This is a genomic window from Pedobacter jaeyakensis (assembly GCF_054461315.1).
The window spans coordinates 460,710-518,380 of sequence record NZ_CM136921.1; the positions used below are offsets into that span (position 1 = coordinate 460,710).

Consider the following 57,671-nt stretch of genomic DNA (forward strand, 5'->3'; position numbering starts at 1 on the left):
AATTCCTTGCCGTCCGCAGTTTATTGAAATACTCAATGCCTTTGGCCAGGTCTGGATGACATTCTGCAGCAATGAGCAGGACTTCCGACAAGCGGATCAACGGCATCATGTAACGGCCGGGCGCATCAACAATATCCACAAATTTCATGTTGGTAGTCGCAGTTACGGCACCTGATGAAGCACTTTGCCATACCCTGCGGCGGTAATCGTTAGCGTCATCATAAATCGCATTTACGCGCGCCACATTCACATCACCGGCACTAAAGGACAGTTTGCTATTCACCTGCAAACTCACATCGAAAAGGCGGGCGTACATCAAGCTCCTGTTTATGTTGTACAAGGAAAACATCACTTCTGTTGAAAACATGCGATCCGGCTTGTCCACACTTGTTGCACTGGCAAATGTCACATAGGGGAACACCGTCTTTGTAGTTGACTGCACTTCTGTTAAAAGGGCATCCGCCTGGGCAAAAGCTTCAGCTTTTTTTCCTTGCCATAGGTAAGCTCGTGCCAAAAGGGCTTTTGCAGCGTAGTAATTCAAACGATACTGGCGGTAATACAAATCGTTGGAACCAGTAGTGTTTGAGGTATTGCGTACGCCTTCTGTACGTATCGGATCTGTTTTTTCCAAAAGCGCTAAGGCCGTATTAAGATCGCCGGTTACCAGTTCCATCACCTTTTCAGAACCAATAATCGGAGAAATGCTGTAGCCGGTTGTATTTACATAGGGTATAGCTGGCTTTGCTTTATTTTCTTCGCTATAAATCGGGCCAAACAACCTCAGCATGTCCAGGTGCAGCATGGCACGCAACGCAAGTGCTTCTCCTTTAATGATACTAAAATAAGGATCTGGTAAAGCAGCACTTGGCGAATCGCCACATTTCTCAAGGATCACATTGCAATTGGCAATCAGCTCGTAGGCTTTCTTCCAGGTATTGTCAAACGTAATCTTCACATTGGCATCTGTATATACAAAAGTGGTGTAGTTATAGAACGAATGAACAGAGCTGTTCAAATAGTAATATTGAGCCAGCACGTCAACTGCTCCGGTGGTCATATTCTGACCATACAGGGAACTATTGGTCAACTCAACATATACTCCATTAAGGGCTTTCATATAACCTTCCTTATTTACGAACAGCTGGTCTTCGCTTAACCTGTCGGTGGGCTTCACATCTACCCATTTCTTGCAGGAAAGCGAGAAGAAACTTAAAAGGAGGCAAAAAGATATTTTATATAGTGTCTTCATTTTTTTAAGTAATTGGGTTTAAAATCTTAGTCCTGCAGAGAATGATACGGAACGCGCAAATGGATAATCTATTCCGCGCTCATTCTTAATGGTAGAGAGGTGAAAAATATCATTCATGTATGCCCTCAATGTGATGGAGGAAGCGCGAACAGTCCTTAACCAGGAAGCAGTCGAATTCTCATACCCTATGGAAAAAGCCTCGCCCACCAACATGTTATTGTCAGCCACAAAACGTGAAGACATTGGTGTGATATCAGTTGTCGATATCGCCTTAAAATTGGCATTGTCCCCCGGTTTCTTCCATCTGTCATATAATGCACGGCGGTCCTGGTTCAGCGTAACGCCCTGGATAGAGATATTTTCTACTTTGTCGTAAAGCGTTTGCATAAAGGCCTGCCCACCTACACGGTACCTTAGGTTAAGCGATGCGGTGAAACCTTTATAGTACAGATTTGTACCAATCACTCCTTCCACATCCGGATCACTGTTGCCTACAATAACTTCGTCCTGGTAATTGTGAACAAAGGTTTGCTCGCCATTCTTGTTTAAGAAAATTTCGCGGCCGGTTGCAGGGTCAATCCCCACAGAACGCACTGCCCAAAGATCTGACGGACTACCGCCATCGTAATATCGAACCAGGTTTCGGCTTTTGTTGGTTTCGTTAAAATTGCTCAGCTGGCTTCCCATATCATGATACTTGGCCCTTAACCTTCTCAGGTTTAAGTTTACATGCCAGTTAAATGCCTCATGTTTTATAAAAGCATAATCTGAACTCAAAGTAAAACCTTTCGTTACCTGCCCACCAATATTTTGTGCAACCTGGCCCGCACCAACTGATGAAGGAAGGCTAATAAACACCAATAGTGGGTCTGTGTCTTTATTAAAATAATCGGCAGTAATGCGCAAGCGCGTATCCAGTGTGGTTAAGTCCAATCCAATATTGCGGTCCAGTGTAGTTTGCCATTGCAAATTTCTGTTGCCCATATTGCTGATAATGGTACTGGTACCAAAAGGGTTACGATTTTCGTTATTATAACGGTAAATTCTGGTGGAGATATAGTCGTCAAAATTCTGGTTACCTGGATTACCGATCGATCCGCGCAATCTCAGCTGTTCTATCCAGCCAAAATTGCCGTCTTGTATAAAGCGCTCTTTATGGATGTTCCAGCCTAAGCCCAGCGACCAGATCACAGAGAATTGACGGTCCGAACCATACACCGATGATCCATCAGAGCGCAGGGTGGCATCAAGTAAAAATCTTTGGTCAAAGGCATAACCAACATTGGTAAAGAAACTGGCTGTTCGCCTTTTAGCTTCCTGGTAACCTGCTTTTTGTCCGGCCACGTAACCTAATGCGAAATTCGGATTAGAAAACTCGTCATCGATAAAACCGCTTACCCCAAATGTGCTCGTTTTACTGGTTGCCTGCTCCATTCGCATACCTGCAACAGCATTTACGGTATGCTTCTCCTGAAATACTTTCCCAAAAGTCAAACTAAAATCACCATCATAATTGGTGTTTTTCCCGTTCTGTTCATCGTAAGTGCCTTTACGTAGCACATCCACTCCTTCAAATTCCACGTCAAAGGGCGACCTGAAAACTACGTTGTTTGACGTCGTACTTCTAAGTCCAAAACGACCCCTGGCTCTCAGCGATTCCAGTATTCGCCATTCCAGCTCAAAGTTATTTGTAAATCCAAGGCTCTTCTCCTGGTCAATATTCAAATTGGTTTGATCATATAAAGGACTGTAAATAGGCGTTAATGAATTATTCCCATACGGCTTAAAGTCTTCCAATACCTTTCTTACGTCTCCCAAATCATCATACTTTGTGTAGTAAGGATTTGCCCGGGAAAACTTGGAAAAGGGGGTCGACTCATGATTGGCATTTACATTATCGATACTCAGGGAATTGTTCACTGAGATTTTACCCTTTCTATACAACAGCCTGATATTACCGTTCGTTGCCTGCCGGTCAGATCCGTCCATCACACCATTGGTCAATCCATAATTAAAAGATGTACTGTAACGCAGGTTGGCATCTCCACCTTCAGCAAATAGGGTGTGTCGCTGTGTAAATGCTGTCCTCAAAGGTTCGTTGGGCCAATAGGTATTTACGCCCCTGGCAACATCCTTTAAGCGGTTGTTATAAACCATTTCAAGCTGCGGATTGGGGCCCAGAATGATGTGTCCGTTATCATCAAGTCTTCCATAAAATCCGGATAACAATTCAAACTGCAGCTTTTCCTGAGCATTCATGAGGTTATAATCCGTTAAATCTGCAAAGCCTACGGTTCCGTCCATAGTGTAGTTAATACGAAGCTCCCCGGCAGATGGACGTTTGGTTTCAACCACCACCACACCATTTGCTGCTTTTGATCCGTAGATAGCGGTAGCTGAAGCATCTTTTAATAAGGTAATGCTCTCCACCCGGTTCATACTCAAGTCGGCAATGATCCTCAGTGTCGTCTCAAATCCATCTAATATAAACAGAGGCTGGTTGGGGTTTGACGCAAATTGGTCAGTTAAGCCGATCACGCTGCTTTTACCACGTATTTCCACATCAGGTATACGGTTAGGATCAGATCCAAAAGTGTTGTTCTCTACCACTGCAAAAGAAGGGTCAAGCGTTTTTAAACTCTGTAAAATGTTTTGGTTACCTACAACAAGCAGGTCTTTTCCTTTGAATACCGCAGAAGAACCCGTGTATACTTCACGGTTACGCTGGTAAATTCCGGTCACTACAATTTCTCCAATTGCCTGTTCATCCGGCTCTAATTCAACATCCAGCGTCTCCTGCTTTTGGTAGTTCAACTCCAGGGTTTTCATACCTACATAAGAAAAAACGATCACCTGCTTGCTGGTTGTTGTGGGAATGATCAGGCGGTACCGGCCCTTCTCGTCGGTCTGGGTGCCAGAATCTGTTCCCTTAAGCTTTACGGTTACCCCGGTCATGGCTTCCCTCGTTTGCGCATGGCGCACAATACCGGTAAGGGTATTTTGCCTCATACTGCTGACCGGTATTTGCGGCGAATTCTGTACAATTGGAATTGCAGACAAAGACACCGTCTTGTCTTCTATAACAAAATCCATAGACTGTCCCTGCGTAACTGCAGCTAAAAACTGCGCAAGGGCCATGTTTTTAGCGTCTATCGTTACCGGCTTCGCCGATTCTAATAATTTTTTCGTGCCAAAAACGGTATAGCCGCTTTGTTTTCTGATGGCGTCGATTACCGTCGTAAAAGGTATCTTATTCCCTTTAAGCGTAATCTGCTGCGAGTAGCTCGCAGCACTCACCGTCATAAATCCAGTGAGCATTAGGCACATGATGGTCTTCATCACTAGTGATAAGTAAATTTTAATCATTAATTTTAACGTTGGTTTGGTTGGTGCAAATGTTTGCTAAAGTTTAAGGTGGACTGTACCCCAATCAAATCGCTAAAGGGAAGGATGGCAGTCCTTTCCTTTTTTGTTTCGGGCAGTCTTGGTTTCGGTTCGGTTGAGTAAGGTTACTTCATGTGGTTCGGTTGTTTTTTTTAGGTGCTACATTCTGTTCTTTTTCCCGGTAATGGTTAGTTGCCGGCGAGAGACATCAAGTTTATAATTTATCTCTGCTACGTCAAGCAGACGTAGTACCAGATGTATGTTTTGATTGCGGAAGGCATCTCCCACCAATTCTTCGTCAGGAATGCTGTTTTCATATACAACCTTTAAGTCGTACCAACGGGCAATCTCGTCCATCGTTTCTTTAAAGGTTTTACCGTCAAAACCAAATTTGCCCTCCTTCCAGGCGATGAATGCAGATACATCCACAGGTTTTATACGCGTTTTGCCGTTGGTAGTCACCGCCTGATGGTTCGGTAACAAGATCATGTGCTCATGCTGATCATCAACCGCAACTTTACCCTCAACAAGTGTCGTTTTTACAAAGGCTTCCTGAGGGTAGGCGTTCATATTAAACTGTGTTCCCAAAACCTCAACTTCCTGCTGGGCCGCAACAACTTTAAAAGGAATTTTCTGGCCATCGTTCTGGTAAACTGTTTTCACATGAAAATAGGCCTCGCCTTCCAGGTAAACCACCCGTGGTCCAGTTGAAAAACGGGACGGATATTTTAACGTAGTTCCCGCATTCAGCCAAACTTCTGTTCCATCTGGTAAGGTAATGTTATAGGTTCCGCCCATTGGCGTATGCAAGGCTAAAGTGTGTTCGCCCTGGTCGTCCGCCGTCAAAGCCGCCTCTGCTACAGGCTGCCCGTTTACATAGGTAATTTTATCCCCGGCCACAATTCCGGCCTGCGCACTACTCAGCACAATTGTTTTTCCATTGGCGAGGGTCAGCGTTGCCTTATTTCCTCCAGGCACTATGCTGGTGTTCACCAACGGTTTGTCTGCCACAGGTTTTTTATTCACAACCATCATCCAGGTACCCAGCGCAACCACCATTACGGCAGCTGCAGCCGTAATCCAGCCATATAATGGGTACCGCTTAATCACTTTAGGCTGAGATGCTGCTACCCTTGCCATTAAGCCGGTAAGCATGCGCGACTTCAAATCTTCTTCTGATTCAATCTTATTTGTAGGAATTACCGCTTCTCCATCATCATGGCTGTTATACCAGGCTATTAAAACAGCTAGTTCTTCAGAAGTGATGCTTCCGTTGTTGAATTTGTAAACTAATTGTTCAATTTTTGTAGAGTCTTGAGCCATGCTGTCGCTTTTCTATCTATATAGACAGAAAAAACAGTAGCGAGGGTGAGTCCGGGTGATTTATTTTTGAAAAAAGAGATAAATAAATCCCAATGCGGTCACAAACTCCATATTTCCCCTAATATCCCGGTTGGCTTTTTTCAAGTGCGACTTCACCGTGTTCTCCGATAAGTTCAAGGTTTCCGCTATTTCTTTGTTGGATAGTCCGTCCTGCCGGCTCAATTTAAAAACTAGTCTGCACTGCGGGGGCAAGGCGTTAATGCTGTTGTCAATTTGCTGTTGCAGTTCCCTGATGATGAGTGCCCGTTCGGGAGATAGGTTGTTGATGTCCGCTTCAGGCTTATAGTTTTCAGATTTTAATCGCTCCCGGTGCCGCTTATCAAGCACGTTAAATGCCTGGTTGCGAATCGCCCTGGATAGGTAGTTGGCAAGCTCCAATTTGCTCAGGTCCAGTTCGTCCCGCAGTTTCCACAGTTTAAAAAGCACATCCTGCACACATTCTTCTGCTTCTTCCTGGCTCCCCAAACGGTTAAATGCCACAGCCAACATCTTATCCCAGTACCGGTCATAGATTTCTATCAATACACGGTCATCGCCAGTCCGCAAAAGTCGGACTAACTCCTGATCCTGATGTAGCTTATACTGCGCCATACTACTGTCTCCCCTTTACAAATATATAATTTTCAGTGGCATAGGATGAAACTAACTAAACATTCGCCTTGGTTTAATCGTTATATAGGCATGACCTTCAATTACAGACCGCTCGATGGTTTTCCTTATGGCGCCAATATTCATTTAGCCTATGGCATCAACACCAGGCAACTCTTCTTCCTGCATGATTCCCTAAACTGGGTCATAGATGGGAAGCAAGAAAACCCCATTGCTGCTTTGCTCAGTAAAATCGAACCTGAAGACCTGAAATACCTGCAAGACAACTTCAATAGCATAGCCGAAGGTAATTTTCATGGCGACCTTAAATTCAAATTAAAGAGCGCCAATGGAACCAGATGGTTCCAGGCCTACCCATTTTTAACCCAACTGGAAGATGCGAGCCCACTAATCCTGGCAACCATTGTCGACATCACGAAGGACGTCGTTAGTATGCAGTCGATTGCCAAATTTACTGATAAGAAGAATTCTATTCTCCATATGCTGGGGCACGATCTCCGGGGCCCGCTTAATGTTGCCAAGTCCTTAACCAAATCCCTCAATACAGAAATCTCCGATTCTTCTGTACAGGAAAAAACCAAATACGTGTCCATCATATTACAACAGTCGATAGACCTGATCGGTGATCTGATCAGCAGGGAACTGATGGAAACCACCGCAGCACAGCTTGCAAAGGAGCGGATAGACATTGTCTTAAGAATAAAGGATTACCTGGAGGAAAGCCTGCGCTCAGCACCACTCGCAGAACTGAGCTTCGAGATGCTCAGCACGGATGATAAAATATTCATTAAACTGGACGATGCCAAGTTTATGCAAATCCTCAACAACCTGATGTCTAATGCCATGAAGTTCACTCCTCCAGGCGGTAAAATCACGGTCTCCATTTCTCAAACGGAAAACGAAGTACAGATAGAATTTAAAGACAACGGCATCGGCATTCCCGAAAACCTGTTGCCACAAATCTTTGATAAGTTTACTGATGCCCGCAGAACCGGCCTGCAAGGAGAACCAACCATTGGCCTGGGCTTGTCTATCGTGAAAACGATAGTCGACTGGCACCAGGGCAGCATCACCTGTAAGAGTAAGGAACAGGAAGGAACCACCTTTTTGATCACCCTTCCTAAAGCCCTGGTCAACTAACACGAGTATTACCAAAGCATTAACATTTGCATTTTTTAAAACTTTGACGAATAAATACCGTTTATTGTCTGACAAACCATACCAATTACCCCTAAAAACTATCCCCTTTTATGAAAAAACTTATCTTATCGCTCTCGCTGATTCTCGGATGGTCGTTCCTTGCACAAGCCCAGTTTGGCGGCCTTGGTAAAATCCTGGTCGATAAAGGCACTGAACTTGCCGGCGGCAACATTGGCAAGCTCATCAAACAACCCGCAGCCATTACCACCAATTTTAAAGATGTAGTACGCGATGGCAAAAAGCCACCTGCTTTCCACGAAGGCGAAACCCCGCAACCGCTTTACCTCTTACCAAAAGCTACCGGTGGGGGTTTTAAATTATGTGCCGGTTTTTATGAAATGACCAATAAAAGCTATTGCCTGCAGGCAGGAACTCGTGGCCCCAGCAGTGGAGATGGTTACATGCTGGCACCGGTACTCGGTCCCAAACAAGAGGTGGTCATCGCCATTCTAAAAAGCGGAGAGCAGCATCCTAATGTTCCTCAGCACGACATCCAGGTATTACTTTGGGCCATTATCGCGCGTACGCGTTTCGCCGATTACAATACTGCCATAAAACTTACCGCAACCACCCTGTTAACGCCTGCCCTTTTAATGCAACTGGAAGGCGGTGCGCTTGGTGTACTCCCTGCCAATGTGATGGAAAAGGCAAAAGCACAATTGCCACAAGGTATACAAGCCATCTTTGAGGCAGAAAACAATATCCGCCGATTGGCCGCCTCTGGCAATGCTACCTATGAAGAGATTGAACGCTACGCCATGCTGGCTGGTATGGTCCCGGCTGTAGACAATGAATTCCCTTCGGGCACATGGGCTTTACATCCGGATGGTTATTACATCAGGTTCATCCCTAAAAGCTACTCCACTACCAGAACACAAATCTATGTGCCGCAGGAACTGGCAGACAGCAAACCTAACCTGGTTTACAATGCCCCATACGGCATTGCATGTCCCGCAAATACCGGCGCGCAACGACTCATTCAAACCAATGAGCCATTGGAACCCAACTACAATTTAAAGTTAACCACCAAATGCTTCAATTAAAGAGCAACCTTATTTTAGCTTCCGCTGATAAATAACAAAGTTGCGAAAACTGCCATAACCGTGCTGGATTCCGTAAGTAGCCTGGAATAACCCAACTTCCATTGCTTTACTTTCGAAATCCGGACGGCGCAGCGGACTGCCCGGCAAATCCCGCCATAGTTTGCCATCGGTACTTCCCCGCATAAAAAAGGTATTGCCCATCCGTTGGATCTGCAAATGCCGGTAAAAATTCCATGCAGATGAGTTGAACGACTGCAACCTGCCTTTATCACTCAAGTCGGTAACCACATTACCTACGCCCCAGCCGGGAAATATACTGTTCTGAACCAGGGCATTGCCTAGGCCTGCGGCTTTAGCCATCAAACCCGCATCGTTTGCGCCACTGGCTATTTTTTTTTGCATTCCACTCACATCTGCAATTTCTGCCTCTGCAATAAAATCTCCCCTAACCGTTTTATAAAGGAATGGACCATTGGGCGAATGGCCATCCCATTTTGTGTCGGTCGATGACAATAGTACATTCCCATCCTTAACCCTAGCGGTATCCGAAACGCCCATCAATCCATCCCATTGGGTGCCGACAAGCGTCTTGCGCAGATCATGGTCTTTCGAAAAATCCGGTCGGAAGATACTGAATAGTGATTCGGCAGTTGATACTTTGAATGGGGGAGACTCCGCACTGACGTTGCCATAATTATCCCTGACTTTATAAGAGAAGGTATAGTTCAGGTTTGCGGACACACCATGATCCACATATTCCCTGCTGTCCATCCAGTCAGAACTGCTCACCTCGCCTTTATCAGTTGCTGCATAAAATTGGTACTGCAATATTTTCCCCGGCAGCTGAACAGCTGAGGCCGAAAGGCCAACTTGAGTCGGACTAAAAGCCTGCGGCGCTTTGGCGAACTGAGGTTGCTGCATCAGCCCAGGCAATGTTGCTTTCCAGGTCTTAAACAGTTCAGCAACTTTACTAGCCGGTAAACTTTCATCATACATGACCATCGCAGAAATGCCCTTCAGGCTCCAGCTTTTTGGTTCGTTCGCAGCTAGTAACCCAGCTAAACTTTTCTTCACATTTAACAAGCCGTCAACGTACAACAATTCCTCAGCCCCTTGTTTTGTTCTGGCGATGTGATGCCAGTTTTGGTCGCCAAACATCGGTCCTGCCAGCACAGCAACCAGGGTATAGGAAGGTAAGTTCGCAGTTTTTATGGCGTGCTTCAGTTTGGCCGGCAAGCTGTCCGAAACCACTGCAATCTTGCCATACAGATCGTCTGCTTTCAGTTGTCCCGGTTCGAAAGAAACTTGGTCTTGCAGGTAACCTTCATTTTTCCACTCGGCTAAACTTCCGTAAGGCAATTTTGCGGCATCTAAATATACCGCGATATTGGATTTCCCCGTGTCAGCAGCCAGTGCCAGTACATCTGCCAGGTCCAGTGCCGTATCATAGATTTTTAATGAAGCCATACCGCCTGTAAAGTAAGCACTGCGGTCGCCATTGCTGCCCAAAACAAAATTGGTCAGGTTTGCTATAAAAAGCATTTTTAGTTCCTGATGGTCAAGCTTCCCGTCTACATACAATCTCTCATAGGTTCCGTCAAAAACCAGGGCTACATGATGCCATTTCCCAGCCTCGGGCAGTTTAGCATAGGCCATGTCCGGCCAGCCCCAGTGCTCCGCTGCACCAGATTTTTTGTCGCTGCCGTACCCCATACTCGCATTGCTGATGTCCACGCCACCCCTGGTTGTCCAACTCAAATAGGGCTCATCTTCTTCAATAACCGGGTTATAAAGCCAGGCCGAAACGGTAAAACTGCTGTTCCCTAACAAAGATCCTGGCGCTTGTACATCCGCCATCATACTGCTTTTTCCGGAAAAGGAGATGGCCTTTCTGCCGGCCAGCATTTCTACCACTGGGCTTGCTCCTGCAGCTGAACTGAACTTGCCTCCAAGTTTTCCTTTATTGCTCCAACTGTTTACCGGCTCCCCAATTTCCAGGTCAGCTGCATTGAGGTCTACCAGCAAACCCAGGGGTTTCAATTTAGTCAGTTCAGATTCGGGCTTGGCTTTTATCGCATCTTTCGGCTGGTAGCTGTCGTTCGCGAAAGCCTTAATGTTCCAGATGGCCTTGTTCAAGCCGGGGTATTCGGTGTTCAGAACAGAGATGCGGATGTATCTCGCTTTTACATTCCCCAAATCAATCATCGGGCTCCCATGTACCGTGTTTTTGCTCCTGTCGGCATACATTGCCCATGTCGTTTTATCATCCGATGTTTCAATTAGGTATTGATAATACCAGGTGGCATACTCAAACTGGGTATGGATGCTTTCGATCTGTTTGCTGGCCTTAAGGTCAACTATCAGCCAGGATTCCGCTGTATTGCTCCTGGGTTTCCATAGCGTGCCATTGTTATGGTCGACCGCAAATTCCGGTTTAAAATCATCGTCGTAATAGGACGAAGCCGTAACTGATGCCCCAAACATCAAATCTGGGTAAGGGTTCATATCTTTTCCAAGAAAGCCAATGCCGGTGTGACTGGGTGCTAACTTTTCAATATTTCCCTCGCTGTCAAACACCAGTCGATCTGCTGCTACCTGTCGGTGATACCCACCGCCGGAATGCGGATTGTTATGCCGGTGGTAGATGAGGTAATACTCTTTACCGTTTTGTAAGACCGACTGATGCCCCGGCCCATGCACTGTGCCATCTGCGCTGGTGCTTAGGATCGGGTTGTTCTTGCCGTATACATAAGGACCCATCGGTCCGGTTTTGCTCACCGCATATTGCACCCGGTAGGTATCGTCTTCACACCTGCCAGATGAGTAGGTTAAATAATAGATCCCATTGCGCTTAAACAGGAAAGGCGCTTCAAAAAAGTCTTTGGCGTCGGTGTTCGGGATGATCCCCAATTTGGAGAACGACTTCATGTCCGGATTAAACAGTCCCACTCCGCAGCCATGTTTAGGATAAATGCCCCAGGTGCCCCAAAACAGGTACATCTTGCCGTCATCATCCCTAAAAGTTTGCCCGTCCAGCGTAATCACGTTGGGCACCAGGTAATTTTTCACCACCGGTTCTCCGGGAGGGAGGAGTGGCGTCCATGGACCAACGGGACTATCCGAAGTCGCTCCAAAGATCTCAACGGGTTGGCAGTAGTACATGTAATATTTGCCATCGGTAGTCTGGGTTACATCCGGCGCCCAGTAATGATGGGTCGTTGGCCAGTTCATGTCCTGCAAACTCCAGTTTACAAAATCTTTGGAGGTCCACACCTGCGAAGGGCCAAACCCGCCGCCATTGCCGTCGGTAGTGGCATAAATGTAAAAGGTATCCCCAAATTTCTTGATGGTCGGGTCAGCAAAATATCCCGGCAGCAGGGGGTTTGACATTCCTGGGGCCGCAGCCGATTGTGGTTGCGCCAGCGCGTTAAGGCAACACAGCAACAGGCAACAAAACCATAGGCAACAAGAGCAGAATATCCTCATCATTCAAAAATAATCAGCCGCATCCCAAAGGTAGCGGCGTTTATTAACATGAACCAGATGAATCTTAACCAAAAAAAGCGGCAGAACTTAATCTGCCGCCTTCATTCCCCCTCTGCTATCCCCTCTGTAAAATCTATTTGGACAAAGCCATTGCAACTGTGCTGTCCTTCATGTTGTCTGATACCAATTTTCCAGGTCTTACACTGGCAAATTTATCCAGGTTTACGTTTTGCATTTTGCTGGCAACTATTGTGCTTTGGTGGGCAATACCACTCATTTTCAATACTGCATTGTCTTTAACCTCTGTGTACAAGCTGCTGGTTACGGCGTTGATCTTTGCAGTAGCGCTTTGGTTTAAAAACAATTGTAAGTATTGTACATCAAACTTGTTGCTGGTGGTTACCACTGCGTTTCCATAAGCTTCTATCCTTTGTAAATCCTTAACAGTAATGTTAATTGTTACCGGCGATGATTCCATGGAATTGATAAAAAGCGTTTGGCCCTGGCGTTGTACCGAAGTTCGCTCTGCATTGAAGTTTTCAGTACCACTTACACTTTCTTTGTTGCCTTGTGTTAAAACGATCTTTACGTTTCCGCTCACCCAGATCTTGTTAAATCCTGTTTCTGTTGCAACTGTTGTTGATGCTTTTTCTGGTGTAGCAGCAAAAGTGCTGAATGCCGAACCTGCTAATACTACTGCTGTTAATGCTACTGAGAATAATGTTTTTGTTAGAGTTTTCATGATCTATATTTTTTAAGATTTTCTTTGTTTTTTGTAATTAAGACGCAGTCAATCCCAAAACGTTGCAGCACTTTTGCCCGTATTATACCAGCGTCGCTCCACTCACGACGAACGCCTGTAATATCTCGACCAAATCAGTTAGATTTTTTTCAACTTCCTGACTTTATCAGGGATATCACGTTGCTGTTTAGGTATAAAAACACCAGACGCAGTAACCCGCCAGCCTGCTAGCGACTTTACTTTGCGCCCTGTCCGCTTTTCTTCAGCTGCTATCACTACCTGGGCGGCTAGCAGTTCACTTAAATTACTGCATATCATCGCCTCAATTTTAGCAGGTAAAACAATAGGGCAACAATAAGCAGCGCTGCAATCACCACCATCCAAAAGCTTTCAGGCCTGGAAAGCTTTTCCACTTGGTCGGACTTAGCGCTAAGCCGTTCCTCAACTTTTAACTTGGCTAGCTTAGCCTGATCAACCTGCTCCTTAATATAGGCCTGCTGATAAACGGTGCCGTCCCGATTAAAAGTAACCACGTTGGTTTCTTTTACAGCGGTTTTCAATTTCAACTGCTGCCATTCGGTTTGCTTGTCTGCCGAGATGGACTCCTGAGTCTTAACACTACTGGTTTTTTTAAAAGCTGCACAGCGAAGCAAAAATACGAGGCAAATTAACCCTAAAATTATAGCTAACTTTTTCATAACGGCAGCTCCTTAAACCAATCTGCAATAACCGCAATACTCCGCTTATGTCTAATTCTTTTGTAAACCCCATCACCATCGCGGCTGCCCCCTAAATTCGTATTGCCTTCCACTGAGTAAATCCAGGCTCCTTTCGTTTCCACAATAATTCCGCAGTGGCCGATGCGTTTGAGTGCTGGGAAATAGATCCCTAAAATGTTTCCGGGCAGCGCATCCCTTGCCAACCTGGGCGCCGGGAAAAGAGAAGGGCTCCATGCGGTTCTGGGTTGCGCATCACCAACCATTTTAAACACCCAGCAAACGAAAGCGGCACACCATGGCGCGGGTACCTGTACCCCTACATACTTTAAAAATCCAGAAACCTCCTTCCCTGTATTTGCTTTTTTACCTTCCCGAATACCTACTAAAGACTGAGCGACTTTCACAAATTCCTCACGCCTTTCTTGCTGTGCCGGGCTCATCTCCTGCGCTATAATACGGCCATCAAGCACAGCACTGCTGCAAACAGGAGTGTAGCAAATGATGCCAAATAAAATCCAAACTGCTGACATAACGTTAGCCTATTAAATTGTGAAACCATCCTGCCAGCAGCTGGCAGATTAAATAGGAAGAGTACCCTGCTAAATAACCAGGCGCATAAAACGGTCAACACCGCAAAACACACCATACTCAATACCATCAACACCAGAATACCCGGATCCACATACCCTGAAGTACCGTCAAACCCCAGCACCATCCGCTGCACCAGCGGATACGCCAGCACCAAAATCAAAACCTGAAGGGCAAATTTCAACCCCTCCGCGTTCCACAGCCGGAACGCCCTTAACATTATTGCTTTCATAAACACTTTTTTTTAAACTCTAGAAACTAGAAACTACCTATAAACCCTATCCTGAAGGCTTCCAATCGACCAGCGTGTACAACCTGGCTGTTGCGGTGCATTTAATTGTATGTATCCAAATTTGGCGGCTCCGATGTGCCTAGGGAATTTTGCCTTTGGAGCGAAGCGGGGCAAAAGATCCCAGCACAAGAGGAGCTCGCCAGATTTGGAACAATTAAACCACCGTCACACTATGATACTGACTGGTCGATACCCCTTCAGGATTGACAAACGAAACCCACAAATGCACAACCTCACCAGAAAACTCCTCCGGCACACTCATGGTGTAGGTCAGCGCGGAGCGCGATACCGCCCCTGTTACTTCGGAAAAGAGATTAGCTGAAGGGCAATAAGCCAAAAACGAAGCTTTATCCGTTGGTGCACCATTAAAAATACCAATGTTTGCCAACCAGGTAAACTCGATTTCGGCAGCGGTGTCTGATACCACACTGAGTGCTCTGGCTTCAGCCAAATGGCCACGACTTAATTTCACTTCAGGATAATCGATCATAAAGTTTGGCGATACACCCGTAACCGCATTATCCAGGTTGTACTTCACCGCCGCATTCATTGGCGAACCTTTTGCATCATAACCAGAAAAACCCGGTTCGATCACGTTCGCTGCCCAGCTTAACCAGGCGGTCATCATTCCAAATTTTAGCCTTTGGTCCAGCTGTTTAATCGTTGGTGGTTTGCTAGAATTTGCCGGGCGCATGGAGAAGACATTTCTTCCTTTTACGATGCGACCAACGTTGTTTCCTGTTCTGCCCTTGAGGTGATAATAAGGGCCTCCTAATAAAAATCCCATAATAATTTGTTTTTAAAATTTGTAAATCTGTTCATTCAGCTCGGCTTAGAACCTCCCGGCCGGTAAGGTATTGTCGCTTTGCTGAAACAAACGTAAACACCTAAAAAACAAGAAACTAATTTTCAAATCATTATGAAACGGAATGGGAAAAAGCTCAAACTATTGAGACAAATTAGGACTGCAAATTCCTATATTCCAAAACCTGGCAGCTATTTATTAGACTTTTGTAACCGCTGCAAAGTTTTCACCAATTTAGTTTTATCCAATCTTTGACCTTTGGTTAAAGATTGTGAAATAATAAAAGTAACAGCAGCGGCACGTTCTTTTACTGATCTGCCTAACCAGTATTCCAAATCGTGCTGTTCGTCATTAGCTGCTTTCATCTGCACCTTCCTTACCACTGGCACTATTGACCTAACTTTAGTATTGATTGGTTTAGGTTTAACAATAATACTTTTACGTTCAATTCTAACGTCGTCATTTTCATATGGAACTTTAGCCTTTCCCAGATAATTACTTATGGTATTGTAATTATACTGAACGTAGCTCAAGCAGAAATTCTTGAGATTTGAAAATACTTCAAAAGGAGATTCTATTCTCTTTTTCCAAAAAACGACAACTACGCGTTTATCTCTAACTATTGATGCTGGCATATACAAATATAACTAATATTAATGTTTTATTAGTCAATACATAGCATATATAACTATTAATATCATCTCAACGATACAGTGAACTCTTTAAATAGTACGTTTCCTTACCACTTCGTTTGGTAATCCAGTTGCCTTCATCACGGCGTCGGTAAAAAGTACTGCGGGTAATACACAGCAAATCCATTACGCTTTCTTTATTCAACCATACCTCTTCTTCAATAGGAATAGGTGTTAGCGTTTGTTTGTCAGACAGCACCTGGTAAATCAATCCAAGCAGTTCAATAATTCTTTGTAAAAGTGTTAACATATCGAGAGTTTTTCCATTATTAAAAAATCCTTTTCCGGGGCTACAGGGATTTAATTGCCAGACAAAATTATGCAGGAAAGATCAGGAAAGGTGAGAACAAACCCACTCGTTTGCTACTTCAGCAATTGTTTCTCATCTAGCGGGACATTTTGGAACTAAGCGGGACATTATTCCTCAGCTTCCATAATCATATGATGCTTTTGACAGCACAAATACGCTTACAGAATTTCATTATGACCTGGCAAATGATAATAGTAAGCTGTAATTTCCTTTATCTGCTGCTTTAAGTGCGTTGAGATAAGTATCTCGATTCTCACTTTTCTTAGAAAGATTTCTTGCACCCCAAGTGAACACGGGCTTATTAAATATCTTTTCGACAATAAGATCTGCGATTAAGCGGCTATGACGACCATTCCCATTTGCAAAACAGTGAATGCTCACTATACGATGTTTAAAACGAACCGCTATTTCATCAGGAGCGAAACTCTCATTTTCAATCCAAAATGCAGTATCTTCCAGTAAAACTCTCAATCCTGTAGCAACTCCCCAACGGTCAACCCCGATGTTCTTATTTGTTTTCCGAAATTCTCCAGCCCACGACCAGACATTTTTATACATTCGCTTATGCAAAGCTTTGATAAATGCTTCATTAAGCAGAGCGTTGCTTTTAAAATTTCTGCCTAAACTCCATTGTATTGCATCTTCTATATTTTGTTGTTCAAACTCATCTAGCTCCTCCCTGGTTGATATAGATGAAATAAGCAGACCATCTTTTTCCTCTTCATCTAATGGGGTTTGCCCATCAATGTAAACTAGATCTAATCCCATAAAAATTTGGGCATTTTAGTTTTAATCTCCTCAGCTCTCTCCTTAATGGCCTTTTCAATTCTTTCGTTAGAGTTTTCCTGGTCTTCCAAGTTCATGGTATTGGACGTCCGCAAAACAATTTTTGAAGCCACTTCGATCGCCTTATTTTCTATTAGTGCATCTAGTGAGCCATCTTTGGGTACAAAGCCATAAACCAATTCCATATCCAAAACCCTCCCAATTTCTCTCAAAGATTTTAAAGTTATTGAACCATCCTTTTCTCTCTTTTCGATATCAGAAATACTTTGCTTAGTAACAAGCAATTTATTTCCAAGCTGTTGCATAGACATCCCTAAAGTATTTCGAATTGCCTTAATCCAACCACTAGGAGGTACTGTTACTTTGTTTAATAAAGCGAAACTCAACAATTTCTTGTTTAATTGTTGAATCATTAAAGATTTTGTTCCCATAAATGTAAAGCTATAACTTGACCAATAGCACACAAAAGTAAAGCGATAACTTTACTAAACAAAATATTTTGTAAAGTTATCGCTTTACAAAATATGATCAAGCATTCCCATGTCACAGGATTCCCATCCTCAAAATCTTTAACATAATTGAAAATATTGGTGCAAAAATTACCGCTATATGCTGGGAAATGAATAAGTTTTACGAATTATTCATTTAAACTAAACCATTAAAAAATGGAGAAAACCAAACAACAAATCAACCGAACAATCAAGTTCGTGAAAAATCCCGTAGTAGCCTACGAAAGCATCTGGCTCCGGGTAATGGTGGCATTTTTAGTCGCCCAAATGATCGTCCACATTTTGCGACAGCGGCATGGGCTGGACTCCTATCTGGACTGGACCTTCCACCGGACCTGGTTAATTACTTTCGGAATTGCCTTTGCCATTATGCAGTGGGCATACCTGTTAACCGTGTACCTGGATCATAAAGTGCCCTGGGATAGAGCGACAAAAAAGCGACGGCAGAAACAGATCCTTTACGGCGTGGGCATTCCTGTACTATTTGATTTCATAGCGATGACCATTTACTTCGGTTACTTTGGGTATAACATCTTTTATACCGGCTGGCCAACACTGTACCTACCCATTACGCTTTTTATGCTGGGTTTGTTGAACTTCTATTATTACAACAAGTACAAGGTATTTGAGAAAAAACAAGAGAAGGCAAGAAGGACAAAGGAAAGAGAGTTAAAGACCCTGGCACAGAAAACGGTAGAGAAGGAAGTTACAGAAACAGAAAGAATATGGCTGTATTCGAAGGAAGACAAGCAGGTATGGGGCACTTTCAATAACGGGAGAAAAATCATCACGCTACTCAAATCCCTCACAGAAATTGACCTCACAAATGAGTGGATGACGCCAAACCGCTTTTACCGTGTCGCCTGGGAAAATATCCTGACCGTTAAAAAAGTGGACCGGCAGTTCCTCATCATACTGAAGATCCCGAAAGATTATGAAATTATGGTGAGTAAAAGGATGTCTATACTTTACAGAGATATCTTGAACAAAATGTCCTAAGCATAAAAAAACCGAAGGCGTCTCCCAACAACCTCCGGCCAATCTTACTATACATGAACACCCGGTATGAGTCCGGGATATTTTAAATCATCTCATAATTTTTTTGTTCTTGACATTGCAACGGCATAGCCACAAGCAATCTCAGTTTGTTGCGCAGCTACTTCGTGGTCAGGATCCCCTCTACCAACTTCCCATCAGCCGTCTTAAAATCTACCCCTAATAATTTAGCAATCAAAGGCGCAATGTCAACAGCCCTGATTTCCTCAATCACCGCCCCTTTTTTAATCCCTGCGCCAACAGCGATAAATCCCGTATGCATCTCGGGGATGTTAGGATCATAACCATGATGTCCACCTTTTACGGGGAAGAACACCCCTTCCAATGGATTATTTTGGATCAAAGTACCAGGGCCATGATTGGCTACTTTTGCCGGCGCAATCCCAGCACTAAACACAACACCAGGCACGGCCGCCAGTGCCATTATCGCCGAACTATCCGCACCCATTTTATCCAGCTCCTTTCGGTCTATAATCCTAAACAACTTCCTCTTATCCGCAGGCAGTTTATTCAAACTATCCACCACTGCCTGTACCAACCTTTTTTTGGATTTGTCATCCAGAGCAGAGCGAAGAATCTCCTTATCCCCATACAAAAAGCAACTTCCCCCAGCTGCAATAAACTTCGCTGGCAAACCCTTGATCAACATATTTGGTCGAAACGCAGTATGAATCTCACTAAACCCATGATCACCAACTATTATCACCGTCGTACTATCCGCCAATCCAGAATGTTTCACCGCCTCCATAATCACCCCAATGTTATGATCAACTTCCGCAACCGCCAGCTTAACACTATCCGCATCTGACCCCAGCTCATGGCTTACCCCGTCAACCTCTGCAAAGTGAACTGCAAGAAAAGCAGGCTTCTTTTTAGTAAAGATGTAAGCTGCCATTCTTGCCGCATTATCATCCAGACTAAACTTTTCTTCGCTCATGTTGTGCTCATCAAGTTTTCCTGTTGCATTGAGTTCAACCTCCTCAACTAAACCAGGCGTTGCATATTTCCGTGTTTCCGTAATCCTATCGGGATGCGCATCGCTCCAAATCTCAGGAACATTATAAGTGATTTCTGACCCAACGCTTACTGGCCATTGCAACGCAGATGTGGTAAAACCTTTTTGCTTCAGAACTTGCCAAAGTGTAGGAACTTTAATCGCACTCGTAAACCAGTTCCAATCACCTTTACTGCCTTTGGGTTGATTGTAATAAATACCACTTCTAGCTGGCAATGCTCCAGTTAGCATAGCTGTATGTGTAGGATAGGTGTAGCTGGGAAATACACTCAGCATTTTCTTAGCAGAAATACCTTTCTTAGTCATCGCTTGCATATTGGCCGCAGGCCAACTATTATCCAAGTAAAACTGTGGACGGAAACCGTCCACAGAAATAAGGATGATATGTTTACTTGGTTGGGCGAAGCTTCGAAGGCCAAATATCAGAACACCTGTCAATATTAAGATTTTAACTTTTATCATTTGTAGTAGATATACTTAGTTTTAAATGTTGTTCCCTTAGCTTCGGTCTCATTTTCAAGCTTCAATGTTTTCCCATCAATAGATAAACTCCATAATGATTTACTGGAAGCTTGTTTTGCTCCTTCGGCGTTTTTACTTAGGGCATTAATTAAAAGAACTTTTTCATTCTCAATCAATTTCAGTGAAGCAGTCCTTTCATTTGTTGCACTAATCTTTGTTTTTGTTAAATCACCTGAAAAGGGTAATCTTTCTGTATATAATGTTGAGTCTCCTGTAGCGAAAAATTGCTTGCGTGTAATAGCAATAGTTTTGACTTCTTGTTTTATTGTGATTTCGACCGGAGCCGAGTTAGCAGACATTTTACCAAAATCCGATAAAGATTTATTTAGTTTCCAAATGCCAGAAAAGTTAGCTGTTTGCGCATTAGAAACAATAGAAAAAATAACGAATACTAAAATTACGAATGGAGTTTTCATTTTATTTAAATTTTGCATATTTAATTGTTATTTCATCCAAGTAGGTATAGAAGCACCTTTTAGATAATAGTCGAAAAATTCAGTCATTTTTATGGTATAATCCCAAGAATCTGCTTTCCCTTCAACACCATGTCCGCCAGTTTCGTATGAAAGCAACCATGCTGGCTTTTTTAAATCAGCAAGCGCAAAAAACCATTGTTCAGCCTGATTATACCTTACTGCAAAATCATCCTTTACATGAACAATTAATACAGGAGTTTTGACTTTATCTGCTTTAAATATTGCAGATTCCTCAATGTAACGAATAGGATCTTCCCATAGACTTTTAGTCATTCTCGGTTGACTGTGTCTCAAAAAATCGCCTACATATCTATTTCTTCCATAAAAACCAATCCAGTCTCCTGCTCCTGCAGTAGAAATTGCAGCAGCAAACCTATCAGTATGGGTAATTGTGAAATTAGTTTCAAACCCACCATAACTAAATCCCTGTAATCCCATATGCTTCGTATCTACCCAATTAAACTGGGACAGGTATTTTGCCGCGGCATCATTTGTTCTAGCGGCACTCTGAAGCGCTTCACCTGTTTTATAGTTAAAATCGGGAACGAAGACAAGATACCCTCTGCTTAAAAACCAAGGAACTGAAATATCACTGATTGCGAAAACAGGTTCTATAAAACTGTTAAAACCTTCACTATTTCTTTCATAATAATTAAAAATAACGGGGTATTTCTTTGAAGTATCAAAACTCTCTGGTTTATATAAGATTCCGTTGGTTATTTTCCCATCTATCTCAAACCTAACTAACTCATTAGTATACCAATTATAAGCCTTCTGCGGTTCAAGATTCGTCACTTTCTTAAATAAATGGAAATTCTCAGAGAAATACAGATTCGGAAATTCGGTGGCCGTCATTAGGGCAAATAAGAACTTATCTTGGTATTTCGCTCTTATCGGGGTAATTAAATGGTGAACTCCAGCAATTGTGCCATTTCCAGTAAAGAAATTGCCCGAAGGGATTGTCAATTTCTTCAATATAATTTTCAATTGATCATTTAACACTAAATGCAACAAGCTTTGCTCCTTTGTTTGTTCATTGAAACCATTTAAATATAAACTTTCATTAGGCCTTATTACTCTTACTTCAGACCTAGGGACACCGGATTTATAGTTTACTTTTTCTCTATCAAATTTCCAACGCAATACAGTTCGATTTTTTTGGCCCCATCCAAGAGTTACATTATAGGGTTTTTGTAAACCTAATGGGTCAATGCGCCAAATATCATATTGATCATAGAGATAAACATATTTATCTGCGAGATGCCAACTAACTATTCCGGCTTCAGGTTGCATTACACGACCATTGGTATTATTCTCCATAGGGACCGGAACTGTCGAGGTGATTTTCCTGGCAATACCTTTCTCAAGTTCGTAGGAAAACCAGACATGACTAGTGTCGTTATACCAAATCAAGTATTTGCCCGTAGATGAGAATGTAACGTTACTTGAATTTACCTGAAAAGATTTTCTTACACCATCCATGCAGGAAGTTATATTGATCCACCTTTCCCGAAACATTTCTGCATATCTTCCATCCAAAGCAATCGCGTATCGTTGACTAACCGGTGCTAACTTAATCCCACCATCACTTTCCTTACCTATCTGAACAGTTCTTTTTGAACTAAGATCACATCGAAACAAGCAGGGGATATAAGCACCTGAATACCCAAAACTCGTAGGTTCAAGTTCCGACCATTTCCAAACACTAGAACCAGGAGTAGCAGTCTTGCCGAGATCTACTTTTTGATTTTTGCCTTGAGTATAAAAGAAAATACCATCTCCATTGTCTGAGAAAAAAAGCTGGTCGCGAAGGACGATGTAATGATTCAGTGCCTCGTCGCCCTCTTTGATTAAAGTGACTAAAATGTTTGGCACATATTGAAAATACTTTAATGCGTTTGAGCCATTACTTTCTTTAGTAAAAAATGCCATCTGCAGATCATCTTTTATAACTGCAGACCTCAGTTCACCTGATCCAATGACTTTGATTTTATTTGAAGTAACATCATACCATCTTAGCGTACTGGATTCAGCCTCTTCTAATATCAAACTTCGGCCTGTAGGTGTAAGTTTGAAAGCTGTTGTATTTACAAATTCCTGTTGCTTACCAGTGCTCATATTCAATAACACTGTCATATTATTTTTTTTTTGAAAAGCAATAAGGTCACTATTTATTTCAGGCAGTCTATAGAAAAATACTGGCCCTAAATTATTGATATGTTTTGTTTTCAAATCTAGAACTTTCAAACTATCATGTATGTCTTGAATGATCGCCCACTTGCTGTTATCTGTAAAATTCAAAGCCTTTATTTTCAGCATCATTTTCCACTTCTGATCAGCTCTAGAGAGCGTAGTAATTTTCTCTCCGCCCGTTGTAATTTGATATGAAATGTATTGGCCATTACCTGATATCTTTGGATTATTAATACTTGGCCAAGAACTAATTGCCAAGGAGTCGATTACCAATTTTTGTGCATATGACACATTAGTAGATAGAAATGTTATAGTATATAAGAATGAAATTATCAAACGTTTTATTCCCGCCATGTCCGTTCCCCTTTCTCCATCTTAGCAACAGTTTCTCTAAAAACATCCAACAAGCTCGGTAACGACCCCTTTTCTGGATATCGCTTAATTAGTAGTTCCAACGATACCATTGCCTCTTTTTCCTTTTTTATAGCCAAGTCTTTCTTGCCCATTCTATACAAGATATTAGCATAGGTGTCCTGATAGTTGGTTTCCTCTGGATTTCGTCTGATAACTGCGTCGCTGACTTTCAAACCTTTTTGTAAAATATTTTTATCATCAGCTTGCATGAAAACATAATTCCAAATGAGGTCATTGATTTTTTCATCACTTAAATCTTTTTTAATTCTTAAATATTTAAGCATGGCATCTGCACTTTTGTTGCCTTGTTTCTTAGCTGAATAATAATCAGGCATTACCTTGGCTATAGTCTCATCAACATCTACGCCTTTATACTTATTTTGCAGAAGTCCTCTAAATGCTTTCCAGTCTATTTCTTCGTTTGTTTTGAAATAGGGCATTGAAACTTCATAGCGATAAATCTGACTATTATAATGGTCGAATAATATCGGCCAAATGGTTTCAGGTAGACCGCGATACCTTTCTGCGATTTCCGATTTAATCACACTCCATTGCTTATCACGTTCAGGAGAGTCTTTAAACAGGGCTTCCAAATACTCTCTATAGATAATTTTAGAAATAGCTATTTCACTAGCATCTGCTCTGCCATATTGTTTATTCACCTTTTCAGAATTAGCCATAAGCCATTTGAAGGAACTACCAGATGAGTATCTAATTACCGGTAGGATAATTTGTAAATTATCGTGGCTCCATGGATCATTTACTAATTTGATAAAATACCCTGCTAGCGAGTCTGCTAGTTCATATTTTCTTATTTCCGCAGCAGATTTGATTGCTGTGACAAGTGTTGCAGAATCAGTTAGATTGGTACCAATATTTTCTAGTATCCCATAAAGTTGGTGTTTAGCATCCATAGACATACCCGCTCGCTTGATAAACTCTTTAGGACTAGGTACAGTTCCTTCAATTCTGTGAACAATCTTACCATCCGGTGAGAAGAACAAGTATGTTGGAAAAGCGACAACTTGAAAATCCTTCTCGAGCATTTTGGCGTCGGCATACCAGGCCTTAATTTGATTATCATCTTTCGGGGTTTTGTCCATCTGTACCTTAAGCGTTATAAAATGCTTGTCCAGATAGTCGACAACTGTCTTGTCTACTAGAATGTTCTGATCCATCCATTTACAAGGAGCACACCAGGTAGCATAGCAGTCAACAAAAATATACTTCCCGTTTTTCTTAGCCTTTTCCTTTATGGATGCCCAATTTAAATTTTGTGAATTGTATTGTTGTTGACTAAAGGAATTACCAAAAAAAAGGCAAAACACTACCATAAGAATTATTTTCATTGTTTTCATGTCAAATGATTAAAGTGGAGACAGGGCTAAAACAGCCCTGTCAATAAAGATCAATACCCTGCGTTCTGTTTTAGGTTTCCATTTCTCTGGATATCAATTGTTGGTATTGGCATAAGCTGTTTATAACTAGCCCATGTGGTACCTTTAGCAACAGCCACCAATGGCATCACCTGATCAATAGTACCAGTTCTCTTCAAATCAAACCAGCGGTGCCCCCATTCTGCAAAAAACTCCTTACGATTTTCCTGTGAAATAGCATTTAATAGGGTCGTAGCATCATTGGAAACAAAATCACTAAGACCAGCTCTGTTCCTTATCTTGTTCAAATCATTTGCTGCCTCGGTTAATTTACCTAGATGTGCCTTTGCTTCTGCCCTGATCAGATATTGTTCAGCCAGCCTAAGCATCACTAGATACTCTGAATTAGGCTGCGAGGCATCAGAATTCACCTTATATTTATAAGGATAATGATATATCTCATTCGGGGTAACTGAATTGTCTACATAACTGCCAATCCACCCTGATCTTCTTCTATCTGTTAAATCAAAAGCATCATATATACCTTGAGTTAATGCAAAAGGAAAATATACCTGCCCAGGCTTTTCAAGCAACACAAAATATTGGCTTTCTTTTGTATTTCCGTTACCGCTCAAAGGTGTTGGTACAGCCAACTGCAAAATGCTTTCGACGCTATTTTTCCTAAAAGTTAGTGATGGGTCAGTAAGAGAGAACTTACTATTTGAAATGACTAGGTTTGCTTCGGTCTCAGCATTTTGCCAATCTTTGGTGTAGAGATAAACTCTGGATAACAAAGCCGATGCAGCTGCTTTCACTGGGTAGGCGCGCTCTGTACTTGTTCCACCAACGGCAGTGTAAAAATTTTCAGGCAGCAACGTTTTAGCCTCCTGTAAATCTTTAATTATTTGAGCATAAACATTGGCGACTTGACTTTTGCTTAATGAATTATTCACTTTATAATCAGTCGTCAGTGTCAGTGGAATTTCCCCGTATAAGTTGGTAAGATAGAAATAGAAATATGCTCGCATAAACTTAGCTTCGCCAATTAATTGTTCTCTCAATGGTGTAGTTACAGAACTTGAACCGTCAATACCCTCTATCGCTGCATTGCATTGATAAATACCAGAATACAATTCCGTCCAAAACGTTCCGCTATTACTCGTCACTAGAACGCTATTTTTATAATACTGTTCAATAGGCGTATAATCGGAAGCGTAATTTTTGAGTTCATCAGCCGACGCACCCATTAAAGAAGTAATACTAGTTATTCCAGCTGTAAAATTATCGCCCCCCGCAATATTCAGGAAGATTCCATTTACTGCTGAAGATGCGGCTGCGTCGCTTTTGTAAACTGCTACCCCAGCAAGACTACTCGCTGGTGGATCTACCTGTACGAATTTTTTGCATGAGCTGTGCGATATCACCAGTAAGCTAATAATCATCGCCATTAATATAGTCTTTTTCATTTTTTAAAAACTTGTTTGTAGTCCAATAGTAAATACTTTCAACGGAGGTAATTGTGTACTTCGAGTCTCAGGATCGTAACCAGAGAATTTGCTGAAGGTCAACAGGTTTTGTCCTTGTGCGTACAGCCTCAAATTTTGAATTTTTAATCTTTGGCTAAACTCAATTGGACAATTCCATGAAATTGATGCATTTTTTAATCTTACAAAAGATGCATCTTCGTAGGTAATATCGACATCGCCGTTTGATAACAATGATTGGGCAATGTATGTGTCATCAAACGCCTGTGTAAACTTTTGAACATTTGTTACGTCTCCTGTCTTTTGCCAACGATTTAAAACAGCCGTGCGATCACTAATGTTAAAGCTGCCTGGTAAATTACCGTAAAAACCGCGCGCCTTCTGCTTTACATATTGAACAAAAAAAGAAAAGTTAAACTGTTTCCATTGAATACTATTTTGAAGACCTCCATACAAAGTTGGTGCAGTGTTAATAAACACAGTTCGATCTTCTTCAACCAATTCATTCACATTTATTATCGAGCCAGCCTTGTTATAAAATTCCATAGTACCGGTACTTGGATTAACACCAGCTGAACGGAAGGCTCTTGATATTCCAAGCGGCTGCCCAATTGGAAATACAATCTTATAGAATGATAACGCGTCAACTTCTAGCTCTGTTAGTTTATTTTTTGGAAGAGTGAAATTTAGGTTTGTAGACCATTTTACATTTTTACTTTCCTGATTTGTATAGCCAACGACAAATTCCCAATTGGTGTTTTCAATTTTGGCTGGTAAGTTTGTATCTATGTTCGGAAAACCTGTTACCAGAGAAAGTGGCGCGCTAAGCAATTGGTTACTTGATTCATTTTTTGAATATACAGCGCTTAAATTTAAATGATCTCTAAACAGTCTTAGATCAGCGCCAACTTCTGCTTTGACAGTTTTTTCCCATTGTAGATATGGGTTAGAATGCCCTGTTGCAGTAAGCCCTTTATTACCTAGGTAATTATTTGTTGAGATGCTGTAAAGGTTTAAGTGGCCATAGTCGGGCAATTGATCACTTCCGGTACTTCCATAAGATCCCCTAAGTTTAGCAAAACTTAAAAATGATATATTGTCTTTGATAAGGCTTTCCTCCGAAAGAACCCAGGCAACACCCACTGCACCAAAATTTGCAAATTGATTTGCTGGGCCAAATCGGCTACTCCCATCACGGCGGGCAGTAAGGTTAATCAAGTATCTATCTTTCAAGGTTAAATTTACCCTAGAGTATAGTGCATTGTATTTATAATTATTTGTGGCAAAACCTCGATTTGTTAACGTTCCTGCTGCTTGAGGATTAGTAAGCATAGAATCGTCCGTATAGGTCCGACCTTGAGTAGATGTGTATCTGCTCTGGTTTTGTTGGAACGTTGAACCAATTAGTGCAGATATCGCAAAATCATTGATTTTAAAATTATAATCCAACTGAGGCTCTATAACCCAGCCAATATTTGAACTGTTCAAATAGTTAGCACTATTGGTTGATGATGCTCTTGTTGGATTGGTCGCTGTTTTCGGGACGCCTAAAAATTCTTCAGTTTTAAGACTGTTATAATTAAAACTTGACCTGAAAGCAAGATTTTTGATAACACTGTATTCTAGCGAAAGATTGCTGATTAAGTTGTTAGTTTTACCTAAAAATATATACTTTGTTTGCGCAAAGGGATTCGCCCAAGTGCTTGCTCCACTCGGCAATACTTCCCAATTTAGGGCACCATTTCTATAAATAGCAGGGGAATTTGGAGCTAATTGCATAACAACATCACTCAGGAATGCTGGAACTACTGTATTATCATCATCAAGGTATTTAACCGATAAGTCTGCCTTAAGCTTTTGATTTGTACTCGCTGTTGTTAAGCTTACTTGACCAGAAATTTTTTGATCGGCTCCAGGTGCTGCGTACACAGTACTTTCTTTATGGAAGCCCCCGCCCAACCTGTACTGAGTATTGCCAGCACCTCCAGACATACTTAATTGTACATCATTATATTTAGCTGTTTTTCCAATAAGTTCCTTCTGCCAATCAGTATTTCTTGACTGATCCCAAAATGTAAGATCATATGCTCCCGGAGTTGGAACAGTTGGGATCGCTACCCCGTCATTTTTGTAAGCTTCACGTCTCATCGTTAAATACTGTTCCGTATTCAAAAGATCCATTGAGCCGGTAATTCTTCCAAATCCGCTATAAGCATTCAGATCAATTTTCGTAGTACCATTTTTCCCTTTTTTTGTCGTGATTAAGATTACGCCAGCTGCCCCACGGGAACCGTAGATAGCAGTTGCATCTGCATCTTTAAGAACATCGATAGTTTCAATATCAGATATATTGATAAAATTCAATGGACTACCTCCAAGCATATTAGGATTTAAACTTCCATTGCTGCCTCCATTTGTTGAAGTCATTTTTGAGTTGTACTGTACGCCATCTATAACAAACAATGGGTCGCTGCCTTGAATCAGACTACTTTGTCCCCTAAGCTGAACTTTAAATGCTGAACCTGGTGCACCGGTAGTCTGACTGATCAGTAAACCTGGTACGCGTCCTTGAAGAGCTGCTAGTGGATTGCTGACAGGTTGCTGCCCGATCTCTTTTGCTGTTATCCTGGCAACATTTCCTGTTTCTAAGTCTTTTTTTGTTTGATAGTACCCTTTATTCACAATATTAACCTCATCCAAATCTGAAGTTACAACACTCAAAACAACTCTGGTAAAATTTCCATTTGCAGGTAATTCAATTGTTTCAAATCCCAAAAATGAAATGACAATAGTTGCTTTATCTTCCACATTAGCCAATCCAAATCGCCCTGTATTATCAGTTGTAGTCGATTGCTTAAATCCTTTTACTTTAACAGTTGCACCGGCGATTGGATTTCCGGTACTATCTACCACCAATCCCTTGATGTCAATTCTCTGAAATCGGGCAATCATCTTGTCCAAGAAACTCGGTTCTTCTTTTTTCTCGGTGATGACAATCGTTTTGTCGCTAATGCTATAGCTTAAGTTTTGGTTTTTTAATACCTGGTCCAGTACTTCTTGTATAGCTGTTTTGTTAAAGGAAACAGAAACCTTTTTAGTGTTCTTTAGTTGGGCTGAACTCACCACAACGTCATAACCAGTCTGGATATTGATCTGGGTAAATATCTCTTTTAAACTGGCCTGGCTTTTTTGCATGGTCAATTGCTGACTGTATGATGAAGCGCTCACCTGCAGAAGCGTCACCAGTATAAGAAATGCTGTTATCCGCATAACTCTAAATAGTTGCGGCAGGCTTGCTTTGGGCACACCAGCCTTGTAAAAAGTATAAAATTGCATACCTTAGTAATGTTTGAGTTGAAACTTATTGTTCGCTAATAATTTGTTCTTCCCAGCTCGCTCTGCTACAGATCAAGCCCCGGGAAAGGTAAGCTCAAACGCCGGAGGGTAGTGTTCGTAGCACTGCCCTTCTTTATCTAAACTCCCCGCCTGTTTTCCATCAACTCTGTTGTCGTAAATGTCTTTTCATGTGTTTAGTTTGTTTAGGTGGTTTAGTAATTATGGTTCGTTTCGGGTTGATCTTAGTTTTATTTGGTCACTATTATTTTTCTGCCTTTTATCTGGAAATGTAACTTACCGGTCAACTGCAATTTCTCCAGTACTTTTGATACGTTTTCAAAGCGGGACAGGCTTCCCCAAAATTGCTCCTGCGGGTCTACACCCTGGTATTCTACTTCTACATCGTACCACCGGGATACCTTCCGCATAATGCTGCCCAGCGTCTCATCGTTAAATACAAATTTTCCGTTCTTCCAGGCAATAGCTTCTTCTGCGTTAACATCTTTGATCACCAATGCCCTGCCCATCAGCACCGCCTGCTGGTTTGGTTTCAATAGGTTATTATTAATCGCTACACTGCCTTCTAACAACGTGGTCTTCGTCTCTCCCTCGTCTTTATAACTATTGATGTTAAAGTGCGTTCCCAACACCTCTACCGTCTGTCCGGCACTCTCCACTAAAAAAGATTGCCGCGTCCTTTTTCCCCTCAATAACGTGTAGGTTTTCGCAACCTCGAAATAAGCTTCTCCATTAAGCAAAACTTTGCGTTCCTTTCCAGAAAATTGAGAAGGGAATCGGATACTTGATGCAGCGTTCAGCCAGACACGGGTTCCGTCAGGTAAGGTAAAAGTATAGGTTTGCCCTTTGGCTGTTGAGGCGGTTAGGAGATCCTTCGCTAGCGCTCTGGATGACAAATAGCCGGCGTCCTGTTTGTCATCTAGTCCCGCTTTGTTATCCCGTCCTGCTTTGTCATCCCGAGTTCCGAGGGATCTCGTTTCTTCGCTGTCACTTAGGCTGACAAGCGTGTTGTCGTTGTACTTCAATGTGCTGCTTACAATCACCCCACTCTTTGCGCTATCCAATTTGATCACTTTCCCATTGGCCAATGTTATTGTAGCGCCTTGCCTACCCGGTGCAATGTCATGTTGTGCAAATTGAGATCCTGAAACAAGTTCAGGACGGCGAGATACTTTAAAGAAATAAATACCTAACGCAATTGCGGTCAACGCCGCAGCCGCTGCGGTAATTCTAACCAAACGCGTAGCCCACAGCTTACGTGTAGGTTTGTTCATCTTACTTTCTATTACCGCAAGCATCCTCAACCGCTGTTCTTCTTCAGAACCCGCAAATGCTGCCGGTACCTGCAACTCCTTGTAAAGCCCGTCCTGATACCACTGATGAAATTCCAACTCCTCCTCCGGAGTAATTTTCTTCTTCAGCCATCTATCGGCCAGGTATGCTGCACGGTCTTTATTGATCTCCATTTAGTAAGGCACTTTATTACAGGTTCCTTTTCAATACCCTATCCCTAGCGCCAACATAAAATATTTTTAGATGCATTGTGGTTGTCACTTTATATAGTTTGACAGAACGGTTTTAAAGAGTTTGGCTAGGCAATAAAACTGGTAATCTAAGTGTTAATCAATTTCGTTCTGAAGCATCTGATCGTCAGCATCGAACAATTCATGTAATTTCTGCTGCAACACTTTTTTCTCTGGTAACTGTGTCTTGTATTCTGCAACCATTGTAGGGGATAGACTTCGGCTTAGTGCATATTCTACTACTTCATTAACACATAACTGTCTTTGAAGCTATTAATCTCGGGATAGGTTTCTCTCAAAGCCGTTGAGACTTTTAAATTTCCTATCATGGTTCTTTCAAATACCCCAGCTGTAATCTGGCGCTCAAGTTCCCTAAAACTATATTTCTCATTTTTAGCCAATTTTAGATAGAACTCTCTTTCTTCGGTAGTTTTACATCTAGAGAATATAGATAAATTATGTGACCAGCTTATTTCTCTCAACAGCGTTGAGAGTTTTGCTAAACTCTATTAAAAGTGCCCAATCAAACCATATAAAGTGACACACATTGTTTCATGGCTTACATGGAACATTTTATCAGTATGTTTCGCAATGTCAAATGAATATTTACCACTTTAACTGCGCCCTATCAAGGATGCTAATCCCGTTTATCCCAGATTTTCGGGTTAAGACTTGTATGAAAAACTGCAAAAACTGTAATTGTATCTGAATGAATATTCAGACTGTAATGTACCATAAAAGGAAATTTTTTGATAACCATACAACGAACGTCTTCGTAGCGTATCGCATAAAGTTGTGCAGTGCTTTTTAATTTATTGATTTGTTGTATTACCTGTTTTTGAAATCTCTTTCCTAAACCCTTGCTTTGCTTATTATACCAATCAGTAGCATTTTGAATATCATCAAGCGCGTCAGCATGAATTTTAATCTTATATTACTGCATTTATGCCTTAAGCGTTTTGGAGGCCAATTCCCAGTCTTGAAGAAATTCAGGATTGACTTTTGAGTTTTTTATCCTCTCGGTAACTATTGCCTGATGCTCCAAAGGAATAGAAATATCATCCTTCCAGATCATCTCATTTAATTCAAGTTTTTCAGATGGAGATAATTGCCTTACGGCGTCCATCAATTGTCTAAGTGATAATTCAACAGCTATCATAATTCAAAAATAATTAAAATATATAATATTTTACACTAATCGCAATGCTAAATGATTAGTATTGTTGAACAACAAATTTTGCGTGGTATCACATGTCTTCTATAGACAGCCCAATAAATTCAGCACGATAGTCTTTGAATTGCGCTTCAAGATTCCTGGCCTTTTCCTTTAACCCGGCAATACTGATGTTTTCTTTTTTACGCTTCACTTCTCCAAAAATGATTGATTTTTCCAAATCATTTATCGCAACGATATCAATTTCATTTTGGTTGCTCTTTTCCCAATAGGTACCAATCGCAGAAAAATTTCCTTCCTCCATCATTTTCTCAATAAAGTACTTTTCAAGAATGCGCCCACTATAGGTCGAATAATCGCGCCTAACAATTTCTTTTAAATAGCTTAAATTCCCTATTTCTACCACGCTTCTATATTTATAAACAAAGCGGAACCAGAAATTTAAAAAGTTATCATTAATGTGATATTTCATCGATCGGCTGTTCGGTTTAGCGAAAATTGGCTTTACCTTACTGATCAAGTTAAACTCACTTTCCAGGCGGTCTAAAAATCCACCGGTCTGCATTTCCATAATCGATTCAATTTCAACCCTTGAGGTTTTTGAAGATGCAATCAACGATAAAATAGGAAAGTAGTTGCCGTATTCTTTTCCAAATTCATCAATGAGCACATTCTTTCCTTCATCCAAAAAAAGGGAATTCTCTGTCAGGATAACATCCAAAATTGACTCAAACGTAAATGCCTTCTCCTCTATCAGCAACTCTACATACTTAGCCACTCCACCAGTTATTAAATAGAAAGCCAGTAAATAGCATCATTATCGCAATGCCCATTACGGTAATGTACATTACGATAAATACAATTAGTCATTTGCACTTCCCTAAAGCGTAATAAAAAAGCTCTTCAATCCGGTTTTGAGATTCTTCAGCGCCTTGCTCATATGGAACTCAACCGTTTTTTCTGAAATGTCCAGTTCCTCCGCGACTTGCTTTTGCGTCATCCCCTGCTCCCTCGTCATTCTATAAACCGTTCGCGTTTTTTCGGGCAGCTGGTCAATCAGTACATTCAGCCGCTCCTTAATCTCCTGAAACTCCAGCCATTCTTGTGTAGAATTGTCTTCCAGTTCTGCCAGCGTCTTTTCTGCACTTTCATCTCCAAAATTCTTTTGCCGGTACTGTTTCGCCAGCGCTTTCAGCACCCGGTACTTCACGGCAACCGACAAATAGCTTTGTAGCGAACTCGTAATTTCCAATACCTCCCTGCGGTTCCAAATCGTAATAAACAATTGCTGGACCACATCTTCTGCCTCCTGGAAATCCTCAATCTTGTTTGCCGCAGCCGTAAATAGTTTATTCCAGTACCGGTTATAGATCTCTGTAAACGCAACCTGGTCGTCCTGCTTCATTAAAGCAGTCAGCTCATGATCCGAAAGTTTACCATAGTCTGCCATGCGACAAATTGTTTCCCTTACTGCAAGATCGCAATAAATCTTTACAAAGTTCCACAATCTCCAGCTAATTACCCAAATGCAGGAATGTTAAGCTTTCGTTAAGCTGGCCCTAATTAACCAGCTTGTTCTTTTTTAGCCATGCGCCAATGGTATCAAGTACCTCCGGTGCGATGTCTTCTTTGATCGCCGCATACTCTGCAGGCTGGCAGCTCTGACAATGCTGTAAAAGGTGGTTTAAGCCCGGTATTAGTTTTACACTCACGTTCTTGTTCTGTGATGCCAATGGCAGGTTCTTCCAGCTCGACAGGTTCGGCTCTGCTTTTACCAGGATATCTTTCCCCCATTTATCGCCAAAATGGGAACTTTGACTTTAGTCAGGTAGTCTGCCGGATTGTACTTGATAAAAAATCGATACCATGGCCGCGTAGCGCTCAACGACCAGCTGTAGATCGGAAACCTGAAATGGTCAAACTCCACATTTAAAGTTTTAAAGTAGGCTTCATCTTTTACTTTCCAGGCATTATACTCCTCGTTCAGTTTCGCATGCAAATTCACAGAGTCTGCATAGTGGAAAGCAGTCTCAAACATCAGCTCATTGATCTCGTTAAATCTCTTTTTGTCGTAATCTGGTATCGGCGCAGCGGCAACAATATCCTGGTTCTGCAAAATCTGAGACTCCAGCCCTGTTAAAGCCAGACCGGATAAACTGATCAAAAATGCAACATCATCTGATTGTGCAGCGGCAATCGAAATGCTGGCCCCGCCCTCGCTATGTCCCAGCAATCCAATTTTCCTGATCTTTAAATCTTTCCTGGTTTTCAGGTAAGCCACCGCCGCCAATGCATCCTTCGCAAAGTCTGCCGTGGTTGCATCTTCATACGTCCCGTTCGTTTCTCCGGTTCCCCTGTCATCCATCCTCAGCACTACCAAACCCTGACTGTTTAAATATTCTGCGATGGTTTTAAACCAGGGATGCCCGGCCATCATCGCATCTCTATCCTGCTTTCCGGTGCCCGACATCAGTACCACAGCTGTGCCATTCCAATGTGCTTCCGGAAAACTAATTGTCCCGCCAAATGTAATGGTATCGGTATTCTTAAAGGTTACCCGCTCTTGTCCAAAAACCTTATTCCCAGCTAATAAATAACTTGCCTCAAATTGTTTTTTCCACTCCGATGGCGCTAAACTGCTGTATTGATCAGGCGGATTGTTTCTAAAAGTCTCCATATGTTTCAAGAGCTTCTCAGAATATGGGTTCTTAGCAGAATGCGAGAACTCTTTAACTTTGTTCAAAATCGCAACGGTAGCGCCATAGGGCAACTGATCCACATAGGTATCAACAACCTTAAAATTGTTCTTTTTAATCTTATTCAGTACGGCTATTAAATAAACCTGATCGTATTCAATCTTATAGGTTTCATCAAACCAGGTATTCGCTTCCTTAGCCGGGTATTTTGCCAGAAATGCTTCTGAAAGGGTAGTTTGTTTAGCAGCGTCTTGTTCTTTTTTTATCGCCTGGTATGCCGCTAGTTTTGCAAATTCTGTACCGCCAAATCTTTTGGTGATCACCTGGTTCAGTGAATCTGCTTTTCCCTGCTCATTTAATACGCTGCTCAGCAAATAGCTTGCTTTTAACAGGTCTTCTTTTGTACCGCCGTCTTTGCCCAAATGCGCCACCACTTTCCTCACCTCAGGGCGTCTCTGCTCACCGTATGCTGCCATTAAAGATTTGGCATAAGGCACCGCAAATACGGATTGTGATTTCGGATTGTTGTAATACTGCAAGTCCTTCTGCAACCACATAAAGGTTACGGTATCATTGATGGAATGCCCGTTCAAATAATTTGGTATGGTGTATCCGTAAGCGGGCGACCGCATCAGCCCCCATGCGGCATAGCCGCTTGGAAGGTTTCTGCCATTAACATCCTGCAGCAAAAAACCGTAGGACTTGTCCTGATTGTTGTCAAACTTGTCTCCGGCCAAAAACTTCATGGTAAAAAAGGAACTGTTTGCCGGCACCTGGTAATTTCCGGTCCATTTGTTCTTTCCTGCCTGGCTCAGCTTTACATCTGCGCCCTTCCAGGCATAGTCATTGAAATAGTAAACAATGGCCTGTACGCTGTCCCGGTTCTCCAATGGGGTACCTACCGCATCATAGATGAACTCGAACCTTTGGTCAACCACAGGCGCCACCGGCGTCAGGGAAACATTTTTATAAACCTGCTGGGCCTGAACCATTGTCGAAGCACAGATCATTATCAAAACCAAAAGATGGTTGATTTTATATTTTAACATTATTGATCGTAATTTTATTGGATGTAAATTGTTTAATCGGCCGCTCGTGCAAGGCCTATCATGATACTGATCTCGTCGACAAGTTCCGAGGGACTTCCCATATAACCTACCGCTGAAAACCGAAGTTTTCCTGCCTTATCGATCACCATCTTATGCGGAATCGGGCCCACGCCAAAGCTTTTCGACAGTTTCGCATCGGCATCGAACAGCACGTTAAAATCGTACTTATTGTCGGCCAGGTACTGGGCAACATATGCTTTGTAATCCGCCCGGTGCTCCTGCGTATCCACGAAATAAAACACCACATCTTTCTCAGCCTTATATTTGTCTACAGCTAGTTTCATCCCCGGAAATGCAGCTTTACATGGCGCACACCAGGAAGCCCAAAAATCCAATACCACAACTTTTCCTTTCAGGCTGCTCAACGTAATTTCCTTGCCCGCGTTGTCGTACACTTTGAACTCCGGCAAGATTTTGTTGACCATAGAACGCTTTGTCTTCTCTTCCAATTCTTTGCTCAGGTCTTTATCTTTCAGCGTAGCCAGATAGCTTTCATAACCCGTCTCTTTTCCATGCAGACCAACGTAATTTTTCTTCAGCATTTCCATCATCAAAGGCGTCATCTGGTTTTTCTTTGTTGCCGTTTCCAGTGCAGCCTTCAACTTCAGCTTTTGTCCCGCACGGTCCAGCAAAATGGCATACACTTCGTTAAGGGGTGAATTCTCAAACTGATACTCATCCTGGGCCGACTGTGCATACTTTAATCCTTCTGCATTCTTGTTGGTATTCATCAGGATATCCGCATAGATGGCATACATCTGTTTACTGTAAGCTTTGGCTTGCTCTGCCTGGCTAAAAGAATGCATCCTGTCAATAGTTGTCTTAACAAAGGGATAGGCTTCTACCGCATTTACGGTTTTTAATTTAACGTAAGGCACCTCCACACACCTGTAAAAAATATTCACCAGGCTGCCAACGGGGGCTGCACTGATGTACTTTTTGAAGGTAGTGGAGTCTTTTTTCATGGACGACATGATGCCCACCACTAAATAGACTTTGTTATAGTCTATCCGGTTAGCTTTATCAAACGCAGTATCGGTCTGTGCCACCGGATAGCGGTCCAGGAACTCCGAATTGATCTGCAGCATTTTCTCTTGGTCTTTTTCTAGAGTGAGCAGCTTGTAGGCTGCTAACTTATCTGATTGTGCGTTCAACCCCATGTACAGGAACAGGAACACTGGCAATAGTTTAATTAATTTCATAATGTGATGTGTGTAGTTAGTTAAAAATCATTACCTCTGGCTTTCGGAAGCATCGTAGCGATCTTGCCAAAGCCTTCATATTTCTTCAGCACGGTCTGGTTCACAGCGCCGCTTGTTGGATCAATTGCCAGTTCATACAGTCTGCCAACCGTTCCGTCCCAGGTAGCCACATGCAGAATGCGCCCATCGGAAGCAGTCAGGTTAAAATTCGGTCTGGGCTTATAGATCTTTATCGCGGTAATCTGTTCTGCTGCCGGGAATGAGAATGCTTTCTTTGCCGTATTGGTCCCCGTATAATCATATAAATACAGGTCGTGGTCCGTCGTATAAAAAGCGGCAAAGCCAAATTCGCTGGCAGCAAATAGTTTTGCATTCACTACATCGGGCAAATTGCTCATGTCGTATTTGGCAAGGCCCAGCGCACCGTCATCTGTCTTGTTAAAATTACAGGTATACAGCCAGCGTCCGTTACCTGTTAGGTCTTTAAAGAAGCACAGGGTTTGATTGGAAAATCCCCGCTCCATTCCGATCATCGTTTTGCCAATATTAGTTAGGTCGAAAGGCTGCGCCGATGATGCTGGCACTTTAAAATCCACCATCACATTCGTGGTCGCAGGATGCAGGAACTTCAATTTCTTTTCGTCATACACTACACCAATCAAGCTGCTGCTCGATGCTTCCGCGATGAATGGCGCCAGGGAATAATCTCCGGTTACTGCTCCTGGGAAGATTGCGCCCAATGGGTCAGTGGAATTCACTATGTAAAGTTTATTGTTGTTCACCATGGTTTCATAGAAACTAACCGTACTATATTGGTATGCCTGTGGGTTGATCACTTCATTTGGCCTCTGAAACAGGCCTGCATTTTCCCGCATAAATGAAAAGTCAAATCCCTGTACCCTGGTCAGCTGACTGCTGCTGCCAATCGTAATCCAATTCTGTGTGGTAAACGAACGTCTCGCCTGAATGATGAATTTCGGCTCACCACTGATCTTCATACCTTGTAATTTCAGGTAGATATTTTTGAGCCATTTTTCTGTCGTGGCAAATGGCACCGTATTCTTACTTAAAAGAAAGTCTACATCTCCTGCACCGTTTGTCCCATGCAGTACCAGCAGACCGTATTCTACATTGATGTCGGCCGTAACGCTCACCTTAAAGAGCACATTGGATTTTAAGGTGGTTTTAGGGTCAGTTACCACCAATTCCAACTGGTAGTTCCCAATCGCGTCTGAGATCACCGCACTCAGCTTCCTTGTTTGTGCAACCGTCCTCACCTGCGGAACTTCTGTTGTAGATCCGGAAACTGTTTTATAGATCAACCACTTATAGGTCAGCCTGGCCGTATCTGCTGCCGGAAAACTGATCTTAGGTTCAATCGTCAATGTGCTAAATCGCTCTATGCTATAGCTGTTGCTGATCCCTGTGGTATCCAGCTTGGGTACCAGGGTATCGGTATACGTATAGTTGCCCAAATCCTTTTTACAGGAGAAGATCAGCATGGATACCATTGCAGCAACCAAAATATTTATATGGTAAAATGTTTTGATTTTCATGTTCTTAATTATTAGTTAGGGAAGGTAACCAGCACCCCATTTTCATCTGTTAATGGCGTAGTGTGTGAACTGTTATAAGCGGCTAAAGCTTCCTTCATGCGGATCTTAAAATCGGTCATCATCGCCGAGGAATACTCTCCTGGTTTTAAAGGCACCCGGGCGCTCGCCTGTAGGGTAAAGCTGGTGATGCCCAGCACATCTATGATGTACCTGTATTTTGTGGTGCTATAGGCGCCAAAAAAGAAAGATAAACCAAGATCCCAGTTCGATGGCTTTACCAGGTTGTCACTCCAAATGATACTAAAAGCATTGTCTTCCACTACACCTGGTTTGAAGTCTTTCGTTTCAGCAATACTCAGGTTCAGCTGTACCGTCTTGCTTTTTATATCTGCCGTACGGTAAAGTACCACCGGCAAAATGCCTTCTACCTGGTTGGCTTTTACCACCCCGTCAACAAAATCGAAATTCTGGCCTTCTACGGCGGTACTTCCTTCGGCCTTAAATTTACCTCTTACCACCCGGTCATAATCTTTTGGAAACCCCATCGTCTTCACCTTGATCTTGATCGTATCCTTCAACACGGTAGAAGGTAACGACAGGAACGAAAATGATTTGTTGGTAATCCGGGTAGCTAAAAGGTCATTCGCGCGTTCAAAGAAATACACTTGTGGTGCATCTGTATAGGCTTCAAGATCCTTTTTGCAGGAGGTGAATCCGATCGTCATCATCAGCCCAAGCAGGCCGTATATTTTAAATGTTTTCATCCGTTTTGAGTTTTGATTAATTGCCATATTTTATTTCATCGTCAGGGATCGGCAATACATAAACCGAATTGCTGCCCGCTACTGTTGAGTACTCAATAGCAGATTTATTAAGTCTTTTGTAGTAATAGAACAACTGTCCTTCTGCAATAAATTCCCGTCTGTATTCCCTGAAAATTTGGTTTTGCAGCTCCGCGTCACTTACCGTAGCCGATACGTCCGCCGTTTGGTTCCTCGCCCTTCTAACGGCATTTAAATAGCCTACAGAACGGGTTTTATCGATGGTCGATAAACATTCTGCAGCGATATAGTACATTTCTGAAATCCTGATCACAGGCATCTTGTACAGGTAATTGACCGTCGTACCTGCTACAGGTGCGTACTTCGTGGAATACCTCAAAAAGTCTGGGGTAGCGGTCGACAAATAAACAAACCGATAGTCGGACGTCACCGCATCAAAGTCCGAGGTATACTGCGCATCTGTTTTCGCCAGTTGCGCACTGGATCCCGGCACAAAATAATTTGCCGTATAGGTATGTAAATCGTACATGTTCAAAGCAAAAATGAGCTCTGAATTGTAGACTTTATCATAGCCGTTTACAATGTTATTATTTGCCGCAAATGGAAATGCCCTTCCGTTGATCACCTCTTCTGCACAGATCAGGGCATTTGCTTTATCTCCCGCGTACAGATACACCCTGGCCTGTAACGCTTTTACCGCATAGTAATTGAATTTATAAAAACGGTCCCTCAGGTAATTGGTAGCTGCCGGATTTCCTGCTACAACTGGATCCGACGATTTTAACAATACCGCAGCGGCAGCTAAATCTGTTTGAACCTGCGCAATTACAGCACTCACGGTCAGCCTTGGATTGCTCTCAATACCAAATTTGTTGGCATAGGGTATAGCCACTGCGTCCATTCCTCCTGCCGAAGCCGGCGCAGGTGCATATAGTCTCAATAGATCGAAATGCATGAATGCCCTTAACCCCAATGCTTCTCCTTTGATGATGTTAAAATTTACACCGGTAAATTGTGGCAGGTCCGTCCGGTCCAGGTTCTTAAGCAGGTTATTGGCATTGGATATGCCATTGTACAACTGTTTCCATATCGCTGTGGTACGGGTGCGTACGGAATCCGACTGGTAATTGTAATTCTGCATGTTGACATAGGGCCCCGTGATGCGGGTATACTGGAAAGCCAGCACATCCAGCATGCCATAGGTAAGTTCCTTACCGTACAGGCTTTTATCTGTTAGTTTAACATAAAGCCCCGTTAACGCTTGTTGGTATCCCTTTTCGTCTTCAAAAAGCGCGTCAGACTCTACCTGTGTTTTAGGCTGCACATCCAGAAATTTTTTGCAGGAACTGATGCTCAAAATCAGTAATACAGCAAGTATATAATAGGTTCTTTTCATGGTTTTTTAATTAAAATGAAGCTTGTAATGAAAAAGATAGCGTACGTGCAAATGGATAGTCCAACCCGCGCTCAACTTTTACAGTTGAAAAACGCGCCAGGTCATTCAAGTTTACATTAGCCCGCAGTGTACTTTGTTTACGGAGCCCCATAAATTTCATCCCTTTAAAATCATAGCCAAGGCTTACTGAACTCAAAGCCAGCTCATTTAAATCCTGTACAAATCTGGATGATGGCCTGGTTACCGACAGATCGGCAATGTCCTTAAATAATGCAGCCTGTCCCGGTGTTTTCCAACGGTCCTGCAGCGCCCTGATGTCCACATTGTTGTTGAAGTTTACATTCTCCACCCTTTCAACCAGGGTACTGTTATACATTTGCGCACCCAATCGGTAAGCGAATGCAAAGTTTGCAGTAAAGTTGCCCAGTCGCAGGTTCGCGCCAAAATTACCCAGCAGCTTCGGTGTCGCATCGCCCACATTCACCAGGTCATCGGTATTGTAAACATAGGTTTGGGTGCCATCGGCCTTCAGGAAAATCTCTCTTCCGTTCGATGGATCAATACCCAACGACCTCACCGCGAAGATCGCAGTCATCGACTGGTCGGGTACATACCTTTGATATGGACGCTGCGAAAGGGTATTGTCGTTTATCCGGTTAAGCGCCAAAATTGAATTGGAGACCTTCCTGATTTTGTTGGTGTTGTGCACCACATTTAGAAATACGCCCAAACTTTTCTTTGCTTGTGTCAGGATCGCAAAGTTGGTCCCGATCTCATATCCCTTGTTTCTTACTTCGCCAATATTCTCTTTGTAGCTGTCAAATCCTAATGAAGGCGCAATGATTTGGTCGGTAAGCAATCCCTTGGTATCTTTAACATAATAATCAACACGTAAGTTAAACCGCTTTAATAGCGACAAATCCAACCCCACATTCTTGTCCAGCGCCTTTTGCCATTGCAAATTTTCATTCGGCAAGCCCATCAAATTTACTGCAATGTCACCGTTGTAATTTTGTGTCAGGTTGTACTGGTAAGTAGCAACGGATAAATACCCGTTCGATATGGGTGTTCCGGTATTACCTATGCTTGCCCTTAGTTTTAACCGATCCAGACCTTTTACGCCGCTGAACCATTTTTCATTGTTGATGTTCCAGCCCAGACCCAATGAAGAAAAATCTCCCCACCTGTTGTTCAATCCAAATTGTGAGCTTGCGTTCCTTCTATAGCTAACGTCTGCCAAAAAGCGGTTGTCATAACTATAATTCACTGCTGAAGTGAACGCTATGGTCCTCACGGTATTCTCCGTTCCTGTTGCCTTCGTTCCGGGCTTGTACTGGTTACCAAATGCAATATCATCTATATTGTCGTCCGGGAATCCAACCATGATAAAGCCTGTCGACTCTGAACTGTTGTGGTTGATGGACCCAATGGCATTTGCGAAAATTTGGCTCTTTCCAAATTCCAGATTATAGGATCCCCCTAAATCTGAACTCAGGATATTTTGTTTTCCATTGCTCTGGCGGTATTCTCCCCTGTTTTGATATTCCGCAGTACCCGGTTGGATGTTGATGAATGCCGTATGGCTGGCCGGCAGAAAATATTCCGATGCATTGTTTTGTGAGGTAATACCTACTCTAGCCGTAAGTCGAAGATTTTTCTGAGGCGAATATTCCGAATAAAAGTTTTCTGTGATGTTGCGGTAAGTGCTGTTGTCCTTCGTATTTAAGGTAGCATTGTAAAGCGGATTAAATACTTGTCCGGTTATGGCGTCATATCTTGGAATCAACACGCCATTGTTATCGTAAACCCTCCAGTAGGGGTTCATGCGGGCATAGTCTCCGAATGATCCGTATGGTGAGTTGATCGACTTGTTATTGTCTATCGTCAGTATATTATTGAATGCAAAATTCTTTAAGCGGTAGCTCAGGTTGATGTTTCCGGTTAATGTTCTCCTGTTGGAACCTTTCATTACCCCGGTCACATTGTTATAGTTCAGGTTGGCAGCATAACGCATCGCGTTGTCTCCCCCATCTAAGTTCAAGGAGTGTTGCTGACCGTATCCGTTCTGTAGTGGTTGCGACAACCAGTAAGTATCTACGCCGTCTAATGCTGCTTTTTCATTGATCGTATACTTCGCCAGAAGGGCCGCCTGCGTTCCCGGTATAACCGAGGTATACATTCCGGCCAGACTTTCCGCCTGAACTTTTTGCAGGGCATTCGTCAACTGGTAGGAAGTCAGATCTGGTGCCGTAACATTCAAACTGCCTGAATAGGCAATCCTCAGGGCGCCCGACTCAGGCCTGATCGTCTCCACGACAACTACGCCGTTACCTGCTTTTGCACCATAGATGGCTTTGGCAGAGGCATCCTTTAACAAGGTAACGCTCTTGATTAAATTGATGTTCAAATCGTAGATGCGCTGAAGCGTCGCCTCAAATCCATCCAGGATAAACAATGGCTGGTTGGGCAGATTGGAATAAGTGGCATTCAAATCCGGGATACCCGTCTGACCGCGAAGTTGCACATCGGGCAAGCGGTTTGGATCTGATCCAAAACTATTACTTTCAATGATCTGAAATGAAGGGTCAAGAATCGACAATCCCTTAATCAGGTTCTGGTTGGTCACCACTTTTAATTCTGCGCCCGTAAAGGTGGAAACCGCTCCTGTAGAGGTGGAAGCTTTTCTCTCAAATAAACCATTGTTGATCACCACTTCGTTTAAGTTGTTGGCATCCGCTAAAAGCTGAACTCTTTTGGTGTTGCCCGACTTAACGCTTACCCTTTTCGTAACATAGCCCACGTATCTAAATTCCAATACCGCATTGGAATCCGGGACCACCATTTTATAAAAGCCTTCCTTGCTCGTGATCGTGCCCTCTCTGGTGTCGACCAACCACACACTGACGCCGGGAATACCCTGACCAGTGCCGTCGACCACCTGTCCGCGGACATCTATTTCTGCTTTTTGAACTGTATTTGTGTAGCTGTTTTTATCATTGGCAATTGTTGGGGTGATTTCTGATTTTTTAGTGATTAAGATGTGCCTGTTTACTTGTTTAAATCCCAGGGAAGAGTTCGCCAGCAGGGCTGACAACAACTTGTCAAGTGTAGTACTGGTTTCCACCAGGTTCAACTTGCCAATCTCTGAGATTTCTTCAATCCTGTAGATAAAATGAAAAGGCGTCTGCTTTTCAATTTTTTCCAGTGCGCTGGAAAGGCTTTCCTTTTTCAACGCCAGTTTTACATGTACTTCTTCCATCTGTTGGCCCTTAACATTGGAAGCGATCAGCAGTTGTGCTGATATGAGGAGAGTCAGGATGATAAACGAAGTAATACGCATAAAATCAATCAGGATTTTTTTAGGTATACGGAAGACATACCGGTCCCCGCATTTGGCTGCATTAGCAGAAAAATTCATATATTCGAATGTTGGTGTGATTTAAATACCTTATGAGAATTACATTAAAATGGGTCCTTCTCTTCAAAGAGAAGCCCGCTGAGGTTCTGCAATAGTTCCATACCGCAAATATGTAGCTATAGCAGGGCCTTTTTGCTTAAGATGGTCTTGGTCGGTTCATTGGTCTAGTTTTTTGGTTTAATGGTTACTTGTTTAGTGATGGGATCGTATTCAAATACGGCATGATTAAAATCGCAGATCAAGGTTAGGCAATCTGCAAGGCTCTGATTTTCAAATAGGGTAGTGGTAAATCTTTTTTCAGCAAGTTCTTCCTGCTCAATGGTCACTTTCACACCGAAACGGTCCTGCAGCAACAAAGCCGCATTGCTCAACGTGATGTCGTTAAATACCAAATCTTTTTCTCTCCAGGCCACCGTTTCGGCTGCATTGGTATCCTTCAATTTGGCCAGGTCGGTCTGAACATCGTAAACCACCTGTTTATTCGGCGTCAATGTACCCAGGGTTTTTCCTTCTTTATTGACCACAACCTTTCCGCGGATTACCGTAACGGTTACTTTTCCGCTGCGTGAATCTACATCAAATGCAGTCCCCAATACTTGGGTACTTACCTTTCCTGTCCGTACAATAAAAGGTTGTTTACTCAGGTGCTTGATATCAAAAAAAGCCTTTCCAACTAAAAACACTTCCCGAACCGCTTTGCCTTCAAAACTTGACGGGAATTTCAGCTGACTTCCTGCACTTAAAATCACCGTACTTCCGTCGGCCAGCTGGATCAGTTCATTTGTTTTTGAGGAAACTTCAATGCTCTTGGAAAGCATTTCCTGGGAAACAACAGGCTTTTCCCTGTTGATCACATAAAATGTAGCACCGGCAACTATCAATAGGATTGCAGCTGCTGAAACCAACCGCTTCCAGCCATTGTTTAATTTTCTTACCGGAACTGCCGTTGTGATTTTCTGATCGATAGCCTGATAGAGCAAAGCTTCGCGCGCCAATTCGTTGCCCATTTTTTCTTCATTCCAAACCCGTTCGGTTTGAAAACGATTAAAATACTGGTTGTATAAGGCAAGCTCGGCGTCACTGGCTGTGCCTTCATTTACTTTTTCTGCAAGTTGAAAAAACTCTTCTATCGTCATTAGAAAATGGGCTTTTTAACGAAACACCTTTATTTCTGGTGCCTCATTTAATATAAGGCACTTAAAAAGGCCGCACCCCCACAAATAAAATCACAAAAAGTTTAAATTATTTTAACATTGCTTAAAAAACAGCAGAGAAGCCTCTTTTAGGAGACAACAAAGAGCAAAATGGAGAACAGAAACATCCGCAGTAAAGAAATTTTCAAGCGTTTCAAGGCAATTGTCATCTGTCTTTCTACCGCTTTTTCCGAAATACCCATTTTTTTAGATATTTCCTTATTACTTAGGTGTTCATTTCTGCTCAAATCGAAAACTTCACGGCAACGATCAGGCAATTCTGCAGTAAATCGTACTAAAACCTCTTTTAATTCTTTCAATTCCAGTTCACTTGTCACGTTATTAAAGGAAGGCTCCTCATTTTCCACCTGATCAAGGAAAGACTGACGCAATTTAGACTTGCGAATGACATTAGTGACCTTGTATTTGACTGCAGAAATGAGATAAGATTTTAAAGACAGGATTCCCAGTTCAGCACGTTTGTTCCATATCCAGACAAAAACATCCTGCACAACGTCCATGCAGGCATCGTGATCCTGGAGCATATTGAAACCCGCGAGATACATTGCAGACCAATGTCGGCGGTATATCTCATCAAAAGCCTCCTTACTATCTTTACTTAGTAGATCAATTAATTCATCGTCTGCACAATCCTTATACATCTAAAGTTCAATACGTCCCAAACCAAATTTAATAAAATAAATTAATAATAACCATTCACCGGGAATTACATAAACCGTCGAACCCATGAAGTCTGTTAGCCGAGATTTATTTAGTTTTGTGCTAAAAATTCCAAATAAATCCCGTAACATGATAAACCAATTATGCTTTTTTTAAAGCGTAATTATGGCTCCAATTCTAAACCTGCAAGTCCCTCCTTATGTAACTAATTCCCTCATCCCCACCGAAACCTTTAGCCATTATATGGGAAGGGTAGCCCATTTTGAATTCCAGCTCAGCGATACCGGGCAAGTGCAGCTCAACATCAGCAGAAACTGTTTCTTTATGCTGGCCAATCTGGCCGACAATACCTGCCGCCTGTACACCGGTTCTACCGGTCAGCACCTATTCCCGTTCCCACTTGGGCCCCAGCGCATCCTGCTGATCACCTATAACCTCGACTGGTTCTTCTACAAATGTTCCCTACTGCCTGAGCTGAAATCTTTAGTGGATCAATCCTATCAGATGGATGGCAAGCTCTGTTGCTTGCCGCCCATCAGGATGGGTAAAATCCTGCGCAAAGCCTTTCAGCGAGTAATTGATCAGGAAGATATGGTCAAACTCGACCGACTTTGCTACCTCTTCATTAACGATTCTGTAAATGAATACCATCGCCGTCTGAAATCCCAATCAGCCACAGTTGCACATAACCTGCAAAAAGCAGCGGCCATTGCCCAATTTGTCCTGGAAAATTACACTACTGAGCTGGTGGAAGACCGCGGAAAAATGGCCGACCGGTTCATGGTCTCCGAAAGGCAATTAGACCGGCTTGCAAAAACGGCTTTCGGCAAACCCCTGCATGCCCAGGTCATTAAATACCGCATGGAATCTGGCCTCGATCACTTGCTTTATACCAAAAAGCCCATTTATGAAATCGCCGAACTCACCGGATACCGGGAAGCCTATTATTTCAGCAAGGCATTTAAAAGCTATTTCGGCTTTCCCCCCTCCAACTTAAGCAAACTGTAAAATGCAGACGCGCTACCCGCTAACCGTTTGACGAGATGTTCCATTTTTTCGACACCTGTTCTGCTGCACTTTTGAAATGCACAAACACAATAAGCTATGCAAACAAATCGTACTCATCGCCCGGCAGATTTCATCTCCTATCTTTTGATCATTCTTTTTATGTACACCGCAGCAGCGAAATTTTTTACGCTCAGCAAGTTTGCCTCTACCTTGGGCAAGTCGCCATTAATTGGCCATATGGCCACAACCATTGCCTGGATGATCCCTGTATTGGAAATTGCGATCAGCATCTTATTAGTTGTCCGCGACACCCGAAAAAAAGGACTCTGTGCAGCTTTGGCACTCATGGCCCTTTTTACAACGTACCTCATCTATATGGTCATGTCCGGCAGCAAATTGCCCTGTCACTGCGGAGGGGTAGTCAGTTCCCTCTCCTGGCAGCAACACATTTGGTTTAACCTTGCATGGGTATGCCTGGCCTTCGCCGGCATCCGCATGCACCGGAAATAAAGTATTTACGCGCGTAATGCAGGTTAAAGCCATGGCCTGCCTAGATAACTATGGCATCAATCTAAAAATTAATAACATGAAAAACTTTAAAACAACCGCAATGGCAGCCGCGCTAGCCATCCTGGCCTTCGGCTTCAGTGCATTTACCACAGTAAAAGACTCCAATATCCTCAGGTATTATAAGACGGACGCAACGCTCTCAGGAGCCTCCAGTCCCACCGATTATTTGTATTATGCTGGCGACCGCTGTGAAGTAACCGGCGCACTCTGTTCTGCAGAATGGGACATTGGCAATAACCCCGCCCCTGCGGATGGGGATCCACTGCCGGCAGCGGGTATTTCCTTTGTCGCAGGAAGTGAATTTGCAGGTCATTTTGAATAGTCTCGTATTGGATTTGCCCGAACAGTCTTTCGTTCGGGTAAATCCATTACCAGTTTCCTTTAAATCCAAAGGTAAAGCTGGCAGGTGTTGGGTAAATCATATTACTCTGCGTTTGCGGCACCAAATCCGGGTCAAGCCCAAACTTGTTTGCTTTCCAAAGCACACCTAAATTGTTCGCATAGATATAAAACTTCAACCGTTTTAAGCCCGCAGGTTTACCGAGCAAACTACCGGCATCGAAATCCAGGTTCACATCTTGTAACCGCACATGGTCACCTTTCGCTGCTGAAACGGCCGAAGCGAGATAGAAAGCATTTGTCAAGCTGTTGTTTCCTGCCAAAACATTAAAATAATCTGTCTGGGAATTTCTAATGTAATAGTCCAGTTTAAAACTCACATTAAAGCTTAGTGTAAACCGGTCATAGGCAATGCTGTTGATCATGGACCCAAACTTTGTTGGCCTGGCCGTACCGTGATAAATTAAGTCGGCCATCGTACTGTTGTTAACAATAGCCGTATAGTCCTTACTTGGCTTGCCATCCAGGTACCCGAGTTGCTCGCCCGTAACCGGATCATAACCCGCAAATGGATAGCTGTAAACTCCCGACAAGGGCTGTCCAAGTATTGGCATCCCATTTTCCACCCCTACATAATTGAGCGCAGATAAAGGCGAGTTCTCATACTTCGTGACCTTGTCTTTTATCATTGAAAATAAAAAGCTCGTTTCCCATCCTACTCTTCCTCTTAAGTTTTTGACGGTGACAGACAAATCCAGCCCACGCGCTTTTATCGCCGCGAAATTGCCCCTTAGCACCCGCACTCCCGAGCTGCCCGGGAATACCTGGTCGCCCAATATGTCAGAACCGTTTTTAAAATAATATTCTGCAGTTCCCGAAATCAATTGGTTTTTCGACTCAAAATTTAAACCCAAATTGGTAATGCCTATTTTTTCCCAGCGCAGTTCGGGATTGCCGATATTCACCAGGTTGGCAGTGGGCAAATTATTGGTGGCAACGGTGGGAACACGGGCCACCACAGTGGTTATGCCGGTAGTTCTCTTATCCAGATTACCATTAAACCCGTAAGAAGCCCTGAGCTGCAATACGGGCAGCCAACTCAGCGTGTAGAATTTTTCCTGACTCAGTTTCCAGACCGCACCGGCCGACCAAAGCGGGATGTATTTTTGATTGGTTTTGACCCCAAAATAGTTAGATCCATCCACCCTTGCGCTTGCCGACACCAGGTACCTGTTCAAATAGCTATAAGATGCGTTGGTGTAGGTTGACCGGATCCGGTCCACAAGTCCGCGTGGCCTGTAGTCTTGCGTCAGGGTAGCGGTCCCGGTGGGATTTAAAGCGAAAGTTTTGTCCTCTTCAACCGGAACCGAAGTTTTCTGCACCGGATCGTATCCATACAGCAAGATGCCGCTGATTTCCGAACTATTGGATGAATATTCATGGCCAGCCATGGCGGTTACCTGGTGCTTTCCAAACTGCTTTTGATAATCCAGCTGGAACCGCGTGCTGTTGATATGTGCTGTAGAGTTTCGTTCGTACAGCTGATCTCCCAAAGGAACATTGTAACCGGTGACTTTTCCATTGGTGACGATGGCGAAACGATTGATAATATTTCTTACCTCATAGTAATCCATAGTATAATGTCTGGTTGTTTTATTGTCTATGTCCTGAAATTGATATTTAACCGAGGCAGTGAAACCGGGGAACAGGCGATAGCTTAAACCGGTATTGAGCCGCAGATCATTGCTGGTATGGTAACTTGGGGAACTGCCCAGCTCGGCCAGTGGATTGAAATTCCAGTCCAAAAAACCATTGGCCAGGGCAGCAGCTTTGTATTCATTACTGAAATGTACTTCCTGGATCAGCGGATTACCGTTTTCATCTGCAAGCCGGGAGTAAGGTGCTAGCCGGTACCTGTCTGGCAGGTCTCTCACCGTGCTGTCGACCTGGCGTAGAGACCTGCCGTACATCGCGCCGAATGTCAAGTCCAGCTTTTTAAGAACCTGGATGGTATTCTGGCTGTTCAAGGTAATCCTTTCGCTATTGTTGCGAATAATGGAGGGATCAGACCTATCAAAACCCAGAGAAAAATAATGACTGGAAAACGAAGTTCCGCCCGCTAAGGATAGGGCGTATTGCTGGGACACTTGATTTCTATAATAGTATTTCAACTCGTCATTTCTCAAATCGATCCCCCGCAGGGCATCTAATTGCGCAGCGGTTTCTGCAGCCGTTTGCAGACCCTGCCGCTGCCTGTATAGCGCCTTTATTACCGGACTGATTACAGGAAAGCTGGTTTGGTTGGCCAATACATCATCATAACTGCCTTTGTTGAAGTAAAAAGTTTCTTTATCGATAAAAGCGGAAGGACCAATGTAACTGGGGTTATAAAATAGATCCGGTCGTTGTGCAACGCTCAGGTTGGCATTGAAGGAAACTTTTAAAGGCTGTGAGATTTTACCACGATGGGTGGTCATCACAATCACCCCGTTTCCTGCCCGAACACCCCATATCGCCGCAGCTGCCGCATCTTTTAATATCGTAATACTTTCTATATCATTCGGGTTGATCGCATTGAAGTCACCCACATATGGAAAGTTATCCAACACAATCAGCGGCTGGTCGTTGGCATAAATGGTACTCCTTCCACGGATGGAAAGGTCCAGGTTCCCGGAATTGGTGGTCTCGGTATTCCTGTTGAACAATAGTCCGGATGCAATACCCTCTAACCTGCTCAATACGTCTGGCCCAACCCTTCGGTTAAATTGTGTCGTGTCCACCAGCACGAAACTTCCTGTAGCACGCGGTTGGGGTATTTTTTGATAACCTGTACTCACAATGGCGACCTCCCGCAATACCGTTGCTGTATCCTTCAACTCAGCTGCTGCTGTCGCATTATCCGGGGATTTTCTAAGAAATACGGCAATGATATTTCCCACAATCTGGTATTCAAACGGCTGTCCCGATACCAGTTGGTCAAGCGCGACTTTCAAATCTGCATTGACAAAATTGGCATTAACCAGCACCTCTGCATTTACTTCCCGCTCATTCCAGGTGACGCTAAAGCCCGTCTGCTTTTGTATTTCTGAGAAAACCGTAAGCAACTTAACCTGCCGGTTTACATAGTTTATCTTTTGTGCTGATGAAACCCCAATTAGGCCAAACAAAATAAAGAAGAGAACGAGACAGAATTTAAAACGCATAAATTATTGAAGTCGCCTATTTTGATACTACGACTTGCTTTCCAATAATACTAAAATTCACGTGTTGAGTCAAGCCAATTACTTTTAAAACTTCTTCCAGCGATCTTTTCCTGGAAATACTGGCGCCAATGAGCATATTGCTCATCTCCTCATCCTGATAAACAACGTTTACACCATACCAGCGTTCCAGTTCACGCATCACCGCGCCAAGCGGCTGGTCATGGAAAAGGAAATCACCTTTTGTCCAGGCAATGGCCGAATGCACATTGGCAGATTCTGCATCGGATGGACTGTATTGTACCACCTGCTCCTTTTCATTCCCGTAGGCGCTCACGCTCACACGCGCCTCACTGGCAACGATGCGCTGCCTGTTGGTTTTGATGACAAAGGGCTGAGGTTTACCCGCAGTAGGTTCTATATAGGCTTCTCCGTCCAGAAAAATTTCCCGTTCTTTTAATCCCTCAAATGACACCGGGTACTCCAGCGTCGATGCCGCATTCAACCAAATCTTACTGCCATCGGGTAGGGTTGCTTCTTTAGTTTCACCTGCTGCTGTTTTCAGCGTAACCATTTTAGATTTACTTGCCGGAGCCTCCTGAATTGTAGATTCCCCGTGTGCTCCAAATTTTTTATAAATCGCCCAACTGATCCCGATAAGGGCAACGGCCAGCACGGAAACGCCAACAAGCCGCACAAACCACTTCAGGTAATGCTTGCTCAGACCCAATACGCTCCAGGTATTTTTCTCTTCTATTTCTTGCTTGTCCCTCAGGATATGTAATACGGTACTCAGGTTAAAATTCAACTTATGAAAATAAACATTGCTCTCATCGTCCGGATCTCCTAAAAATTTGAGCAGCTCATCATAGAAAACGACCCCAATTTCCTCATTGTTCTCATAGACAGGTAAGTGATCCAGTTCTTTGTCACGCATGATCTCAATCACCTCTCCAATGTACATCCGAGCATCTAATTTCATGTTGTTTAGCTTTTTAGAAATAAATTAGTCACAGATAAATGGAATCTGCATGGCAAACTTACTAAATTATTTGTCTAGTACTGATGCTGCAACCTGATCATTTCTGCGGCAAATCGCTTACCCAGCATTTGAGCCGAATTTCCGTCGAAATGGGTAGAATCTCCTTTGTGTACCAGCCCTTTAGAAGAGGCCAGTCCGGCATAGGGTATCAATAGCGGTACTGAATCCAGCTTATTGTTAAATTGGACAAATGCTTTTCTAAACGTTCCCAGTTCGCCAACAATAAAGGGCAGTTTAGGATTGCCGACTAAAGCCCTCAACCGCCCTACCAACTCCTTCAATTGCGCCAAATAGCTTACCGAGTTCTGCGGACTGCTGTTCGCTTCCCCCTGATGCCAAATGATCCCTTTCACCACACCATAAGCCATCGCCTTTTTGATCCGTTCCACGGCATCATCATAGGGATGGGTTTTCGTTGCCGCATCATATGCCCCGGGCTGCCAGCGCTCTATTGCCGTCCCGCCCACCGCGCAGGGAATCAAACCTATCTGTGCCCTTGGATGGGCAATAGCCATGTCGATACCGAAGGCCAAACCCGGGCCAACGCCCGCAGCTTTTGGCTTGTCGAAATGAACAGGGTGATGTGCTTTTACCCATTCTCCTGCACGGTTAAACATCAGTACATGGTCGTTGCCCTCATTGACAAATATACTGTCGATTTTACCGCGACCGGCCATATTGGATTGGCCCACTAAGATGTAGAGTTCCAGTTTTTTTGGTCTGGGCGACTGCCCCAACGCCAAGGTGCTCCATGCCAGGAGGCAACTGCAAAGAATAGTGCTTGCTTTTTTCATTGTTTATAAATAAGCCCCGGTTACTACCGGGGCTACAAATATTATGCTTTTAATTTAATACTAACTTTTTTACTACTACCTGCATTGACATCGGCGTCTACGTCTACGATCGACAATTTTCCACTATCAAATGCCTGCCGAACGGTTCCTCCTGTTACGGTATACTTTCCTTTTTTCATCACAAAACGAACCCTGCATCCTGGCAGGTTTGCCGGCAATTTATTAGCTAAAACCGCCTCATTGCTCGTGCTGCCGCCCAGGTTGGCCGACTTAAAATTTAAGGTCAGGTTTAATTTGATCTTGTCGTATGCAGCCGTAGGATTCGAACAGAAGCGCAGGGGCTCGGTATATTCAAATTTCGCTCCATCTATGCGAATGATCCGGAACATACCCAGGATCAGTTCCCAACGTTCGTTTTCTCCGCTCCTGCAAACCACTCCGGGGCGCATCCGTATGGTGGGCGTTTTTCCCAACGTATCAACATGCGGGGTGTGGATGTGACCGTTTACAATTAACCCAATCTTTTGCTGGTTCAGGAACGCCGTATCGGCCCTGTCATGCCGATGTTGTGCCATGATCCGCAGTTTCCCCGGGCCATTTTCTTCCAGGAAATTCAGCAGTACTTTCCCTTGTAAGCCAGACATGGGCTTCTTGTTTGGAATGTCCTTTACCGGGTCGCCCAAATAATCATCTATAAACATAAACCGGCTCCCTGCATAGGCCAGTCCCGACACCCGGATTCCGCATATGGCATCCCATTGCGCCGCTTTAGCCGGGTGGTTATCTTCCTTCATCCCGTAAAAATCATGGTTCCCCGGAACCGAAAAAACAGGGGCATTGATATACTGCACGCCCCGGTAACCTTTTGCGCCTTCAAAATAATTCCTGAACTTCTCTTCTATGGTAGGCAACTTGTTGTAGCCTTTAATTGTATCTCCGCCCCAGCCGCGGGCGTCTTTGTTAAAGCGCGTATAATCGTGGATCAAATCCCCCGTCACAATCACCAGGTCTGGTGCAATGATATTCGCCACGTTGATAAAGCGGTCCATCAGCTGCAGTTCTTCTGCAAAACCATCGTTTGCAGGCCCCACCCAATTTCTTGAAATGTGGGTATCACTGATGTGAATAAAACTATGCCTGGCTGAAAACTCCCTGACTAGTTTTACCGACCGCCTGGAGATCTCTACTTCCCCGGCAGAATAGACCATCAGGTCGTACATATCTTCCGGACTGCCCACCGGTACTTTAACCCAAATCTTATTGTTGGTATACATGCTGGTATAAGAATCGTATTCAAAACGACCCTTGAGCAGGGAATCGATCTGCAGGTGGATCCTACTATATGGGCCTCTCAATACGATGGAATCAATCTGGTGCTGTGCCTTGTTGTTGTACAGGATGTGAAAAGCCGTGCCCGACTTCACTATGGTCGGCGACGCCCTAAATGGGTAAACTATACCTCCAGCGGGTATAAACGATTGCGAAAATCCAGCGCTGCTCATCAGGCAGAGCAATGTAATAACTATACATCTGGTTATGCTGCTTTTCATCATGGCGCTACAGTTATGGTGAGCTCTTTTAACAATTCTTTCTTTCCATTTATCCGGTTATTCGCCGTTGCAAAAACCACCTTGTAGGTGCCCGGTTTGGTGTAGACATAATTGTAGACCGGTGGCATGGTATCAGAAATTGATTTGACCGGCACACTTTTGTCAGGCCCAAGTATTACCGTATTGAGGTCTACCGCTTTACTGACCACCCATGCTTCGGTGGCCACCGCTTTTCCTTCTGTCGTTGCATTTCCACGGAAGGTGATCAAACCTGTACTTGCGGTAATGGTATTTCGGCCAGCCTCCAGGATCGATCCGCTTTCTACCAATGTCCATGCTGCGGTGAGCTGGTCAATCGCCGCACTTTGCCCCAATTCCGTTACGGTGTTCAATACCAGGTCACGAACGTACCAGTTCCTTTGTGTACCATTCACTGCATCCTGCGGCTTTACTACATATTTAAAGGCCACATAGAGCGGCTTGGTACGGTCTTTTACCAGGGTAGTCAGGTCGAGCACTCCTGAAGGCGCATAAACCGTATTCACGGTACTCAGGGTAACCAAATTGGTGATGTTCTGAAAGTTTCCTGAGCGGATCGATTCTATATCATATTTCCCATTGAAATCGGACGACAGGTACACGCTAAACTGGTCTTTTTGGTTCCCGTTTTGTACGCGCGTCTGGAAGCTTAGGCTGAACGACTTGATGTCCAGCGTTCTGCCGCCGGTGTAGTCGTAATCGTTCAGGTACTCCCCGGAATAAAAAGAAACAAAATCCGGGTTTCCTTTCAGACTGAATACCACAGGCTCCCCAACCTTAAAAGTAGTTTTTGCTACCGTCGCGTCGAAATCGGGCCTTTCTATTTTTTCCTTCTTGCATGCACCTGTCAATACAGCAAGCAGCAAGAGCATGTTCACTATTAAATTCCTTGTTTTCATATACTCTAACTTAAAATCCTGGATTTTGTCTCATCAAACTGTTTAAACTCAATTCTAGTGTTGGGATAGGGAGCAGCAGGTTACGTGCCTTTACATTCGTATAACCCACAGCGCTGTACTGAAGATTGCTGGGTGCATTGCTCAATATGTCGTTTTCCACATCTTTCATCGTGCTCAGGAAAATCCCCCACCTGATCAGGTCATATTTACGGGTCGCTTCATAACACAACTCTCTGGAGCGTTCATCCTGAATGATCCGCCTGAAAGCATCTTTATCCGGCGCGTCAGTCAGGGTGAAACTTCTTGCTTTTGCCCTTTTCCTCACCTGGTTCAAGGCATCAAATGCGGCTGCAGTTGGTCCGCTGATTTCATTTTCTGCCTCTGCATACATCAGCAACACATCAGCATAGCGCAACAGCGGAAAGTTCGTAGGTCCCGCATTGGCATTCTTCTGTGCCGACAATTCTTCCTGTATCCTCCATTTTCCGGTGTCCCTGTTGTACAATACTGAAGCCGGATGCGGCAGGGTATCTGCCATGGAAACGCTGGTTAGCACCGGAAAGTAATAAGTAGCAATGTTCCGGTCGCGGCGCACATCATGAACGTCGTCATACCTGCGGTACAGTGTAGCAGTAGCGCCCACCTCTGCATATCCGTACAACACTCCTGAGGTATTGCGTACCGATAATTTCTTGGCAAACCAGCCACCACTTAACACCGGATTTGTAATCCCGTTTCCTGCTATTTCTACTTCCCAGATACATTCGCCAATATCATATTTATCCTGCGTCAGGTTGGTAAATATTTGTGCGTAATCGGGGTTCAGTTTATGGAGACCGGACTGTATCACCTTTTCCGACCACATTTTAGCCTGCTCGTATTTGGATACATCTTTCAAAGGCTCACCTGCCATTTTCAGGCAAACCCTGGCCAGAACACCCTGTACTGCTGATTTGCTTACCCGACCCGGGACAACAGGCGCGAAATCCGTAATTTTTCCTACCAGCCCTTCCGCAGTGATCATGTCCCGCAGTATCTGTTCGTAAACCTCCTTTTGTGGTGTCCTAGCATTTTTAACTTCGATACCCGACAATGTTGGTGTTAAGATCAGCGGCACATCGCCCCATAGGTGTACCAATTGGAAGTACAGGAACGCGCGCAGGAACAAAGCTTCTCCCCTGATCCGGCTTCTCGCTGCCTCATCCATCACGGGTCGGTCCAGGTTAGCCAGCAGCAGGTTCGCATTGTTAATACCGGCGTACAAGGAGCTCCAGGTAGCGGTAACGGTCGGATTGGATCCGTCACTATTGTACACAATGGGGTCTACCTGTGGTGTTGATCTTTTATAAAAGGCCTCATCTGTTCCGAAAGCCAAATCAAATACCAAATTCCTGCTATAGGTACCAGTATTGTTCAACGAACTGTATAATCCGGTGAGGGCCTGATCAACATCTTTTGCCGTTTCAAAAAAGGTTTCGGGCGTGGTAAAATCCGTAGGTTTCACATCAAGGTACTTTTTACACGAATTCAGACTAAGTACGGTGATGAGTATGGCGAATAAATAGATTTTTTTCATAACTGTATTAAAAAGTAAGGTTAGCGCCTAAGGTTAATGTCCGGGCACGGGGATAAACTGACCAGTCGAAACCCGGGGTTAATGCAGAGTTGTATGCAGAAACTTCCGGATCATAGCCTTCATATTTGGTCCAGGTATATAAGTTTTGTGCGGATGCGTTGAGGCGCAGCCCTTTTATTTTCAGCGACTTTAACAATTTGGCCGGCAATTGATAGCCCAGTGAAACAGTTTTTAAAC

The 57,671-nt window shown here is 43.3% G+C and carries 49 protein-coding genes (2 of these 49 cut by a window edge); 6 read left to right on the top strand and 43 right to left on the bottom strand.

Features of this window, described 5'->3' with window-relative positions; genetic code table 11:
- The 4 genes from ACXZ1K_RS02165 to ACXZ1K_RS02180 form a co-directional block, all read right to left on the bottom strand.
- Positions 1-1,249: the 5' portion of a RagB/SusD family nutrient uptake outer membrane protein gene (locus ACXZ1K_RS02165; RefSeq protein WP_458971742.1), read on the bottom strand. The gene continues 224 nt to the left of window position 1, outside the view; the window shows 1,249 of its 1,473 coding nt (coding positions 1-1,249); the start codon lies at positions 1,247-1,249; the stop codon falls past the left edge of the window.
- Between the two features lie 18 nt (positions 1,250-1,267).
- Entirely contained in the window at positions 1,268-4,615 is a 3,348-nt protein-coding gene (locus ACXZ1K_RS02170; RefSeq protein ID WP_458971743.1) for a SusC/RagA family TonB-linked outer membrane protein, read from the bottom strand.
- Between the two features lie 177 nt (positions 4,616-4,792).
- Entirely contained in the window at positions 4,793-5,956 is a 1,164-nt protein-coding gene (locus ACXZ1K_RS02175; protein ID WP_458971744.1) for a FecR family protein, read from the bottom strand.
- A gap of 60 nt (positions 5,957-6,016) precedes the next feature.
- Complete coding sequence (locus tag ACXZ1K_RS02180; protein WP_458971745.1) at positions 6,017-6,607, bottom strand: RNA polymerase sigma factor; 591 nt, start codon at positions 6,605-6,607, stop codon at positions 6,017-6,019.
- A 45-nt stretch (positions 6,608-6,652) separates the two neighbouring features.
- Here ACXZ1K_RS02180 and ACXZ1K_RS02185 point away from each other — a divergent pair, with 45 nt between their 5' ends.
- Complete coding sequence (locus ACXZ1K_RS02185) at positions 6,653-7,765, top strand: sensor histidine kinase (RefSeq protein WP_458971746.1); 1,113 nt, start codon at positions 6,653-6,655, stop codon at positions 7,763-7,765.
- A gap of 110 nt (positions 7,766-7,875) precedes the next feature.
- Complete coding sequence (locus tag ACXZ1K_RS02190) at positions 7,876-8,868, top strand: hypothetical protein (RefSeq protein ID WP_458971747.1); 993 nt, start codon at positions 7,876-7,878, stop codon at positions 8,866-8,868.
- A 9-nt stretch (positions 8,869-8,877) separates the two neighbouring features.
- Here ACXZ1K_RS02190 and ACXZ1K_RS02195 read toward each other — a convergent pair whose 3' ends face one another.
- From ACXZ1K_RS02195 to ACXZ1K_RS02245, 11 genes are all read right to left on the bottom strand, one after another.
- Positions 8,878-12,258: a family 43 glycosylhydrolase gene (locus ACXZ1K_RS02195; protein ID WP_458971748.1), complete on the bottom strand. Its 3,381-nt coding sequence runs from the start codon at positions 12,256-12,258 to the stop codon at positions 8,878-8,880.
- A gap of 229 nt (positions 12,259-12,487) precedes the next feature.
- Positions 12,488-13,096: a GIN domain-containing protein gene (locus tag ACXZ1K_RS02200; RefSeq protein WP_458971749.1), complete on the bottom strand. Its 609-nt coding sequence runs from the start codon at positions 13,094-13,096 to the stop codon at positions 12,488-12,490.
- Positions 13,097-13,234: 138 nt separating this feature from the next.
- Positions 13,235-13,414 carry a hypothetical protein gene (locus ACXZ1K_RS02205; protein WP_458971750.1) on the bottom strand — a complete coding sequence of 60 codons (180 nt, stop codon included), beginning with the start codon at positions 13,412-13,414 and terminating at the stop codon, positions 13,235-13,237.
- A complete protein-coding gene (locus tag ACXZ1K_RS02210) occupies positions 13,411-13,794 on the bottom strand; it encodes a hypothetical protein (RefSeq protein WP_458971751.1) in 384 nt (127 codons plus the stop codon). Before ACXZ1K_RS02210 ends, ACXZ1K_RS02205 begins: the two co-directional genes overlap by 4 nt.
- Positions 13,791-14,345, bottom strand: coding sequence for an NlpC/P60 family protein (locus ACXZ1K_RS02215; protein WP_458971752.1), 555 nt, complete (start codon positions 14,343-14,345; stop codon positions 13,791-13,793). Before ACXZ1K_RS02215 ends, ACXZ1K_RS02210 begins: the two co-directional genes overlap by 4 nt.
- Positions 14,264-14,635 carry a hypothetical protein gene (locus ACXZ1K_RS02220; protein WP_458971753.1) on the bottom strand — a complete coding sequence of 124 codons (372 nt, stop codon included), beginning with the start codon at positions 14,633-14,635 and terminating at the stop codon, positions 14,264-14,266. Before ACXZ1K_RS02220 ends, ACXZ1K_RS02215 begins: the two co-directional genes overlap by 82 nt.
- A gap of 214 nt (positions 14,636-14,849) precedes the next feature.
- The gene (locus ACXZ1K_RS02225; protein ID WP_458971754.1) at positions 14,850-15,482 is read right to left on the bottom strand and encodes a DUF6266 family protein; all 633 of its coding nucleotides are present in this window, start codon (positions 15,480-15,482) and stop codon (positions 14,850-14,852) included.
- A gap of 209 nt (positions 15,483-15,691) precedes the next feature.
- Complete coding sequence (locus ACXZ1K_RS02230; protein WP_458971755.1) at positions 15,692-16,135, bottom strand: hypothetical protein; 444 nt, start codon at positions 16,133-16,135, stop codon at positions 15,692-15,694.
- A 67-nt stretch (positions 16,136-16,202) separates the two neighbouring features.
- Positions 16,203-16,442, bottom strand: coding sequence for a hypothetical protein (locus tag ACXZ1K_RS02235; RefSeq protein ID WP_458971756.1), 240 nt, complete (start codon positions 16,440-16,442; stop codon positions 16,203-16,205).
- A gap of 231 nt (positions 16,443-16,673) precedes the next feature.
- On the bottom strand, positions 16,674-17,270 hold the full coding sequence (locus tag ACXZ1K_RS02240) for a mobile mystery protein B (protein WP_458971757.1): 597 nt from the start codon (positions 17,268-17,270) through the stop codon (positions 16,674-16,676).
- Positions 17,261-17,719 (bottom strand): mobile mystery protein A, encoded by a 459-nt coding sequence (locus ACXZ1K_RS02245; RefSeq protein ID WP_458971758.1) that lies wholly within the window; start codon positions 17,717-17,719, stop codon positions 17,261-17,263. Before ACXZ1K_RS02245 ends, ACXZ1K_RS02240 begins: the two co-directional genes overlap by 10 nt.
- Before the next feature lie 234 nt (positions 17,720-17,953).
- On the opposite strand from ACXZ1K_RS02245, the gene ACXZ1K_RS02250 reads away from it, so the two are divergent.
- Complete coding sequence (locus ACXZ1K_RS02250; protein ID WP_458971759.1) at positions 17,954-18,796, top strand: hypothetical protein; 843 nt, start codon at positions 17,954-17,956, stop codon at positions 18,794-18,796.
- Between the two features lie 157 nt (positions 18,797-18,953).
- Here the strand turns inward: ACXZ1K_RS02250 and ACXZ1K_RS02255 are convergent, their stop codons facing one another.
- The 21 genes from ACXZ1K_RS02255 to ACXZ1K_RS02355 all read right to left on the bottom strand — a co-directional run bounded on the left by ACXZ1K_RS02255 (position 18,954) and on the right by ACXZ1K_RS02355 (position 46,398).
- On the bottom strand, positions 18,954-20,330 hold the full coding sequence (locus ACXZ1K_RS02255; RefSeq protein WP_458971760.1) for an alkaline phosphatase family protein: 1,377 nt from the start codon (positions 20,328-20,330) through the stop codon (positions 18,954-18,956).
- Positions 20,327-20,806: a hypothetical protein gene (locus ACXZ1K_RS02260; RefSeq protein WP_458971761.1), complete on the bottom strand. Its 480-nt coding sequence runs from the start codon at positions 20,804-20,806 to the stop codon at positions 20,327-20,329. Before ACXZ1K_RS02260 ends, ACXZ1K_RS02255 begins: the two co-directional genes overlap by 4 nt.
- Positions 20,807-20,833: 27 nt before the next feature.
- Positions 20,834-23,413 (bottom strand): alpha/beta hydrolase family protein, encoded by a 2,580-nt coding sequence (locus ACXZ1K_RS02265; protein WP_458971762.1) that lies wholly within the window; start codon positions 23,411-23,413, stop codon positions 20,834-20,836.
- A complete protein-coding gene (locus ACXZ1K_RS02270) occupies positions 23,401-24,822 on the bottom strand; it encodes a thioredoxin family protein (RefSeq protein ID WP_458971763.1) in 1,422 nt (473 codons plus the stop codon). Before ACXZ1K_RS02270 ends, ACXZ1K_RS02265 begins: the two co-directional genes overlap by 13 nt.
- A gap of 59 nt (positions 24,823-24,881) precedes the next feature.
- Positions 24,882-26,315 carry a RagB/SusD family nutrient uptake outer membrane protein gene (locus ACXZ1K_RS02275; protein WP_458971764.1) on the bottom strand — a complete coding sequence of 478 codons (1,434 nt, stop codon included), beginning with the start codon at positions 26,313-26,315 and terminating at the stop codon, positions 24,882-24,884.
- 3 nt (positions 26,316-26,318) lie between these two features.
- Positions 26,319-29,669 (bottom strand): SusC/RagA family TonB-linked outer membrane protein, encoded by a 3,351-nt coding sequence (locus ACXZ1K_RS02280; protein ID WP_458971765.1) that lies wholly within the window; start codon positions 29,667-29,669, stop codon positions 26,319-26,321.
- Between the two features lie 248 nt (positions 29,670-29,917).
- A complete protein-coding gene (locus ACXZ1K_RS02285) occupies positions 29,918-31,153 on the bottom strand; it encodes a FecR family protein (protein ID WP_458971766.1) in 1,236 nt (411 codons plus the stop codon).
- 296 nt (positions 31,154-31,449) lie between these two features.
- Entirely contained in the window at positions 31,450-31,695 is a 246-nt protein-coding gene (locus ACXZ1K_RS02290; RefSeq protein WP_458973222.1) for a DUF1016 N-terminal domain-containing protein, read from the bottom strand.
- 152 nt (positions 31,696-31,847) lie between these two features.
- Positions 31,848-32,138 carry a type II toxin-antitoxin system RelE/ParE family toxin gene (locus ACXZ1K_RS02295; RefSeq protein ID WP_458973223.1) on the bottom strand — a complete coding sequence of 97 codons (291 nt, stop codon included), beginning with the start codon at positions 32,136-32,138 and terminating at the stop codon, positions 31,848-31,850.
- A 15-nt stretch (positions 32,139-32,153) separates the two neighbouring features.
- A complete protein-coding gene (locus ACXZ1K_RS02300) occupies positions 32,154-32,369 on the bottom strand; it encodes a hypothetical protein (protein WP_458971767.1) in 216 nt (71 codons plus the stop codon).
- 88 nt (positions 32,370-32,457) lie between these two features.
- Entirely contained in the window at positions 32,458-33,162 is a 705-nt protein-coding gene (locus ACXZ1K_RS02305; protein WP_458971768.1) for an ATP-binding protein, read from the bottom strand.
- A gap of 102 nt (positions 33,163-33,264) precedes the next feature.
- A complete protein-coding gene (locus ACXZ1K_RS02310) occupies positions 33,265-33,834 on the bottom strand; it encodes an RNA polymerase sigma-70 factor (RefSeq protein ID WP_458971769.1) in 570 nt (189 codons plus the stop codon).
- 109 nt (positions 33,835-33,943) lie between these two features.
- Positions 33,944-34,096, bottom strand: coding sequence for a hypothetical protein (locus ACXZ1K_RS02315; protein WP_458971770.1), 153 nt, complete (start codon positions 34,094-34,096; stop codon positions 33,944-33,946).
- A gap of 59 nt (positions 34,097-34,155) precedes the next feature.
- A complete protein-coding gene (locus ACXZ1K_RS02320; protein ID WP_458971771.1) occupies positions 34,156-36,129 on the bottom strand; it encodes an alpha/beta hydrolase in 1,974 nt (657 codons plus the stop codon).
- A gap of 32 nt (positions 36,130-36,161) precedes the next feature.
- Positions 36,162-37,391, bottom strand: a complete 1,230-nt coding sequence (locus tag ACXZ1K_RS02325; protein ID WP_458971772.1) for a TlpA family protein disulfide reductase — start codon at positions 37,389-37,391, stop codon at positions 36,162-36,164.
- 20 nt (positions 37,392-37,411) lie between these two features.
- Positions 37,412-38,947 (bottom strand): PKD-like family lipoprotein, encoded by a 1,536-nt coding sequence (locus ACXZ1K_RS02330; RefSeq protein WP_458971773.1) that lies wholly within the window; start codon positions 38,945-38,947, stop codon positions 37,412-37,414.
- Positions 38,948-38,958: 11 nt separating this feature from the next.
- Positions 38,959-39,711 (bottom strand): DUF4843 domain-containing protein, encoded by a 753-nt coding sequence (locus tag ACXZ1K_RS02335; RefSeq protein ID WP_458971774.1) that lies wholly within the window; start codon positions 39,709-39,711, stop codon positions 38,959-38,961.
- A gap of 16 nt (positions 39,712-39,727) precedes the next feature.
- Positions 39,728-41,125, bottom strand: a complete 1,398-nt coding sequence (locus tag ACXZ1K_RS02340; RefSeq protein ID WP_458971775.1) for a RagB/SusD family nutrient uptake outer membrane protein — start codon at positions 41,123-41,125, stop codon at positions 39,728-39,730.
- A gap of 10 nt (positions 41,126-41,135) precedes the next feature.
- Positions 41,136-44,543 carry a SusC/RagA family TonB-linked outer membrane protein gene (locus ACXZ1K_RS02345; protein ID WP_458971776.1) on the bottom strand — a complete coding sequence of 1,136 codons (3,408 nt, stop codon included), beginning with the start codon at positions 44,541-44,543 and terminating at the stop codon, positions 41,136-41,138.
- Between the two features lie 164 nt (positions 44,544-44,707).
- The gene (locus ACXZ1K_RS02350) at positions 44,708-45,679 is read right to left on the bottom strand and encodes a FecR family protein (protein ID WP_458971777.1); all 972 of its coding nucleotides are present in this window, start codon (positions 45,677-45,679) and stop codon (positions 44,708-44,710) included.
- Positions 45,680-45,825: 146 nt separating this feature from the next.
- Positions 45,826-46,398 carry an RNA polymerase sigma-70 factor gene (locus tag ACXZ1K_RS02355; RefSeq protein ID WP_458971778.1) on the bottom strand — a complete coding sequence of 191 codons (573 nt, stop codon included), beginning with the start codon at positions 46,396-46,398 and terminating at the stop codon, positions 45,826-45,828.
- Between the two features lie 184 nt (positions 46,399-46,582).
- Between ACXZ1K_RS02355 and ACXZ1K_RS02360 the strand changes: the two genes are divergently transcribed.
- The 3 genes from ACXZ1K_RS02360 (at position 46,583) to ACXZ1K_RS02370 (ending at position 48,317) form a co-directional block, all read left to right on the top strand.
- Positions 46,583-47,425 carry a helix-turn-helix transcriptional regulator gene (locus tag ACXZ1K_RS02360; protein ID WP_458971779.1) on the top strand — a complete coding sequence of 281 codons (843 nt, stop codon included), beginning with the start codon at positions 46,583-46,585 and terminating at the stop codon, positions 47,423-47,425.
- 96 nt (positions 47,426-47,521) lie between these two features.
- Positions 47,522-47,935 carry a MauE/DoxX family redox-associated membrane protein gene (locus tag ACXZ1K_RS02365; protein ID WP_458971780.1) on the top strand — a complete coding sequence of 138 codons (414 nt, stop codon included), beginning with the start codon at positions 47,522-47,524 and terminating at the stop codon, positions 47,933-47,935.
- A gap of 100 nt (positions 47,936-48,035) precedes the next feature.
- Positions 48,036-48,317, top strand: a complete 282-nt coding sequence (locus tag ACXZ1K_RS02370) for a hypothetical protein (RefSeq protein ID WP_458971781.1) — start codon at positions 48,036-48,038, stop codon at positions 48,315-48,317.
- 46 nt (positions 48,318-48,363) lie between these two features.
- Here the strand turns inward: ACXZ1K_RS02370 and ACXZ1K_RS02375 are convergent, their stop codons facing one another.
- The 7 genes from ACXZ1K_RS02375 to ACXZ1K_RS02405 form a co-directional block, all read right to left on the bottom strand.
- Positions 48,364-51,537 (bottom strand): SusC/RagA family TonB-linked outer membrane protein, encoded by a 3,174-nt coding sequence (locus tag ACXZ1K_RS02375; RefSeq protein WP_458971782.1) that lies wholly within the window; start codon positions 51,535-51,537, stop codon positions 48,364-48,366.
- A 16-nt stretch (positions 51,538-51,553) separates the two neighbouring features.
- The gene (locus ACXZ1K_RS02380) at positions 51,554-52,516 is read right to left on the bottom strand and encodes a FecR domain-containing protein (RefSeq protein WP_458971783.1); all 963 of its coding nucleotides are present in this window, start codon (positions 52,514-52,516) and stop codon (positions 51,554-51,556) included.
- Positions 52,517-52,590: 74 nt separating this feature from the next.
- A complete protein-coding gene (locus ACXZ1K_RS02385) occupies positions 52,591-53,370 on the bottom strand; it encodes a sialate O-acetylesterase (RefSeq protein WP_458971784.1) in 780 nt (259 codons plus the stop codon).
- Between the two features lie 41 nt (positions 53,371-53,411).
- Positions 53,412-54,923, bottom strand: coding sequence for a metallophosphoesterase family protein (locus ACXZ1K_RS02390; RefSeq protein WP_458971785.1), 1,512 nt, complete (start codon positions 54,921-54,923; stop codon positions 53,412-53,414).
- Positions 54,920-55,858 (bottom strand): DUF5017 domain-containing protein, encoded by a 939-nt coding sequence (locus ACXZ1K_RS02395; protein ID WP_458971786.1) that lies wholly within the window; start codon positions 55,856-55,858, stop codon positions 54,920-54,922. Before ACXZ1K_RS02395 ends, ACXZ1K_RS02390 begins: the two co-directional genes overlap by 4 nt.
- A gap of 10 nt (positions 55,859-55,868) precedes the next feature.
- Positions 55,869-57,434, bottom strand: a complete 1,566-nt coding sequence (locus tag ACXZ1K_RS02400; RefSeq protein ID WP_458971787.1) for a RagB/SusD family nutrient uptake outer membrane protein — start codon at positions 57,432-57,434, stop codon at positions 55,869-55,871.
- A 7-nt stretch (positions 57,435-57,441) separates the two neighbouring features.
- On the bottom strand, positions 57,442-57,671 hold the end of the coding sequence (locus tag ACXZ1K_RS02405; protein WP_458971788.1) for a TonB-dependent receptor. The gene runs 3,172 nt beyond the window's last position; the window shows 230 of its 3,402 coding nt (coding positions 3,173-3,402); its start codon lies beyond the right edge, outside the window — the gene reads right to left on this strand; it ends in the stop codon at positions 57,442-57,444.

Bases quoted from the DNA above. Each gene is read 5' to 3' on its own strand.
- ACXZ1K_RS02170 (WP_458971743.1), bottom strand. From the start codon at position 4,615: ATGATTAAAATTTACTTATCACTAGTGATGAAGACCATCATGTGCCTA.
- ACXZ1K_RS02175 (WP_458971744.1), bottom strand. From the start codon at position 5,956: ATGGCTCAAGACTCTACAAAAATTGAACAATTAGTTTACAAATTCAAC.
- ACXZ1K_RS02180 (WP_458971745.1), bottom strand. From the start codon at position 6,607: ATGGCGCAGTATAAGCTACATCAGGATCAGGAGTTAGTCCGACTTTTG.
- ACXZ1K_RS02185 (WP_458971746.1), top strand. From the start codon at position 6,653: ATGAAACTAACTAAACATTCGCCTTGGTTTAATCGTTATATAGGCATG.
- ACXZ1K_RS02190 (WP_458971747.1), top strand. From the start codon at position 7,876: ATGAAAAAACTTATCTTATCGCTCTCGCTGATTCTCGGATGGTCGTTC.
- ACXZ1K_RS02195 (WP_458971748.1), bottom strand. From the start codon at position 12,258: ATGTCAAACCCCCTGCTGCCGGGATATTTTGCTGACCCGACCATCAAG.
- ACXZ1K_RS02200 (WP_458971749.1), bottom strand. From the start codon at position 13,096: ATGAAAACTCTAACAAAAACATTATTCTCAGTAGCATTAACAGCAGTA.
- ACXZ1K_RS02205 (WP_458971750.1), bottom strand. From the start codon at position 13,414: ATGATATGCAGTAATTTAAGTGAACTGCTAGCCGCCCAGGTAGTGATA.
- ACXZ1K_RS02210 (WP_458971751.1), bottom strand. From the start codon at position 13,794: ATGAAAAAGTTAGCTATAATTTTAGGGTTAATTTGCCTCGTATTTTTG.
- ACXZ1K_RS02215 (WP_458971752.1), bottom strand. From the start codon at position 14,345: ATGTCAGCAGTTTGGATTTTATTTGGCATCATTTGCTACACTCCTGTT.
- ACXZ1K_RS02220 (WP_458971753.1), bottom strand. From the start codon at position 14,635: ATGAAAGCAATAATGTTAAGGGCGTTCCGGCTGTGGAACGCGGAGGGG.
- ACXZ1K_RS02225 (WP_458971754.1), bottom strand. From the start codon at position 15,482: ATGGGATTTTTATTAGGAGGCCCTTATTATCACCTCAAGGGCAGAACA.
- ACXZ1K_RS02230 (WP_458971755.1), bottom strand. From the start codon at position 16,135: ATGCCAGCATCAATAGTTAGAGATAAACGCGTAGTTGTCGTTTTTTGG.
- ACXZ1K_RS02235 (WP_458971756.1), bottom strand. From the start codon at position 16,442: ATGTTAACACTTTTACAAAGAATTATTGAACTGCTTGGATTGATTTAC.
- ACXZ1K_RS02240 (WP_458971757.1), bottom strand. From the start codon at position 17,270: ATGGGATTAGATCTAGTTTACATTGATGGGCAAACCCCATTAGATGAA.
- ACXZ1K_RS02245 (WP_458971758.1), bottom strand. From the start codon at position 17,719: ATGGGAACAAAATCTTTAATGATTCAACAATTAAACAAGAAATTGTTG.
- ACXZ1K_RS02250 (WP_458971759.1), top strand. From the start codon at position 17,954: ATGGAGAAAACCAAACAACAAATCAACCGAACAATCAAGTTCGTGAAA.
- ACXZ1K_RS02255 (WP_458971760.1), bottom strand. From the start codon at position 20,330: ATGATAAAAGTTAAAATCTTAATATTGACAGGTGTTCTGATATTTGGC.
- ACXZ1K_RS02260 (WP_458971761.1), bottom strand. From the start codon at position 20,806: ATGAAAACTCCATTCGTAATTTTAGTATTCGTTATTTTTTCTATTGTT.
- ACXZ1K_RS02265 (WP_458971762.1), bottom strand. From the start codon at position 23,413: ATGGCGGGAATAAAACGTTTGATAATTTCATTCTTATATACTATAACA.
- ACXZ1K_RS02270 (WP_458971763.1), bottom strand. From the start codon at position 24,822: ATGAAAATAATTCTTATGGTAGTGTTTTGCCTTTTTTTTGGTAATTCC.
- ACXZ1K_RS02275 (WP_458971764.1), bottom strand. From the start codon at position 26,315: ATGAAAAAGACTATATTAATGGCGATGATTATTAGCTTACTGGTGATA.
- ACXZ1K_RS02280 (WP_458971765.1), bottom strand. From the start codon at position 29,669: ATGCAATTTTATACTTTTTACAAGGCTGGTGTGCCCAAAGCAAGCCTG.
- ACXZ1K_RS02285 (WP_458971766.1), bottom strand. From the start codon at position 31,153: ATGGAGATCAATAAAGACCGTGCAGCATACCTGGCCGATAGATGGCTG.
- ACXZ1K_RS02300 (WP_458971767.1), bottom strand. From the start codon at position 32,369: ATGATAGCTGTTGAATTATCACTTAGACAATTGATGGACGCCGTAAGG.
- ACXZ1K_RS02310 (WP_458971769.1), bottom strand. From the start codon at position 33,834: ATGGCAGACTATGGTAAACTTTCGGATCATGAGCTGACTGCTTTAATG.
- ACXZ1K_RS02320 (WP_458971771.1), bottom strand. From the start codon at position 36,129: ATGTTAAAATATAAAATCAACCATCTTTTGGTTTTGATAATGATCTGT.
- ACXZ1K_RS02325 (WP_458971772.1), bottom strand. From the start codon at position 37,391: ATGAAATTAATTAAACTATTGCCAGTGTTCCTGTTCCTGTACATGGGG.
- ACXZ1K_RS02330 (WP_458971773.1), bottom strand. From the start codon at position 38,947: ATGAAAATCAAAACATTTTACCATATAAATATTTTGGTTGCTGCAATG.
- ACXZ1K_RS02335 (WP_458971774.1), bottom strand. From the start codon at position 39,711: ATGAAAACATTTAAAATATACGGCCTGCTTGGGCTGATGATGACGATC.
- ACXZ1K_RS02340 (WP_458971775.1), bottom strand. From the start codon at position 41,125: ATGAAAAGAACCTATTATATACTTGCTGTATTACTGATTTTGAGCATC.
- ACXZ1K_RS02345 (WP_458971776.1), bottom strand. From the start codon at position 44,543: ATGAATTTTTCTGCTAATGCAGCCAAATGCGGGGACCGGTATGTCTTC.
- ACXZ1K_RS02350 (WP_458971777.1), bottom strand. From the start codon at position 45,679: ATGACGATAGAAGAGTTTTTTCAACTTGCAGAAAAAGTAAATGAAGGC.
- ACXZ1K_RS02355 (WP_458971778.1), bottom strand. From the start codon at position 46,398: ATGTATAAGGATTGTGCAGACGATGAATTAATTGATCTACTAAGTAAA.
- ACXZ1K_RS02360 (WP_458971779.1), top strand. From the start codon at position 46,583: ATGGCTCCAATTCTAAACCTGCAAGTCCCTCCTTATGTAACTAATTCC.
- ACXZ1K_RS02365 (WP_458971780.1), top strand. From the start codon at position 47,522: ATGCAAACAAATCGTACTCATCGCCCGGCAGATTTCATCTCCTATCTT.
- ACXZ1K_RS02370 (WP_458971781.1), top strand. From the start codon at position 48,036: ATGGCAGCCGCGCTAGCCATCCTGGCCTTCGGCTTCAGTGCATTTACC.
- ACXZ1K_RS02375 (WP_458971782.1), bottom strand. From the start codon at position 51,537: ATGCGTTTTAAATTCTGTCTCGTTCTCTTCTTTATTTTGTTTGGCCTA.
- ACXZ1K_RS02380 (WP_458971783.1), bottom strand. From the start codon at position 52,516: ATGAAATTAGATGCTCGGATGTACATTGGAGAGGTGATTGAGATCATG.
- ACXZ1K_RS02385 (WP_458971784.1), bottom strand. From the start codon at position 53,370: ATGAAAAAAGCAAGCACTATTCTTTGCAGTTGCCTCCTGGCATGGAGC.
- ACXZ1K_RS02390 (WP_458971785.1), bottom strand. From the start codon at position 54,923: ATGATGAAAAGCAGCATAACCAGATGTATAGTTATTACATTGCTCTGC.
- ACXZ1K_RS02395 (WP_458971786.1), bottom strand. From the start codon at position 55,858: ATGAAAACAAGGAATTTAATAGTGAACATGCTCTTGCTGCTTGCTGTA.
- ACXZ1K_RS02400 (WP_458971787.1), bottom strand. From the start codon at position 57,434: ATGAAAAAAATCTATTTATTCGCCATACTCATCACCGTACTTAGTCTG.